The sequence below is a fragment of the Cytobacillus sp. GQ23 genome (genome assembly GCF_059758675.1).
Map to the genome: position 1 here is coordinate 1 of NZ_JCAXER010000004.1, position 57671 is coordinate 57671.

A 57671-nucleotide genomic window follows, 5' to 3' on the forward strand; every position below is an offset into this window, starting at 1 on the left:
CGTGAAGTCTATTTCTTGTGGATACAACCACACCCTCTTCCTTATGGAAGATGGCTCTGTCAAAGGCACGGGGTATAACGGCTGGGGACAACTTGGACTTGGGCATACGAATAATCCTGTCACCGCTATCACAACCATTCCAATATCCAATGTAGAAGAAATCATGGATGCTGTGACGAAGATGGAGGAGGCGGGAGTACAGAATAAATACCTCTTCCAAGATGGAGAAGAGATTAAGAAGTATATTGTTGGCTCTGACGGAACTGACTTAGTGCCTAAAATGACCGCTGCTACTACAGGTGGAGTTACAGTAACAGCGAGTAGCGTGCAATCTGGTTATCCCGGATGGTTTGCCTTCGACGACAATGCAACAAGCAGTGCATATGGATGGAACAGTAATACTCTCTCAAATGAATGGTTAAAAGTAGCATTCCCTTCACCTGTTGTTGTAAATAAATATTGGTTGTCTTCATACGGAGCCAATTCACCTAAAGATTGGAGGATTGAAGCTTCAACTACTGGGGAATTTGCTGGTGAGCAAACAAAACTGCATGAGGTAACAGGCGAAGGAACGGTTTCAGGGGAATGGGATAAAGAGTTTTCGTTTGTTAATGAAACTTCCTTTAGCTTTTATAGGATTCTGATTTCTAGTACAAGTGGAACTAAAGTGCTTATAAAAGAAATGTCCCTATTTAATAGTATCACAGATCACTGGCAGACTATAGGCACCGTTCCTGCCACCAAAGAAATGTTCGACACCCACGGCATGACAGACCTATCCCTTATCACCAATGAAGCCATTCAAGGATTAGTGGCAGAGTCACCAGAGTTATTGTGCTGGACGGATGAAGAAGGAGATACTGTTTCACGCACCACTAACCTAACAGCGAACCCACACCCTCAACTCCTTCTCCCTATAGGAGATATAGAGGTAGGAGAAGTGGAGAGTATGAAGGTGGATGCTATAAGCATGCAAGGATATTCTGATAATATTATACCTGAATTGACAGATTCTATGGATAAAACAATCTACGAATTCTCTGGCAGTGCTGGCTATGCAGCAAGTGATCTACCGTGGAAATTGTTTGACCGAAATGTTACTTCACGTTTTTATGTGAAGGGCGCATCACTTTGGTTTTCGATGAAGCTCCCTAAGCTATCTCAAATCGGAAAATATACACTCAATAGTGGAAATATGTCATCATCAGCAACTTTAAAGTCTTGGACGATCTATGGAAGTAACGATTCGATTAATTGGGATATTATTGACATCAAAACAAATCAGCCAAGCTTTGCTGCAAGTGAGAGAAGGGAGTTTTTTGTCCCTAAAGAGAATATTAAATTCTATCAGTATATTAAATTAGAAGCAGTTCCTCAGAGCGGAGACTATGTAGGGCTTACTGAAATCGAACTAATGGAAGTCTTGCCAGGAAAGACTGATATAAAAGTCATCGCAAGCCCAGACAGCGGCCAAACCTGGAAAAGTAAATCCACTATTGACCCGGCCGATCTGACAAGCGTGAAAGCAAATGGCTTTACACCAGCCGAATTCAATAATCTTACCAAAGAAGATTTAGCTGTCTTGTTCCCGGATGGTAAAGCACGATTCGCTTTCTATTTGGAACAAGAGAAGTCTACTGATATCGTGGAAGTGCACTCTCTCAAGATTAATGAAAAGCAATACACGATGACCCCATCATTTGAAAGTGCATCAGTCATGTATGAGATGCTGAAGACAGAACAGCCGAAAGTCTTTGTTTCCCGAAATGATGGAACTGACTGGACCGAGATCGAACCGGACAAGCTTATCAGTCTTTCTTCTCTTCCGGAAGGCAGCCAGCTGCGGGTGAAGTTCGAACTGGCATCTGGTCAGGAAATACACGCCTACTCTTACAGTTGGGTATAAGGAGGCAACACCATGGATATTATTTCATATGGCCTGGCGAGTAAGATCGCCAAGCAGGAAAAAGACACACGAGAAAATGTATTAGCTGCCGGGGTTGAGGGGTCACACCCTCACGTCCGGGGACGCATTGACAAACTGGAAGAAGGCCTTCAGGGAGTGGTGGAGCAGGCGGATAAGTTAATCATTCAGGATGCCGTCAACATCATGAAGGCGAATGCGAAGCTGAATGCGATTGCGAAGACCACGAAGTATAAGATGCATAATATGGTGTTTGATGATCTTCTGGATCTTAGTGGGATTGATACTACTAAGAGCAGTGGGTATACACATGATGCATCTGAGGGAACGATTACTGCAGGTGCAAACTGTATGGTAGAAACGAAAGAGGAAGTCACAGAAGCAGTTCCTAATAGGATTGTTTTAGCAGTGGAAGAAGTTAAGGATACTCTGTTCTCTAAAAATGTAATTTCGCCTATGGTAAGTAATACTTCCCCCTCTCCACAAGTAGTAAAAAATAGTTCAAATACCGATGCAGGTGGGAATGGATATACCTTATTTGGTCATGCAGGAAGATGGTATGCCTCTTCTCAAGCTGGTTGGGTTAGTTTAGATTTTGGTGTTAATAATCAAAAATTAATAAGAAAATATGTGATGGCAGCCTACTCTTCAGATATGACACATTCTCCTAAAAGTTGGACTTTTGAAGGGAGCAATGACGAATCAAATTGGGTGGTTCTTGATTCTCAAACAAACCAATCAGGATGGAAGGCTAATGAAAAACGAGAATTTACATTTATTAATTCTTTAGCTTTCAGATATTATCGATTAAATGTTTCTTCTACATCAAGCGGAAGCAGGATAATGTTAGGAGAGCTTGAAATGATGACAGCATTAGGAGCCTCAAACGATATAAGTAAATATTATATTTCTCGTAACAATGGTTCTATCTGGGAACCAATTAAGCCAGATACTCTATTCAATTTCAGAGATTCAATTAGTCCAGCAGATAACAAGCTTCGCCTAAAAGCAGAGCTTCCTAGCGGAACCAAACTATTAAACTACTCGCTCACTTGGGCATAAGGAGGAACCAATCATGGCAAGAGAACGCATTAGCTTAGTACCCGAAGAAGTAAAGAAAGAAGTTACACTAGAGTCCAAGATCCGTTCAGGTGAAATCAATGCGGAGAACTTTGCCTCCCTGACAGTGGAAGAGCAATCACAGGTCAACAGCCTCCTGTTTAAAATGGCTTCATCCAAGATTGATCCGAACCAGGGAGCATCCGCTTTGGAGTTTATCCTCTTTGGCTTCATTCGCATTATGAACAAAAAGGTAAACGGCCTGGCATTAACAGAGGATGAAAAGAACATCGAAGCATCCCTTGACCGGATCACAAGCATGCATGAGATGACCAACCCAGAAGTGGCCAAAGAAGACTGGCTGTTCGATTACATGCAGTATGCGGAAGTGAAATCAGCTGCATTTTTGCAAAACCGGAAGGAACACATTGAGAGAAAGACTCAGGTGACAGGAAAAGCGTAATGCCTTTCCTAAATCAAGTTTGAGTAAATGAGGACCCTCACTGTAAACTATTAGAATAGGGGTCCTATCTGATGATTCCTTCAATTGAAAAGGAGTGAATATAATGCCACGTTTAGAGTCATTGTTTTCTCAAGAAGTATCTGCTATGGCAAGTGACGTGTTGGCACCAGCACAGGTAACGGGTCTTTCCCACTTGGTGGAGCAAGGGAAAGTTATCCTGAGCTGGAATGCCGTTGCGACGAACAACGATGGATCAGATCTTCTTGACCTGGCTGGCTACCGCATCTTCCGCAAGAAGAATGCAGAAGATGAACTGGTGGAAATCGGAACAGTCACTGAGGAAGTGACTTCATTCGAAGATACTTCCATGAAGGATGGCGCATCTTATTTCTATGCAGTTGCTGCGTTTGACGATGAGCCAGAACCGCAAGAAGGCTTGAAGTCTGCGGAGCTTGCTGTAAGCACAATCCCATCTATCCCAGTTGGACTGGTTTCCGCTGCGTTCGACAGCAAGATTGTTCTTGACTGGTCTTCAGTGAAAGATGCATCAGATCCAGAACTGAACGAAAACCTAGCAGGATACAATGTGTACCGTTCATTAACTAGCGGAACTGGCTATGTGAGCATCGGCAGCACGACAGCGGGTGTAGAAACATTCGAAGACACAAGCGTTGAAAACGACACAACTTACCACTATGTCATCACAGCGTTTGACAATTCTCCTGAATAAAACTTTCAGAAACAGGCACTCAGAGATCTATACTCTGGGTGCTTTGTTTATGTTATACTGTTCTATATGTAATGCATTACGAGAGAGGAGGCGTAAACCATGGCCTTCGTGATCAACCATGAGGACCTCTACATTGAAAGTGGACAGTCCTTGAGTTGGAAGCAATCGTTTGATGATACACTCAATTATGAAAACCTATATATCAATGCAGCAGACTATAAGGATTACCGGCCCACCCGGCTGCAGTTCCATTTGACTTCTGGAACCTCCCGGCAAACGATCAAGATGCGAATCCACTACCGAAACCGTCTGAGTCGGATCCAGGCGAAGCAAGCAATTATCTGTCAGTATGATCCCGCTCGCACCCAGTGGGTGATCGTTCCTCATGAACGGGACGAAGATAAAGGCACCTTGAACTTTACGGCGTCCTCCATCGGCAGCTTCTGCGTGTTTGTGAACCACTATTGGTATTCCAGCTTAACGCAGCGCCTGGCAGACGAATACCCGACTTGGACACAGATCCGCCAGTCACCGGGCAGCACCGGGCAAAAGTTCCTCAATTACTTTGCGATGGAACTTGAGACCATTCAGGACTACCTGGAGTGGATCCGGGAACAAAAGTATATGGGGACCGCTGACGTACACACCTATGACTGGGTGAAGATGTATAAAGTTCCGGACATAAAGCCAACGGATTCCGTTGCACTTCATCGTATTTTCGGCTCCGGTAGCTTAGTGGAGATACCAGTTTTAGAGAGCCTGAAAGAATTTTTCTTCAATGATCAAAACCACGGGGGCATTATTGATTACCAGGAAGGCCGGCTCTACTGCGCAAAGCCTTATGGGGATCTGAAGCTTACCATCCTGCGAGAGGAAGCAGTTCAAGAATACGTGTTGAGCCCGATGGACTATCATATCTGGAATGCTTTCGATGAGTTTGGCATGATAGTGGGCGTCAAGCGTCTGCATCTTGAGTCAAACGAAGATTTAAAGGAACGCATATTGGATGTGTTTCGATACTCATCCGGCACGCATGATATCGGTCTCACCCATGGGATTGCAAGAGAGCTTTCACTGGTGGAAAGGAAAGACCGATTTGGGAAGAAGCTGATATGGGAAGATGACCGAAAAGACTTCTACTTGAAAAACACTACAGGCAAGGTCATCGACACCCGGACCCTTCGAGTGGACAATCAGCCCTTATCTGCCCAGCAGTTCACCGTGGATGCAGCAGGTGGGATTCGAATATATGCCCGCAATGAGATGAAGAAGCATGAGATCAGTTTTATCTGTGGAATTGAAAAGTATCAGCTCTACGATAGGTCTGATGAGACACTTCATAAAATGCTCTTTGAAGAGGATGGACAAGCCACGCCTACTCTTCTGAATTGGGTGGAGTATATCAACACGGTGGCGCCTGTGATGTGGGATCGCTTCAACTGGGATGAAGGATTCTGGGATACGATTGATAAGAAGCTAACCGGACTGGGCTATGTCCCAAACACTTGGGATTCTGATATCGAAGTATGGAAAGATTATGCATTTGACTCTGAAAGATAGGAGGCCAGCTAATGAGTAAGAAAAGGAAGCGGAATGCCATTCATTCCGGGATCGGGGATCATGATGATCTGTTCGTCAAGCAGCCAGCTGTTGAAGACGCAGCAGAGGACTTCCGCTATGCCGCCCGATTGCGTGGAAAAAAACGACATAGCACCATGATCTATCCAGAAGTCCCTTTTGAGTATGGCATCAGCTATGCAGGGCAGACTCTTGAAGTCGATAACGAAAAAGAATATGAGTATGGCATAAATGCACATCCAGGGAAACAGATTGCCTATCGAATTGAACAGACAAAGGAGCTTCCGGTACAGCGCATGTGGGAAGCGAAGGCATGTTTTGAGGCGGAAGTCATGCGGATGAATATGAAGTATGCCTTTAAGTGGAAAGGGAAGAAGGCTGTGCAGAAACGGAACACAGTGGATTATGCTGTGAACTGGTCTGCCACTGTCACGAGTAAAGCGATATCAGATGCCAGAAGCTTCTTCACTTCACAGAATGGCCAGTTCATCGGCTATGGAGATGCCACCACCTGGAAGAAACATAGCTCTGGCTATGTATATGATTACTCCAACGTGGGCCGGTTCTCAGGAATCATCGCCAAGCAGTACTATAACCTGCAAAACTATGAAGCTGAATTTGATTTTAAAACAGTCCTCGCCACCAATGACCAGCATGTGGGCGGACGAGACGATGATATTGTCGGCTTGATCTTCAAAGCCAAAGACAACCGGAACTTCTATATGATGCTGTGGGAGAGAAACGACCGGGTGAAAGCGTCCTGGCGTGCACCGGATAACCTGGATGGATTTAATATGATATCCAGCGGGGAAGCAGCCTGGGAAACGAGAGTAGAAAATGATGGATGTAAATCATCGAGCTCCATGTCTCAAAGTGCCTGGACTAACTACATCAATAATCGAGGATGGCGTTTGAAGCATCGACGTATCTATAAAGTAACGAACGGCATCATGAGAAGGGTAGACACGACGCCTAGCTCCGGTAAAGCCGGATATGATTCTTCTGTCAAAGACCTTGGAAACGGAAAAGGCTGGGATCTCAATGAGATGCACAGTTTAAGAGTCCATTCCGTTGGAAAAGAAGTTCAGATTTATGTGCGGGATAGCGGCAAATGGTCGAAGATCTTTGACTTCGAAACGGATTGGGCCAACGGTTCTTTTGGGCTTGTCAACGTTTCGCAGGCCGTTCAGTTTCATAAGATCTCCGTACAAGAAAAAAACCTGATCCAAGGACGCATTCCTGAAACCGGCTGGCATTCAAGCACGCAGGCATCCAAAACACTTGGCAAAGGCTACAACTATTGCATTAATAGCGCCAAAAAGGAAGCGAACAAACTGAAGGTATCCGTGCCTTCGGTCAACAGCAACTCCATCGAGTTCAGGACCATTCGAGGAAGTGTAAAGGACTCGAGCAAAGGATCCATTACCAATCCGATTGGAATAAACTCTTCTATCGTAGTGAAGGCTGGCACCCATACGGTGCAGCAGGATATCAGCGGCAGGGTGCCGTCATCTGGATGGTATTCCTTTGATGGTGTGGGGTCTTATCTCCATGCAAAAGTCGGAAAGGATTACATCAAAAGCAAAAGCAGCACGGCACGTCCAAGCACTGTAACCATCACGTCCATTGCAGGGGAAGTGTACAAGGATCCGAAGATTACATGGACTGCGACTGGAATCGTCATTGCATCCGTGAATGGGCAGCTGATTGCCAAGAGCAATAATCCGGCAGACGTTGGGAAAAAGTACAGCAAGTGCTATGTGCGATGCGGAGTGGTCGAGGTCACACCGGATCATCGGGATTACCGGACAGGCCTTCTGGTTTTTGATGATATCGCTAAAGTCTTTAAGGAAGATTACAAAGCCTTCTTTAGCCGACCGGATTACATCAATAAGAAAGCCACTTATGAGCTGCTGTATCCTGTGAAGAAGCCGCCGCCGAAGCCACCTGTGGATGACAAGCCGGAATCCTCAGCCTGTTTGCCGGAGCCGCCAAAGCCTCCAGAGGAAGAAGAAGAGATCATCCAATGCTGGGACGATTTTGATTTTGACGGAAAGAAACTGGTCATGTGGAGCTGCAAGTTCCCAATCGAAAAGACGGAAAAATTATTTGAAGACCAGGTGTTTGCCTACAGAGGATGGGTGACATTCAATCCATTGGCTTCTTTTAATCCAAACAAATGGACCTGGTATAACCTGATGCCGATTGAAGCGACCATCGATCCCCTATACGATGAAATCAAATGGGCTGGCCGAAATGATTATAACCATGCACCTGTAGGAACAAAAGTGATCATTCGCACGAAAGAATGGTATAAGGCTATCTACCCTGCGGACATTGTAAACAAGGGACTCGTCCACAGCGATGTGAATGTGATCTCTGAGATTCCTCCGGCACCGGAGCACTTCTGGCATCCAGAAGCAACCGACCGGGAAGATGTGAAGAAGCGCATGCCAGACCATTTTGACGTGGTTCATTATCTCCTGGATGCATGGGAGAATCACCCGGATGTGGTTATGTGGTTTGAAAGCAATCCGACACTCACGACAGATTCAGCTGACAAAAGACCCGAAGCCTTGGCTCAAGAGGGAAGAATCGGTATGCCGATTGTACTGACATCTAATGACACTGACCGTGTAGTGATTCATTGCAAAGAAGATCCACGCCACCTTCCATGGACTTCCGGCAAGTACATTGGCTATGGGAAAGTAAACGGTAAACGTCCATTCTTTGGTGATGGAGCAGGCAAAGCGGACATGGTGAATGTCTCAACAGAAGTCGTTTTCTTCCCGGATAACCTGGTCAAAGAAACACTCAGAGGACCGTACATTGATATCTACGATAAAGACTATCCAAGTACACCGAGAGTTCATTATCGCCTGCATACGAATAACACCCTGATTGATTTTCATTCTGAACACATGGATGCTCACATCTGGTATTCAGATTGGTATTCAAAGTGGGTGGAAGAACAAACCGTTTACCAGGCAACGATGCTGGATGTAGCCGAAATCGAAGCGCCTCTGAACTTAGATCCGATGGATTCCAATGTGAGTGAGGACTACGATCCGGATCATACCATCATTGAACGCATTGAAGTGTCCGGCGACAATCCATTTGTGAAGCTCTGGGTCGAAGAAGACAAAGGCATTCATAGCGGACTGATGGGAACCTACTATCGCTTCCCATTGACCTCAACGGTTTATGAGGAAGAATTCCAAGTAGTCGGTGATTACCAAGAATGGAAGCAGCACTATGAGATTAAGCCTTACATGGATCGAATGGAAATACCGGTTAAGTCGGAACTTCCATATGAGCTGCTAAACATCACCATCGATGGTCAGCCGATTCCAGAGAGTTCAACAAATGGATGGAAACTGGATGGAGATATCCTTGTTCTAAAAGGTTCAGGGATTATACCTGGTACCTTAGAGATCCACTTCAGCACAGGACATGTTCAAAATGTCTTCAGGCTGAATAAAGATGTCGGTGATAAGGTGGAGCTTTATCTGAATGGAGAGCTCTTAGAGTCATCAAGCTACTTCATTCACAACCGGGAGCTAACGATTGACAAAGACCTGCTGTCACTGCATGACTGGGTAAACCTGCAGTCGTACAAGGTGAACGATCTATTTGATCCAACAAAGCGGAACTACTTGGGTGAGAAGCAATACACGCAGCTGGACTTTCAAGAAGACATTCCAAGTGTCCCGGCTAATCCTAACTATAATGATCGTTATTATGAAGGATCCTTCTGTTTCAACTGGGGATACGAAGCACCTGATAAGATGCTTCCGCAAGAAGCAGCGGCCGCAAGTTTCCGTCCTGCCTATTGGTACCCGAGCCAAGTAAACTTTGGATTTAATGTGGATATGGAAGTCGTCTATCCCATCGGAAGTCCTGTCGATATCTCCAATTTCACAGGTGAATGGAAGCAGTGGGATGTAGATCCTATCCTGGCTCCAAGCGGATTAGATGGTCCTGGTGACTGGCATGGACCGCCAGAGCCTGGCTTCCCGGAAGTGACCAACCTGCGAAATCAATCCTATCACTCGGGCTGGTACAATCCCGTGCACAAGGACTTGACGGATTACGTATTTAAATTTAAAGTGCAGGCCCGCAAAGGGGACGACGACATGTACGGGGCCATCTTTAAGTTTGATCCCGTCACACAAAACTTCTACTCGTTTGAGTGGGATGCCTACTGGTCGATCGACTCTGGAGGAACTGGCGTCAAAGGAATGGCAATCTATAAAATGACCTGTAAGAATCCTGCTGATGCCGGGAAGGCAAAATTGACGTATACCCGAAAGATGCTTGCACATGCGGATATATCTTGGGGAGCTGGCAAGGCTGAGATTCATGAGATCAAAGTCAGCACGATAGGGAATGCGATTAAGGTATGGACGGATGATCAGCTGCGATTTGATATCGTGGACAATGACAATCCATATCTGAAAGGAGCCTGGGGTCCTGTGACGGTCTCACAGCCTGACACGTATTTCTGGGATTTCTGGCTGCAGACCTATAAGCGGGCAACAGTAAAAGAAGAGCCGACTTTCAGAAAGCCATATGAGCTGACAGTCGAACGTCCGGCAGCTGGAGAGAAGTCCATGATTGAAATGGAACTGGATGCAAAGAACATGCAGCAAACCTTCATCCAAGTACTGAATACCTTTCTTGGAAAGATCAAGATGCCGCTCACGGAGATCCTTTCGGTGGAGTATTTCATCTCAGAGGATAAGAGCGAACACCCCGTGTATTTTAAGCCAGGGGAAGAAACCTTTACCGTCAAGGGTGAATCAAAGCTCTATGCCAGCGTAAGAGGACAGAATCCTCCGTCAGAAGATCCTGTGGAGTTTCCTGTAGACACACCAGCCAAGCCAACCATTCCAAAGCTGGAACCGCCAACCAAACCGAATCCGAAAGATGGATTCACGATTTCCTGGAACGGCTATATCTATGCAGCCGAGTCAGGCGTGTACCGGTTTAGAGCGACAGTCAATGACGGATTTAGACTTTGGATAAAGAACACAGAGATCATTAGAGAATGGCATGTTGCCGGTGAGCCTGATTATTTCCCGACCTATGAAGGCAGCATCTACCTTGAAGGCGGAAAGTGGCATCCGATCACAGCCAACTATTTTGACAGTGTGGGGCAGGCATTGGTTCGACTGCATTGGTCTCAGCCAGGCAAAGCCTTTAAACGGATTGCTCCTGCTTATCTGACACCATATCTAGGCTACAAGCTGTTTGCACAGGTCAAGAAAGCACGGCCGCTTCCATGGCATCCAATGGTGCATAACGGATACTACTATCATGAGGATCAAGAAAAGTATCTGTATGCCAAGAAGCAAGTGTTCAAAAGAACTCCTAATTCCTTCCATGAAATCAGTCTGACACCAAGGCCGCAGCAAGGAAGTGCCATCATTGTCCGTGACAATGAAGGAAACAATCTCAGGAAGGTAACGTTCTACGATGACGCTTGGAATCTGACGTTAGAAAACAAAGAGACGTTCAACGGAAATGGGTATGCCAAGTACTTCTTGAACTACAAAGGCATTGACAAGGCAACCCTTAAAGTGAAGCTCAATGGCCGTACTCTGATGAATGCGGACTATCTATTCAATGAAGAGGAATCTTCGATTGAGTTTATGGAACATATCGGCATCAAAGAAACGATAGAAGTACGATACAAACTTCTGTATAGTTATCTTCTTGATATGAACCCGTATGTGACCGACGGCTTGGTGGACCGGGATGCAGCCAAGATCCTGCTGCACTCCAATTACGATCCGGCCAAAATGAAAAACATGGAGATTCTCTATGAGGCAGCGGACGAGACACCCTATTACCGGGCTAAGGAAGTAACCCTTAATCCACTGCTGAATCATCTGCACTCAGGGTTCCTGTATATCACGGAGAAAGAAGAGCAGGACGTGAAGGACTTCAAGCTCACCCTGTCGGAGAAAACTCTATTAAATTCAGGATTGGAAAAGGTTCTATTGACGGTTAAAGCGATGGATCAATTTGAAAATCCTACACCTAACAAGCTGGTTAAAATATACAGGAATGATATACTAATAGATGAAAGCTTAACCAATGAAGCAGGGGAAGTATATCTGTATGATCAGCCGACTGTTCCAACTGAGTTGATTTCCACTTACCGAGCTGAATGTGAAGGTATTACAAAAGAAGCTCTCTTGAACTACTATGTAGAAGATCGAAGTGAACGTTATGCTCTTGAAGTAAACGCTCAGAAGCTATCGATCTTTGGCGGAACCAGTGATGAAGCTGTGGTGAAAGTAACACTCCGAGATTCTAACTGGAATCCTGCCGGTGCCGGGCGCACGATCAAGGTAGAAAAAAGAGACAGCTACGGAAAGAAAACCACTGCGAATCTGATCACAGATTCCTTTGGACAGGTGGCCATCAAGGTCTCCGGACTTCAAGAAAGACATGGCAACATCATGCTGAAGGTTTCCCATGACATGAATGTTGAACATGCAGCAAACTATGTACACCTTAAAGTCATTGGGGGGTAATCCCCCTCTGGCTTTTCTTAAGAAAAGGGGGCCATATCATGTCTCTTGAAAGAGAGAAGCAAGGGTTAGAGGTAAAAGAATACAAGGATCAATTGCCACAGAAAAGTTATGCCATGCGTATTGGAAAAGAAGTGCCTGAAGGGGATGTCAATCTTGCGTATATTCATACCCCGAAGGTTCAAGCAGATGAGAACATCTCACTCATCGATACATCGTACACCTCTGATAATGTCATCCCGCAGGATCAGTTAGAGTCCATGGTGGTGGCAAACGCTCAAGGGGAACTGGAATATGTGGACTTGATTGGAAATGGAGAGGTCCGGCCGAAGCCGCCAGGTACTACCTTCCCGAGCAACAAGATCAATGTAACCAGACGCTTTAAGAAAAATGACATGCGCACCGAGAATGCGTTGTTCTATAAGTTTGAAATTGACTATCACTATGACAGCAAGATGGCAATGCCGGATGACCATGGTGTGTATCAGGTAGAAAAATACACGGGACAGCAGATCGAAATCACCGATGAAAATGGGAATGCCCTGGAGGCCACCTACAAGTTTGATATCTTTGTCCAGGCGAAAGCAGCCAATCCCCGGGTCTATTCCGTTCGAATCTATCTGCATCGCAACACAGACAAACTTGAAACGTTTAAGGTTCGATACAATCACATAGATCAAATTGTGCCGGATGCCCAGATCCAAAGTGTCCAAAGAAGCATAGAGTTTTACTCCAACAAAGAAAATACGTATTCGGTTGATGGCCTCAGCAGGCAAATGCTAGAAGGCGGCAAGCTCCGTATCATTAATGGAGTGAGTGCTTTTGAAAGCACCTCCGAGCAGGAAGTGCGCAATGCGATGGCCACAGAAAACAGCAAGGAGATTTATGCGATTACACCAAAGGCAGATGGCAGCGGCTACAAGATCATTGTCCCGCAGAAGTCGGAAGATGATCCCAGGATTCCTCGAATCTTTTCTCATCGGGTGATAGCCCAGTACCGGACAGAGGATGGGCAAAATGTAAAAGTCAGTGTCGGGCATATTACCGATTGGGTCATGAACTCAGGAGCCTTATTAAAAAATGAACAAGAAGATTATTCCGGAGAGTGGAAGAACATTGGTCTCCCTGCTGGTGGCGGAAAGCTTAACGCCAAAGAGATGATTGAAATCTCCCTGCCATTTGGAACGCCTTCCATTCCATCTGATGCCAGATTCTATGTGGAAGATGACAATGGAAATCTTCTCTACAATCTGACCAAGCTGACAGACAATCCGAATGTGGATTCACAGATCAATGAAGTGATGACCAAAACTGTCGAGGCTCAAGCCAAGAATCTGAATCAATCAGCTTGGACCAATGCCATGCAAGATAACACCGTGGTCAAAAACAAGGCGATCCCTCACAGAGCAAGCATTATCCCGGAGAGACAAGAAACAAAATGGGAGTTTGAGTGGGGTGCTAACGGGCAAGGGTACACAGAGCAGACGACGAATTACAAAACAACCTGGCAGGTCTGTGCCGACGTAGGGTTTAAAAAGAGCATCAACCCACAGACACTGGATCTTTTGGATAAGAGCAAGTGGTCAACGATTGGCCATGAAACCAATGTCGATAAATGGAGATATTCCTATGTGGCGGAGATGGGCAAGAATGTCATTGAGTATTTAGATAATGCAGATGATGTTGTGGGGTTCTATCAAAAGCAGGAAATGATTAATGGCAACCTGACCAACCTGATGAACAAAACCGATTATCAGTTCAGTGCCAAGGTTCGCCTGACCGACCCTGTAGACGATGACGCTATTGGCATCATGTTCCGGGTAAGAGATGCACAAAACTATTACATGTTTGTATGGGAAAAGAATGAGATCTCCACTGTTAATAAGACTTACACCCATGACCATGGAGAAGGAATTGTCGGAGTGGAGCAAGGTTGCGGACGAGTCATACTGAACGAGTATGGATACGATGCAGCTCGATACCATCCAGATGGCGGTGCGACCGAAAGCTGGAGATGGACAAACAACAAGAGTAAATACTTAAATCAAATGGGCTTTGAAACAAAGCACAAGCGTATCATGAAAGCCACGCCGAGCACTCTCCCTTCATTCACAGGGGCGGATTACAAAACATGGAATGGCAGCACCCGATATCCCGCAGATAAAACAAATTGCAAGTTCACAGATATCACAAACTTCTCAACGGGCTATAATGCCAAAGGATGGGAATATGGAAAAGATTATAAGATTACAGTCGTCGTGACAGGATCCCTGTTCCGTGTGTACATCAATGAGAATGTGGATAGCACTGAGTTGGGAATGCTGGTTTGCCAGGGAACAGATGAAACACATACAAAAGGATCTTACGGCATCTTCTGTGCTTCACAGCGCTGGACCTATTGGTACGACCTTATGATGACCGAGATCGAGATGAGTACAGTCTGCACCGATAAGAAAGAAATCGTCCTGACAGACACCACTCGCAAAAAACTATCGAACTACCGGGCCGTCGATTTGATGGAGCCTCTGATAAAAGAAAGAGCCCAGAGCTTATTCGGGGGAGCGCCATATGAAGCATTCACCTACAGAGGAGTATCAGATGGTGACTTCACCATTACAGTAGATGAGGTAGATGGCTTTATCTATGGGAAGACAAACAATCCAGCAGCCGGGGGCGTTGTGCGTTCTGCCTGGACGACCGATGCAAATGGTCTTAGCGTAAAAGGAAAAGGTTATGTTGAATATCATGCTGATGGTCACTTTACCGTCGTAACTGACCCAACTGTACTGCCTACCGATCAAGTGCCGGATGGAGTAAAGGAATTCAAATGGAATGCCCCATGGATCAGCTCAGGTGAAAATGTGAGCATCGCTTTAGCCAGTGACAACCAAATCACCGTGTCGGCAACCGTTCCTCCTATACGATTGATTGGTTCGCCTTATGTATTGGAGGAGAGCGCCATCCTAAAAGCAGATGGATTAAAACACCTGGTGAACCTGTTTGCTGAAGACGGGGAGGATGGAATTTATGACAAACTCGGCATTCCAGCGAACATTCCTAAGGACGAAATTCTCCTGAGAATCGAGCGGGGTGAAGTAACAGGGCTTGGGCCAGACGGATCGGCTACTGTTCAAAATCCGGAGTACCGGGTAAACTACCGTTTCCGCTGCCAGAAAGAGGAGTTCACTCGATTGCCGGTTGATCAATTTCAGGATCAGCTTGGTGTGAATCGCCTTCGCCTGAAGAGCATCCTGGATAGCAAAGGAGAATTTGATCCTTCGATATCAGTGGATGTCATTGCCTGGACAACCTTCCAGGAGCTTGAAGCTGTTCCGTTGTTTGCAGTGAAAGTGGAAGAGCAGCGCAAGATTGAAATTGAAAAACCGAAGATTGAATTCTCGAACATGGAAGCAGACAACTGGTACTTGAGAGTAAAGAATGGACGATTCTTGAAGCGAGTGATCCTTCCTTATCATGAAGCAGGGTCATCTGAAACCGTCCCGCAAATCTATGTATCGTATCCAGAATTGCTTGGAATGGTCTCCAGTCCGAATGAAGTCGTGGAAGTTGATTTAGAATATTCACTTCCGGAATATGTGAACCAGGAATTCCACAACCGTCCATATGTGGTCATCGATAAAGAGCAGCCAGTCATCCTGAATGAGTACGCCATTCAAACTCGCTATCCTTCTCTTGTCCTTCAATCCGAGACAGGGAAAAGTTTCCTTGAAGTGTACTCCCTTCGAAAAAATGAAAAGCGGAACCTGCGGGTGAGTGATGTGGATGCTGCAAAAGGAATCATCTATCTTCATGACCGCATCCGTGAGCAGGATGACGTATATGTTCGTTATGCGTACAAGGAAGATTGGTTCACGTACAGAGGCTTTTACAAAGAAGATGTTGAATATACGATTACACCGAAGACTCAAGAAGTCACCATTTCAGGTTCCTTGACGGTAGAAGCAACAGGGAGTAAGAGTGTGACGAAGATGGTAGACCCAGAAAGGATGTCCATGTTTTCTCTTGGTCAGCCTAACAGTACTTTGATTGTTTCCAGTTTTCAGGGATCACCTTGGGCAGCAGGAAACATTCTGCCGGCACAGTGGGATTATGAGCGAAGCAGGCATGATATCTTTAATGGGGGATTAGATCTGCTATTATTAGGTCCCTACTACTCCAGCTTAACGGAAACAACGAAAAGCGATATTATGAAGTACCTCTATGAGAAGAAAGGGAACGCCTTTTTAAGAATCCCGATGATTGATAACAACACTTCTCTGAAAGCACAAGTCAGCAGGTCGCTACTAGAAGATATGGGGATTGATATCGAATATGCAGGCACCATGAATATTTCCAATATGGAAGTCAACACGGATCATTTCTTGTTCAAGGGATACACGCCTAATGGAAAGACCTTTCAAACAAACTCGAATGATAAGGCGGACAGCAAGCTGATCCTGTATGGATCGAATCTTACGCCGCTGGCTTGGTCTGACAGCAGCAAGGAAAATGTGATACTGGCTCTGTACCAGAATGGAAGCCAGCTTGTGATCGTTTCCTCTTACGGCGGCATCTATGCTTCTTCTGATACCTTTGGGTGGAGACCGCTCTTGAAGAGTATGTATGAATCCATGGTAGGTCATCCTGTGGAGCGATACGAATTGACGACCACTGAAACAGAAACCTTAACCTTCGGGCCATTGGCGAAAACAAAAACAGAGACTCTATCCTCTGGTGAAACCATCAGCAAGCAATGCCTATCTCTTACGTTTTCACCTGGTGAGTTTGGAAGTCAATGGAGTGCCTTCATCAGCAAGTATGCTGGCTACAATATGCAATTAAGGCCTTCCCTGAAATCGAATGTCTCCGGCGGAGCGATTGTCGAACAGTCAGCCACATATGAGAATGGGAGCCTTTTGTCTGAGCAAAGCATGTCACCTAATTCTACGTTCATTGTAAAAGGCTGTGTGCTGCTGGAACCTTTAATTGAACGAAGTGTACTGGACAGTGAGTTCTTCCATCTGGATCTGAACCCGACACCAGGTCACAAACACACCATTGCGAAGAACGGATTCCACCGATGGATTCCGACGAACAACGATCAAGAGATCCATGCTCAAGTGGATGTAAGCAATCTTGAACTCCTGGTGAAGCCATTGCACATCTATCTGCGTCCTTCGGTCATTCGAAAGGTAGGAACCGACGGGGTAGGCGGAACACCAATCATGGGGACCATGAATTCAAAAACGCTCTATCATACGGATGAAGAATGGTGGTTCAATCCAAAAGATTATAAATATGATCCGACCATGCTGCGGCTTGGAAAAGTCTTGCTGCAGGCAAACTCCACCATGCAGGAAAACATGACCATCCTAGATACCCGCACCAGGGGAGGCGGACTGGATGAATCCTTATCAAAAGAAATCATCCGTCAGGTTAATAAAGAAAGTCTCTATCATTGGGATATTGGCTACTTCGATGGAGAAGCTTATCAAGAAAATGGCGTCATCATCGTGAGGCTACCAAGAAGCATCCTGAATACACCGGACAATCCGAACGGGTTCCACGAGTCTGAAGTCCAAGAAGCAGTAGCCAAGCATAAGGGATACGGAGTATTGCCCATCATTGAATACTACGTGCCGTCCAATGAGGAGAGCAGGACGAATATCATTCCGAACCCAGAGTTCCTGTATGGAAAGCCAATTGGCTATTTTGATCCTGTCCGAACCAAGGCGCCATATGAAATTCTTCATGCACCTGTTGGATCGGGCGATAACTATGTGCTCAAGCTGACGGGCAATGGAGAGTATGGCATAACCATTCCGGGTCACAGGTTTGAATCCGGGCAGTATCGATTGGATATCAAAGCGCTAAAAGACAGCACAACTCCTTCTCGAAGTGCAGGGACGGTTGATATCTTCTATAAAAATGGCACAACCCAAAGCATTCAGCTGGGACAAATCAATCGAGATCAATGGATGGTCTACAAAGAGTACATTCAGGTGACAGCGGACGTTCATCACGTCACGATCACGCTAAACAAGACACCACAAAATCTCACAGGAACTATCCTATACGATTATGTCATGCTGCATCCAATGCCTGCCATCTCGGAGGAAAGCGTAGAAATTCATGAAATTTAGTAGTTAATGTAATGCATTTCATGATAGAATAAACCAGAGGAGGAAACATCCATGCCTATTTATAATACCCGTGATTTATTACCTTTTGTAAATATGTTAGAGCAACGAATCAATGATTTAAATGAAAGTGTTGTAGACTGGAGTGTCAATAAGTTCAAGCTGATTTCTGCAGCCAACAAAGTGGACTCTGCTCAAACCACTGCTATCTCCGCCCTTGTCCGGGCGGATGAGGCAATGGCCGAGATTGGAACAGCCACCTTCAAAAGCACAGCCAACCGGGGAAAGCGACTGGAAGACACGTTAAATCAATTGCGAGAAGAAATGTTTAACATCGCCGCATCTGTTGAAGGAAATGGCGGGGGGAGCCTTACGTCCGGAGTCTTTTATGATGAGCTCAACAATGCCATTGCATCGGTTGATGCTACGGTAGAGGATGGGCTGAAGCTCGACTACCGTCTTCGTGAACTGCAGGATGCCGCTCAGACTGGCATGAACATTTCCTTGAAGAAGCTTCATATCCCTTACAAGTATGAAGTTACGAATCCAGAGACCGCTTCTCTTGCTATCCCGCTTGAGGAAGGCATTGAGTTTGTCGGCGCACAGGTGACAGTTCTGGATGAAGAGGGGAGCCCTCTTCTTGATCACGAAGGAAAGATCATCGCTGGTGAGATTGATGAGGATGGAGGCGTCTTGCTGACGGCCGTACCATCAAGAACGGTTTCACTTTATTTCCCTGTTCGCATGAGCTTTCAGGATATACCGGAAGACTTCCTGTACTTGCTGCTGCAGCAAATGATTCAAAAGAACAGCCGCATCATGGAAGTGGTCTTGAACTTTGAAGAATCGATTGAAAACATTGTCACCGACATTGAATATATGAAGGGTGTTAATTGGACACCGGACTTCTCCATCATGCGCAATCATCAGGAGCTGGTGAAAGAAGGCATCACCCCGAAAGGATTGGACGTGGAAGTGAAAGATGGCATGGCACATGTTACCTTCAGCTACAACGATCATCCGCATCTCAGTCACTGGATATGTGAAAAGTGGGATGAAGAACAGCAGAAGTTCGTTCCTTACGATGGAGTCAACGGCATCATCAGTAAATAAGGCGGCTTCGGCTGTCTTATTTTTTTACATATCGAAGAAAGGAGTATCCCTATGAGTAAGTTTTTAGATGACTTTCTGATCACCATGCCAACGACCCAACGAAAAAAGTTAATGGAGCTGCTGGATCTAAAAAGAAAAGAAGGATTAATCCGTTCCAATCATGAATTGGAAGCGGAGCTGCAGCGACTCTTGAGAGATATAGAAAGCCGGCAGGGAGGGCCGACCTTTAAGGCAAGAACCCAATCTGGCCAAACCGATTCCAAATCTTTTAATGCCAACATGGAAGAGATCGCCTTTGACCTCATGACTTTGTTTGAAGCGTCCTCCACAATAGACCGGCTGATGGCAGACAACAAACACTTGTCACGCTCTCTCTTGGCGAACATCAAGAAGCAAATCTTCAGCCTGCAGGCCAAACTTGAACGCTACAAAATGCTAATGAAAAACACCGATGGATTCATTGATGGAATTCATGAAACGTTTGTCTCACCTGAATACACCGAGGTGGATGAAAAGGCACTGCAGTCCTTGCGGAAAGACCGATTTGATAAATACCTAGATGGGAATTACAGTGCAGAACATGTTGGAGATGCCCTTCAGCTGGCAGGCGTAGAAACCACTGACCAGCTGAAAACCAACTATGGCAGAAGGCTTGCTCGAATAGAAGTCCTCAACCGCACCGGGCAAGCAAGTCAAAACCCTAATCATGGGATTGAGATGGCCATCGACGGTTCTCTTGATACGTACTGGGCGGAAAGCATTCTAGTAGATCAGCCGATCACGCAAAGTATCAATGATCTCTGGAAGAATGACTATGCTGCGTTTCCGAAAGACGGAGCCATATGCGAATTAAAGATCACCTTGAACGGCATCACCACCGTATCGGATATTCATTTAGATCCGTTCTGTGCCTATCCTCTTGAAGTGATTTCTGTTTATGGATATGAAACAGAGGATATGGGGGGCACCGTTCATGAACTGATATCACCGGATCATGTGAACCCCCACCAAAGAAGCAAAAAGTCGGTCAATCAAATGACGTTCCAGTTTCCCTCTGTTGATATATCGGTGCTCCGTATTCTGATTCGCCAGGAGAACTATGTGAAAGAAAACTACCTAGTGAACACGGATGAAATGAAGAACATGGAACTGTGGCGGAAGCTCTCTTCCAGTCCTGAATTGATCGAGGATTACAAGAAACCGAATGAAACCATTGCGTCGTTTGATAAGAAGAGTGAAGTGACGGGGTGGACGGTGTACTTGGAGAAACTGACAGAGTGGGCAAAAAGCGTGAATGAAACGGGACTCTTGGAAGCTGCACGCAAAGCCATGGAGACCGTTCGCATGGGAGACTATAAAAACCCGATGCTCTTGAAGCTGCAGGCGTTAAGTCCGGATAAACAGATCAAGGAAGACAGCGAGTTGGCTAAATCCTGGTCTGCCGTCAACAAGCTCTCGTACTTGTATGGTGCTTATAACATATCAGTATTTGGCCGTAAGTACCGAAGCCAGTCGATCTATCTGACAAAGCCGCTGCCGCTTTCTACCAATGCGTCTCGAATCAGCTTGCACACAACAGAGAAACATCATGACTTGGAAATTGGTCCAGAGGTGAAAGATGCCATAACAGGAAGCATCCAATCAAGAGACACGGCCAGAATCACAGACATCGAGTACTACCTGACTCATAAAAAGAATCCAACCGCCACAGACTGGAAGCCGATCCTTCCTGCAGGCAAACAATATGTGCAGGGGGAACTCTTGATGGGAGACCTAATCCAAGGCACTCCAACAGAGTTCTCAGGACTGAACCTTGTAACATACAGCTTCCGTTTCCCCGCCGTATCAGACAAGAGTGTCGTGCTGAGAAGAAATGGAGTAGTCATGAATCCGAACACGTACATCATCTCTGATGATGGAAGGAAGATTGGCATTCATCAAAAATTCTATGCTGCTTCCAGCATCTATGCAGTCGATTACAAGCCAACAGATGATGCCTGGTTTTATGTACTCGATGAGTCCGCCGGCATTACGCCTACGCAGTATATCGACAAGAACGGGGAAACAGGGGAGTTCTTCAGCCAGGCTGACGTAAACAACAGCATCACCCTGAAGCATAAGCCGTATCTATTTAGAAAAGATTTATTCAGCTACCACGAAAAAGAAAACACCTATGAACAGGATCAAGAGAAGCTTTCTTCCCTGGCACCTGAGTTCCCGATGATCATCAGAGTGAATGGAGAAGAGTATCAAAACATTACCAACTATGCTGCGAACACCTATGATCCAGAGAGGCTTCAAGAGAATGATGGGAAAGCTTTTGCACAGGTTGGCACGTCCATTGTCTTCGGCAAACCTATTGATGGCAGCCGGATTGAAAACATCAACGTGGATTATTATTACGTCGCTACTGACATCCGAATGAAAGCCATCCTCAGGCGCAACAGCGTAGAAGATGAATCCGTCACACCGGCACTCTATGATTATCACATTCGCTGTCAGTCCTATGACCAGGAGGTTTAATCATGAAAAAGAAAAAGAAGAATCCTTTTTGGCTTCAGCTTCTTGCAGACCTATTAGATATGATCCTTTGGTGGAAGTAATAAGAGACAGAAAGGAAGGTGAAGCTTATGGCAACACCGAATACTGGCGGGCAATTAAGAACGAAAATTGCTGATATGCAGGTGGGGGACTATATTCAAGTAAGGCATCACTATAATTCTTCTAATAAAATTCACCTTTTTGAATATTGGGGAAACCCTGCTATAGCAACTTTGAGTGAAATGCCCGTGACTGGAAGAGATAAAACGGCATCACAGTATGTTGCAAAAGCTTACTTCATTAAAGTGGATAAAGGATTATTAATATGTGATCGAATAGTCACTAATACAATTTCCTGGGATGAATTAAATAGTTCAGATTATATAGAGGGAAAGACTCTTGAAATAAAAATTGACTCTATAAACTTTGTAAACGGAGGGGGATATTCCTATTTCAATCAAACCGGCATCATCCGCTCCCTCGGTGGAGGCAACAAAAGAATGGACACTTATGCAATGACAGCTCTCCCTGCAGACAATGAGTTTGATGTTTACCTCAAGCAATCAAACCTGAATGGTATGATCACTCCAAATGATCCAGCTGTCTGGCACCATGATGCTGCGTTTACCTGGACTCAAGATACGCCAGATTTCAAAGGTGATTCGTCTTTGTCATCTGCAACTGCAGGATCTCGAGTCTTGAGGCATTTAAACAACGGGGGAGCTTCTATGTCTCATGCCAGTTCTAGCCTAGCTCGTTCAGATATCGGATTCCGTCCAGTATTTGAATATCAGGAGGTGACTCCATAATGACAAAGCCTATTAAAAATAATTCACAGCTCCTCTACCTGCAAGCACGTCAACTCTTTGAGCAAGCAAAGACCAAGTTTGAAGATGGCACAATTAAGTCTGAGCCGCTATTAGTCGCATCTGTCTTCAGCTCGTTCCAGGAGTTCTTCACCTCCATGGGCAAGCCCAACCTGGTGCCACGTTACGCACCAGAGGAAGGGCCACCATGGAGTGAGGATTACAACAGCATGATGAATGAGCTGAAGGCAGACCTCGAGCTTCTTTTTCAGGAAGTGGATATCTTAGGGCGATCCCTGTACTCAGACTTCAATCACAATATGGTGCAGCATGACATCCTCATGAAGCAGTACGAGACCGTGCTGGATAAGATGCGGGATCTTGAACTGTACAGCGGACTGAACACAGATAACCGAGTTGAATTTGGCCGGGATGATTTCTTGAACAAGAATAAGATTGATTATGCACGTATCTCTGGAACTCCTCTTGAACTGGTGGATGGAGCTGTTACCCTGCCGCAGGTGAGCCGGGAGAACGTTGCACAAAATGCATCCGTCACGATCATTGCCGGAAACCGGAAGGCAAACACGTTTATCATTGGAACCGAATCCAACGGATTCCCTGGAAACAATACAGAGATTCATAGTGTGACCGATGATGTCTTGACCAATAAGAATTACATCCCGACCTTTCTGGGAGAAGAGAACAACCACAGTGACTATTCCGTCGTATTAGATGGGTCTCCAAACACCTGGTTTGAATATGAAAAAGTCAATGTGCGGGAACATGACAAGGTGAGGGTAGCGAAAAACCTCGGATGGGATTATCAAGTTCATGAGAATCAGACGATTCCATGGGCGGAAGATCCAGAGAATGGCCTGCTGAAATTACACATGCAGTTGATTCTTCCACAAGAAAAAGTCATCAACCAGATCAACTGCAACATGTATACGCCTCCAAACTATGGAGCTAAGACGGCTATCGTGAAAAACATCCTGGTGTCAGATGGCAAGGGCGTGCCGAAGTCCGTGATGCCAAAGGATAAGAAGGACGATCAATACAGCTTCCACTTTGAACCGGTTAAGGCCAAAGTCATCTCTGTATTGTTTGAGCAGCCGCATAAATACATTACCGACATCGGCCACTTATTCTATGAGAAGAAGATGCAGGTGGAGGATAATTCTGAATACGCCATGGATATGGCCACAAAGAAATACAAGTATGCGCCTCGTGTCGAAGGGCCCTTAATCTCTTTGGAGGATCTGGGCATTGATGTAAAGGTCAGTGACAGTCATGTGGAAGCGCAGTACAAGCTCCTGACTTCCAACGACCAGCAGGCACACAGCATCGGAGAAACCATCAACCGCCTCACTAACGCTGTGGACATGGACACCGTAGACATGGGAGTAGAAAAGTTTGAAGGATTCCGATGGGCTATTGGCATCCGGGATATCGAAGTGTTTGCTTCGGAGTATGCAACCGAAGGGGAGTTAGTTACGACCCCATTCTATTTCGATAAGCCGATGGACAAGATCTCACTTGATGTGAGCGAGAACATTCCGCCGGTATTTGCCTCCAATGATGCACTGAAATATGACTGGCTCAAATACTATGTCTCCATTGATGATGGGGCAACCTGGCATCCGATCACGCCGCTATCCCAAGAAGTTCTGTCACCGGACCAGCCACCGAAGATCTATACCGTAAAGATGGTGGAGTCAAGTGAGCAGCGAATGGACTGGAAAGCCGACTACATTGAATCGGAGTATCCTGTCTACAGCATGCGGATGAAAATTGTCGCCAGACGACCTGAGGACTACACACCAGAAGGCTTTATGTTAAAGGATGCATCCAGCCAGACTGGCTCCTTTATTCAATCCAGCCCGGTGCTAAACTCATACAGCTTTCATGTGGAAACGGCCATTGATGCTTCTGATAGTGAGGAGAGTGACCGCATAACGGCGAATATCCACCAGCTGGGAGAAGGCACGCTTAACCCAGGAGCCGGCGAACCTCCAGATGCAGGAGAAGGGAATCCAGGCGGGGATCCAGGAGATCAGCCACGGCTGACAGTGCTGATAAAGAATAAAAAAACTGAATGGTGTCTGGATGAAGACCTGACTGTGAAAGGACAAATTTACAGTCCTAATCCATTAGTCAAAGCAGAACTATATTTGAACAATGTGCTGCTGGAAGAAAAGTCATTATCCGGAGAACTCCAGGATGTGGAGTTTGACGTAAGCCGCCACCAGTTTGCAAATGGGGCCATGACCTTTGTCTTGAAGGGATATGACTCCAAAGGATCGGCATTGGATAGTGATGTGCTGAATGTGATTAACTGTGATGGCATCCCTGACGAAGACCGCCCGCAGGACCGGGATATTGATAAGCTCACGATTGTGGTGGACCGCAAGCCGACGGAGCTATGTGAATGTGACAACTTAGAATTCTATGGATCCGTTCAAGGACCAAACCCGATTAAGAGTGTCACCTTCTCCCTAAACGGAATCAGCGTAGATCCACAGAATCTAGGAGAGACACCTGAAGGAGATCCTTGCGGAGCAGGTTATGCCGCATTCAGTCAGCAAGCGGAAGTTGTCACGTTGTCAGCTAAAGGGGCATCAGTTCTAAATGACGAGGAGCTTATGAAGATAGAAAGCTTTGGTGAATGGCTGGAAGCTTTTGAAGAAAGGGAAGACTGCGGATGCAAAAATAAAAACAAGCAGGCAGCACCCCCATTCAAGATGCAGGCTACTCCTTTCCACATGCTTCAGATCAATGAGCAGACCTTCCAGGTAAGCATTCCGTATTGGAAGATTCGTGAACTGGAAGTGGAACTGAACACGAACATGAGTGTGAAAGTGACAGCCGTGGATTCCTTAAATCAGCAAGCGACGCAAACCTTTGATGTGCAAGTGAAAGATTGTGAGAATCCACCGGTTGATGAAAATGGAAACCCTAGAGTAAGAGACTGCCTGGAGCTTGAGAGCATCGAGATCCATTATTACGACCACGAAGAAAAGGCAATCGTCAGCAAGACCATTCCACAAAATGCCTTGCCGTTTGAGGGCATAACCAACGGGGCAGGATCTGGCATTACAGTCGGATGGCGAAATGAAGAGAAGGCGCCTGTGATCATGCTGACATCAGGATATGATGATTCCGGCTATGCGTTCCAGATTCATGCTGTAGGAATCCACTATATGACTGAATACGATCAGCTTCAATCAAAGTGGACCTACCTGATTGGCAGCAAAAGTTCTGGTGTGAAAAACGCAGAGAAAATGACTGGAGATCCATCTCGCTCCAGCACTTGGAAAGAAGACATGAAGAACGGGGAGTATGCAACAGCTCCTAGTCTTGGCAGGATTAACGATTACGTTGTTTTCCTTCTGGACAATGAGTGGATATCCAAGTCCTGTTTGGTGGAGACGCCATCATTTGAACCAACAGATTACGAGCAGCCGGAAGAGCCGGAAGAAGACCCAAGCGCCACTCCTATTCACCAATGCCAGCAAATGACTCACATTGTCTTTCAGTACTTTGACGAGAGCAGCAAGCAATTAAAAATGTTCAAAGCAGATATCACTGCTGGCGGAAAAGATGCTTACACCTTAGCAACGAAGTCAGGAATGGCCACATTAACAGTCGGCTGGTCCATTTACTTTGAAGGTCCTGCAATTCAAATCAAGACGGCAGCTGGTGCAGAGAACGTACTGCTTACTGCCATAGGCGTGTTATATATAGACCGATATGGAATGGCACAGACGGCCTGGTCCACTCAAGTGAGATATAAAACCAGCGGAGTTCAATATCCAGAGTTTGCAGTAGGTGAAAAGAAAATCCTTTCTAACTTAAGCTGGATCAACAGCGGGGTGGTAGACTACTCCCTGGCTACCTTTATCGGCAAGGAAGGCGACATCGTTTCCTACGTGATCGACAGCAGCATCGCAGAAAACATGTGCCCGCCTGAAAGGTCCATAGACCAGATCATCGGCGTGGATCCAAGCAGTCCTCCTGACCTTCCACACATCGAGTTCAGACATGACAATGCCACTATTTGCGTGGGAGAAGAGATCAGTGAAATTCTTGCGATTGGCCGTGATATGAATGGATTAAAAGAAGCGGAGTTCAGCATTGACATAAACGGCATAGCAGTTTTAGGCCCTTATGTTGAGTCTATCACTCTTCCTGAGTACACGTTTAACTTCCCGGTTGAAACCGACACCCTGCAGCCAGGAGACACCATTACCTTGAGGGCGAAGGTCATAAACGAATTTGATGTATCGGCAACGGAGGAATTAGAGCTGATAGCAGAAAGCTGTGTAACTCCAGCACCAACTGAACCGGATGTTCCTTGTGGTCAAACCGCTACTTCTGGAGGCGCTGGTGTAACAGTCACAATGCATCCGCTTGGCAGTACGCCGGGGACCGTAAAGATTGACTACAATATGTACGGAGCAGCTGACTCGATGGATGTTTACTATCGGGACAAACTGGTAGCCAGCACCAATGGGTTGGTCCAGAATACGGGATCATTGACATTCGAGTATGCGCCAGTTAACAACGACTACGAAATAAAAGTGATTGTAACAGGTGGAAGCAGTGGAACCGCTTGGGATTACATTGTGAACTGCCCAGTTTAAGAAGAGGTGAAAGCATGGGGATTCGAAAGATACAAATTACCAGAAAGATAGAAGAGATCATCAAGAGCTATCTCTACCGGGGGAGATATCCTACCTTTCAGACGATCACGCATCACTTTGGTCAGTGGCTTCGGGAACATTCTCCCGGGGCTCCTGTCTTCCATCCTCTGAAGGTATTCAGAAAAGAGAAATCAAGTTCGGCTTCCTACAACGCCCAAATTACTGGGATCACACAAGATATCCAGGATGCCTATGAAGCGACGATCAATCAGACGACTCAGATCATGAGCGACTTCAGCTATGTGGAAACAGAAAGAGGCAAGCTGATTCATGAACTGGCAAGCATCTCAAACAAGATCGATGAACTGCTTCTGATTACCAATCAGGCAGACTACCGATACTTTGATAGCAACATGATCAGCTTTGAAGATGCAGGCGGCGTTAATAAAGAAAAGAGCACGGCTTTTGTGAACGTGCAGCACAAAGAAGTGACCTTATTGGAGAATCCATCCCAAAGCGGACAAGTCAGAATCAATCCGTCAAAGGCCTACTTCCAAACCCTGCAGCCGGCCCACAAGCACTCGGCTCTTGAAAGCATGAAGTATGCGTTTGATGAAAACCTCAATACAGCCTGGTGGCATGTCGTGAAAACCAAAGAGCTTGGGGCAGACAACATCATGCGGGCAGAGTTGGTTGTATCGTTTGACCAGGAAGAGGAAATCAACTTTATTGAGTACGCTCCTCATCACGGTAAGCCAGTAGATGTAAAAGTCGAATACACCAGTGACGGTTCGGTGTTTACACCTATTCACCAGAAGGCAGAGACAGACATCGTAACGGGATTAAAAATCTGGAACTTCCAGAAACTCTCGGCTAAGGGTATCAAGTTTGTATTTGAAAAGAAAGACTATGATGAGCGAAGCGGTGATTACTATAACTATTACTTCGGAGCCAAGAATATTAGCGTTCATAAGAAGCATTACCTGAGCGAAGGGGTTTTGTACACAAACCCCATCGAGTTCAGGGAAGACGTACAAGAACTGTCCATGTTTGTCCAGAATGACATTCCGTTTAATTCCGAGCTGAATTATGAAGTGGCTATCTATCAATCTGACAGAACGCTTGAGGAACTCATCTGGCATCCAATATCGTCCTATGATGACTCGAAGCCAAAATATGCGAAGGTCATTAATCTGAATGTAAAAGAAAACAAAAAAGTCGAAACCAGCAAAGCCGAAGCAACCGGCCAGGTGATCAATGGCATGCAGGTGTTCCGGCTGACCAAAGATAACGGGGACGGGATTATGTCGGAGAAAATCCTGGACACTCAAACCGGGGAGACGAAAGAGAGCTTTGATGAGTTTCAGAATCCTAAGGTCTTCAGAGGAATTAACCAATGGAAGCGGGAACGGACCTATGTGCCGTTCGATGGAAGTGTTCCCTTGAACAGCAAATGGGATGAACAGTACCGCAGCCGTCCGGAATTGATCCGATCCAACTACCTGACAAAATCAAATGAGCTGGACCTGCGCCGGACGCACGGCGGATTGGATGACAACTTCTATCGCTTTAGCATCTGCATCTACTCAGATGAACCAAGGAATGAGCCGTTAAGCTTATCTGTCATGTCTACACTCTCCTCCGGTATCCGGAAACGCCTGGGCGCTTACTCTGTCTATGTGAACCGGCAGCGGCTGGTCTCTGTGAATGATGAAGTGACCATGCCTTTTGTGAAAGGGTGGAACGAAATACAGATACTCTTCCATTGGGGCGATATGCAGGAAAGGAAAGACACGGCACGGAAGAACCTTCCTCAAGAAACCATTGTGGGCAAGTTCAATTTCATGAAAGAGAAACGAGTGCGTGGGGATCTTGAGCATTTGCAGTTTGTGGATGTCCATAGCCTGTATCACAATATCTCGCCTAATAACCGTAACTACTTCTCGATCCATGAAAGGCAGGTCGTGCTCAATTATTTGCCTGAGGGTTGCGTGTTTCAGCTGGTGTACGAGAACAATAAACAATTAGAGAAACATAATCAGGTTGTGTTGAGGGCCAGCTTAAAGCGTCATATGAACACCCCTCATGTCACGCCAAAGATATATTCCATTCGATTACGAGCGAAGTAGGTGAACATATGTCAGAGATAACATCATTCTTTTCAAACCCGCTGTCTAGCACAGAGGGCATCGAACAAGCGCAAGGAGAAGTCATTTCCTATCAGGCGGAACCCGCTCCTCCTCCGCTGCCAGACTCTCCACCTGAAACGGGTGGAGGCTCTAATCTGGCCATCGATCTTCTGGACGCATCAAAACCGGTCCTTCCTTTGTACAAGTATCCGAACATCATGAAGCGGAACGCCCGCTATCGTGGCCATCGGGAATCAGAGAAAGTATTGAATGATCATCAGGAGCAAATCTATGATATCCGCCAGCTGCACAAGGACATTTCCAGTCTCTCTCAAAGCATGGACGCATCCTTCCATTCCTGGTTTCATGGGGTGGAAAATTTACGCATTTATGCGAATGGGGAAGAAAAACAATTTATTCCAGCTGATTTCCAGGACAGCCCCGATCTCACCGGCCTTGACCCTGTGAGAGGAAAAGAAAGCGATATGATACAATTGAGTGGGAATAGTTATGAAGATAGTATGGTAGGTATCTATGGTATCAAGCGACGGATGCAACAGATAGATGAAAGAATTGCAGAAGCCGAAAGGAGATACAGGGAATATGAGAATGCCTACGAGTAAAAGTGGAGGCGCCCGTTTCCGTGGGCCCACTTCCTCTGAGGAGTATAATCGCAACGAAGATGATAAATATCTTGAACTCATTGAGCTATACAAAGAAAACAACCGAACACGAGTGAGTCTAAAGGAAACCCATCAAGCGGTGCTTTACGAGAATGCTGCGCTTCACGATTATGTAAAGATGCTTGAAGATCGGTTGAAAACCCTGGAAGACCAGCTCGATTCACTAGGAAAAGAATCCTTCATGAATGGCCGGTTCTTCAAGACCGCCTTCGTACAGGACATGAAGACAGCTTATCCAAGAGAGTTTCAGGATCAGCAAATCACCACACCTAGATGTCAAATTGACTTACAGCATCGTTATGTTAGTTCACCATCCATACATCAGATACCTAAAGCACACCTGACAGATGATAATGGAAATGTCATTGTCCCTTCTGACTTAAAAGTGAAGGTCGGCCGAAGCAGCACCAAGGGAACGGTCGTAGAGAATGACATTCTAAATGCCTTCAATGGCGACAATCTATCATTCTGGCGAAGAAGTGTCACCTATGATTCTCCAGCAGATGTTCCCGCAACTGGTGAAGATGTCGTGCTTGAAATTGAATTGCCCACTAAATTGGTTAATAACCTAAACATCAATACCATTCTCCTCCATCCGCATCCTGAACGTGGCGTGCAGATTCAGAACATTGAAGTGCACTACAACAATGGTTGGCAGGCGATCAAGGGATTCAAGCAAAATGAGATGACAAGCATTACTGCCGATGGTCATTCACCAAGAAGAAAATGGTTCTTCCCGAGCATCCCCGTGCAGAAGGTGAGAATCACCCTGATACAAAAACATCCCATGAATGTAGGGGGCAAGACCGTGTTCACACTAGGGGCACAGGAAATCGGAATCTATCTGACCATGTTTGAACCTAGTGGAGGAATGATTCTAACTCCTTTTGATATGGAAGGGATTTATAATCTCGAGTCCGTAGAGCATGTCTTCTTGAACCGGAACGCATTCAGCTATCCGCAAAACATGGACCATATGTTAGATGGAAATCTATTTGAGTATGAGATCTATGTGGAAGAAGCGGATGGGACACTACGTCCTATCTTGAGTTCAGAATGGAACAGCCAAATGGCTCGAAGAATATGGGTGAAGACTCATTTGTATCCGGATCCTCACAATGGAGTGAATCCTTGCCTGCACGGTGTACGACTGCATTACACCAAAGTATAGTGAGGAGGACATATCATGTTCGCAGAAAACATGCATCCACCTAGTGGAAATATAATCAAAGCAGGTGGGTGCTATGGAATTTAACACAGGAATCATCGCTGCTGTCTCTGGTCTTATCGGTGCGCTTGGCGGATATTTTTCGACGAACAAGAGAACAAGAGCCGAAGCGGATGTAGGATATGGGAAGGCGATACTGGATTCTCATACCGCTGTGTGGGAGCAGGTCAATGCTCTTCGCACCGAACTCAAGGATGAACGGAAGCAAAACCTGGACCTGAGCAAACAGCTGCGGGAAGCGTTAATCAAGATCGATGAAGTCTTGGATGAGAAGCGTGAACTGGTCATACAAATGACAACATTGAACGAACGAGTCCAAAGCTTGGAAAACGAGAATCATATTTTACAAGATAAAGTGGATCGTTTAACAGACGAACTCGAGCGTGCCAGAACGCAGTCCGAATAGAAAACGTGAGAAAAATGCAGATATCCAAAGGAATTTGGAGATATTCTGCATTTTTTTATTTTCTTTCACTTGTATATGTTTGGTAAGTTTGCTAAAATGGGTATATGGTAAGGCATTACATGATACACTTTTTGGTGTATGATATAACAGGAGGTATCCTATGCGAGTGGAAACGAAAGAAGAACGAACAGAACGATTAGCGATTCTTAAAGAGATTAAGGAGAAACTAAAAGAGTGCCGCCCGGAATGGCTCGAGAAGAATGCGAAGCAGCAAGACTCACTTGGAGTCTGGACGGTTCAGCAGATCTTGGACTACGCCACAGGCGGACAATGGGATTTCGTCATTGAAGAACAGTGGCGAGAAGAAGTAATGAAGTACAACAAGCAATCGGCTCAATATGTATTTGATGGCTATGTCTATCATGTTCGTGGCTACTTATACATCGAAGGATTAGGAAGACGCTCTCAGTATGGAAGCAAAGTGGCTATCGGAGGAAAAGACAATCAAAACTCTTCCTATAAGGCAGCCGCCAGTGACTGTTTGAAGAAATGTGCCTCCCTGTTCGGAGTTGGCTCTAGCATTTACTCGAAAATTAAAATAGAAGAAGACGAATATACACAGGTTCAGAATGACCCGAATTACATGGTCGGCAATCAGCAGCAGCAACAGCAGACTGGCCAGAATGTCACCTATGTGAATCAATTCGGAGATCATCAGCAAGGTGAATATGTTTGGATCAACAATGCATGGATGCATCAGAACGAATACTATGCGATGAAGCAACAGCAAACTCAAGCTTCCCAACCTGCGAACGGGGGACAATATCCCAGTCCAGGCTTAACAGAGGAACAGCAGAAGACTCAATTCTATTACGACACGATGCAGCAATATGACCCTAAAGGGTACGAAGAAATGAAGAAGACAGCAGGCCCTTCACCGCTTGAGCAATCCATGCAGGCGGCCGATCAGGCAGTGGCAACCGGAGAAATCAATTACCCTTTTAATCAGACTCCTGCCACACCAGAACAGCCAGTCGTGCAGCAGGAGTTCCAGGCTCAGCCTCAGGCAGAAGCGGCTCCACAAGTGGAAGCGACACAGCAAAGCTTCCAGGCGATTGAATACGGAGCACCGGCCGAACCGCCAAAGACAGAAGCCGCTCCGAAGAAAGAGGAAGACCCGCTTGCTCATATCCAAGCTGACAATCCATGGAATACACTGGAGAATCAGCAGAGCATCGAAATGTTCCGTCAGCACAAGGAGCGACTCGGCATCCTAAAGGATCAGGACTTGCTCCCGCATGTGAGGGAATTTTTCAAAGATGAGAAGGCAAGCATCGGAAGCATCACACCTGAAGTGCTCGTATCCTTCAATGAGTATCTGAAAAACATAGCTGTATAAAGGGAGAGAAATCAATGCAAACAAATGAGGAGCTGGCTAATTACTTTGTACATCGGATCACCCAATCAAGAGTGGGAATAGAAGCACGCATCGGAAGTGCCATGGTTTCTATTCCAAAGCTTCTTGAAAAAGGATGGACACTGGATGCCATTAAAGAAGAATTGGACCTGTTCGCCCAAACCTATCCGCAGGTGGTGTTGAATGTGTATCATCTGGATGAAATCATGGCAAAGAAAGAACCGCCTAATAATCTAATGGAGCCCTTTGTGTTCTACTATCACAATCAGCTCAGAGAGGTTTCGCCTCCAACGATGATCAAAAGAGACGAGACCGGCAAGCTGGTGAGGGTATCCAATCCATTCTACTTGGAAATGAAGAAGTGCTACAGCATGCAGGACCTTTTAGGCTACTGGTACAGGCAGATGGGCATCACCCCGAATGACCACATGGTGAGACAGGATGAAGGCAAGTTCAAGTACATACTTGGCAACTACACATTGGATGAAGTCCTGTTTGCCATCGATGCTGCCAGGACCATCCGGAAAGAAAAACAGGTGCGTCCTCTCCGCAATGCGTTTGAGTTGGATAAGTACATCGAAGACGGTAGGGAGTTTATCAAGGCAAAAGAAAATGCACACAAATCGCAAGGAATTAACAGGGAAGTGAAAAGACATGACGGAACAGAATATTACGGCTCAGGACACCCATACAACTGATACCGTCTGGGTGGAGTGCGGAGCAGACCTGATTGGGAATGAAAAGTTCCCCTTCACCCGAAAGCACTATATGTTCCCTGAGTACACTTGGCAGTTCAGACAAGCTTACAATAACACGGGAGTATACCAGACACAGATGCAGTACATCAACCCAGTCTGGTATCAGAACCCGAAAGGCAAATGGCTAATCAATGCGGGAGAATCCCTTAAATGGGGTGACTTCTATTTAGACTTTGACACGGTAATTGAAAATGAGGAAGACTATCAGAAACTGAAAGAAGACGTTCGAACGGCGCTGCGCTATCTGACCGTTATCATGAACATTGATATTCAGCAGATTCGATTCTTCTTCTCCGGGAACAAAGGCATTCACTTGACCATTCCCGCTGTCACACTCGGCCTTGAACCGCATGCAGCCTTGAACCAGATTTATAAGATTATCATGGAAGACATTGGTCAGTACTGCAAGAACGGAACATTGGATCCGAAAGTGTATGACGACAAGCGGATGTTCCGGATGGTGAACTCCTGGAACCTGAAAGGGAATGCCTATAAGATTCCCATCACACATGATGAATTTGTGAAGTTGTCCATTAGTGAAATCCGTCAGCTTGCCCAAAGCCCAAGAGAAATCCGGGTAGCGGACCCTGTGCCTTCCACAAGGGCACGACTAGTGATCAAACAGCACATTGAAGACTGGACGCAGCGAGTCAACAGACGGGTCGAGTTCAGCGGCAAGATCAAAAAGCTCGAAAGCGAGCCGCCATGCATCCAGGCGATGTGGGAGAAAGTCTTCCGAGAAACGGTGGACGAGAGAAACAACAGTGCCGCCTCACTCGCAAGCTTCTATATGCAGCAGGGCATTGAATATGAAGAATGCCTGGCACGTATCTTGAAGTGGAATGATGAAAACTGTTCGCCTCCACAGAAGCCAAGAGAAGTCGAAATGACCGTATCATCTGTCTATAACGGACAGCACAAATATGGATGTGAATCATTCAAGCGCTTAAGTGGCGTGTGTAATAAAGATAAGTGTCCACTATTCAGTAAGGTGGGGGCCTAAGCTCTCCCTTCGAGGGCATCACTGGTGCCTTGGAAGGGCGGGCTTCGCATACCCGTCCACCTCCTGATTTAGACAGTCACGCAAGGGAACCCTCCCTTGTGCAAAGTCTATGAAACTATTTTTTATGAAAATATTTTCGTATATTTTGCATAGGGGAGAAATGAGAGGAGAATTTACCATGCAAGCGAATGACATGAATTTCCAAGCAATCTTTAATCAGATGGAGCGACAAATCAGCAAAGATGAATCCATCTTCGGAGTGAAAGCGGAGAATCCTTACCACCTTCAGCTTCTGGATCCAGTCCGTATTTACAATCGTCCTTTGAACTCGATTGAGGCTAAGATGATTCAAAACCTGGCGGCCATTGACCAATACTCATGGAACCGTGACGCCCGGGGTGGATTGACGTCCGGATTCCCATTGTTTGATGAAGCATTGGAAGGAGGCATTCAGCCAGGGCTGTATCTGTTTGCATCTCAGGCGAACGTCGGTAAATCTGCTTTCTTGCTTCAAGTGGCACAGCAGGTGTCCGATTTAAACGAGAATGTCCATGTAGCCTATCATTCGTTGGATGACAGCAACAATGAGCTCACTCCTCGTTACATTGCCTGCAAGCAGCAGATTACCATTTCACAGGCAAAGAACCCTTCGAAGTACGCAGACCAGACAGACATACTGGAAAAGCGAAACGAGGGCATGAAGCACCTGTACCGGAATGTCAGCCGCTTCTCTATGTGGGATGCGAATGAAGGTACGAGTGTAGAAGTGATCGAGCAGCGCATCAAGGAAATGAAGATGAACTTCCCTGATGGGACCAAGCTTGTGATCATGATCGACAGTATCTATGACCTGACGGTGGACTCCAAGCAACTGCAGGAGAAAGCACTCTACGAATATGTAGCCAAGACGGTTAAGAGCTGGACGGTCACATATGATGTCGCCGTTCTGTGTACTGCCCATTTGCGTAAGTTGAATGGCGGCCGCCGCCCAATGACCGATGACCTGAAAGAAAACAACCGTTTGGAGTATGAAGCAAACTTCATTGGCCTTCTTTATAATGAGGTAGGCTTGAAGGAAGAGGGCGCTGATGTGTACTGGCTTGCGGATGAAGAAGAATCCAAGATGCCTGTCATCGAGATGAAGGTTGGTAAAAATAAGTTTGGCAGTTTCAAAGGAACCCGATTCTATGAATTCATGCCAAATATGTCTTACTGTATTGAAGCACCTATTGAAGACTGCAGAAGGTATGCAACACTCATTCACCAGAGCTAAAGGGGACAAAGGATATGGGACAAACAATGCTAAATTCAATCAAGAACACCGTTCGCCACAGAGTCAAAGACATTCTAAGTCATTTTCCTGATACACGAAATGACGATCGTTTATTATGTGTAACGTATTGGAGAGAAGTGGATAAAATCACAACGCTTGATGGCGTGAAGGGTGCCACCTCCCCGGAAGCCATTCGAAGAGCCAGGCAGTGGCTGAATGAGCGAGGCTTTCTGCTGGCTACAGACCCTGAGGTGCTCAGGCGCCGGAGACAGAGCTCGCATGAAATGAAGGGCATTACAAATATATAAGAAGGAGTGAACGTGTGTGGCAACAACGCAAATGCACAGCCACCTGCGCAAGTATGTCGAAGATGGCATTCAGCAAAAGGTTCGCTTGAACAGTCTGATTGTGGACTACAAGGATCAAGAGTATAAATCAAGAGAACGAATCATCGACCAGACGCAGCTGGAGCAAAGCCTGAAAGAGCAAGGGATTGACCCTGCTAAAATCTCTCTTGTGACGGAACGTAAAGAACGAGATCAAGAGATATTGGATCGTGTTCAACGAAACATCAATGAGTCAGAAGTGAATATGCAAGGACTGACCATTCGTATGAATGCCCACCTGGAAGAACTCACTGATATTGAGATCGCCACAGGCGGATTCGTCACACATGCTGTAGGAGTGGACCAGAAGGCATCCTTTGACAAAGAAAACAAAGTCATCAAGTTTGAACCTGAAGGCCATGTGGAGATACCGATTGCAGCCAGGATGAACAAATGGAAAGACAGCTCGCAGCTGACGATTAAAAAAATTAAGAAGTAAGGAGTCACAGATTATGTTGTTCTCGTATTATTTTGACTCAGATAAAAACCACAAACTGAATTGCCGCTTTCAAGTGCTTCAGTTTGCCGAAAGAGCAGCTGGCGTTATTGAGATCATGTTTGCTGCAGAAATCACGGAAACGAAGAATGGAACCCGGCTTAAGAGAGAAACACAAGTGGCCACTTTCACATTCCCGCCTACACCTGAAGGAGAAACGAAGCATGATATCGACTTCACCCGTGTGCGCTATGGGGATGAAAAGAAATGGATATTCACCGTCATCAACAATAAAGACAATAAGCAGAAAGCAACCGTTGGACTGATCTCCGAGACAGCCAATAAAAACCCGTTAGGAATGGATATTTATCATGATGATGAAGAGTTCAATGTGGAGCTGAAGGCAAACAACCTTGCCATTATTGAGCAGGGCTATCAGCCGCCGGTCTTAACGCAGACCCTATTCAGCAATACCTTTGCACAAGCCGGCTACCCGGAGCGCTTCGGTTCATCCTCTGCTTCCTATGATGGCACATTCCAGAACTACTTGCTCAGTGATTTTTCACAAGGGTTTCTTGAACCAATTCCAGTCGGCGCACCATTCAAATTAGAGATGGATCTGGCTCCTGCAGATGTTCAGCCTTATAAGGAATCACGCATCTTTGATTTGAATATTCCCAAGTTAGGCAGGATTAGCCTTCTTTCTATTGGGCTGGAGTATATGATCGAAAACGGAATGGCAGATAACGTATCAAGAGAACTCTTTGAGATACCAGCAACACCTGAAGACTTCTGGAACCAGGGAATGAAAGCCAAAGCAAGAATGACGATTACCGGAGACGGACTTGGCACACTTTCCGTGAAGTATGGCGGGGCTACACTGACTGGTGTTTATGATGCAAGTGTCCGATTCAGCGATATCACGTTCGCCGGAAAAACGGTAAGAATTGATAATATGGCTGGAAATTATCAAAAATAATAGTATAATGAAGTTTATGAAAGACATTACATGAATAAAGGAGAATTGGAAATGTTAATTGGACCAAGTATTACACTTGAACAACTAGAAGAGAAATTGAATGACAGGGCGTATGAGATTAAGATGGAATTGCCTAAGCTTCAGAAGGAATTCAGCCGTCTTCGTGGGGAGTTTAAATTGGTGCCTCGCACAGCAGAAAATGACAAGGGCGAAGAAATCACAAACCCTGACTTCTTGAACATCCCGAAGCAAATGCAGGAAATCGAAGATCAGATCAAGGAAATGCAGGATCAGCAGCTGTTCATCGAAGAAAAGCTTGTGGATCTTTCTGATATTGAGGACCGTTCTAAAGGACGTGGCAATGTCGATAAGTCAAAAGACAAAATCACTCTGTCACTGAATGATTGCTTGAAGTTAGGCATCAAACTCGAAGAGAAGTAAGGGGTAAAGAGATGAGAGATCGAGACAGAATGCTCAAGGGGTATGAGCAGCGTGAGCAGCTGCGCTATGAGTATGACCGTGACCGCATGAAAGAAGTCACGATCAAAGCCAACAAAAACGATATCTACGGCAAGGAAGACATGCTAAACCTTCCTCGCCACCGGGTCAATTGCCCGGATTTCGTCGAGTGCAAGATTGACTACAAGTGCATGAACTACAACTCGACGTATGTAAAATGCACGAACTGCACACTCGCACAAACAGGGGATTACTGCAAGAAGGGGCACATCCATAACGAGAAGACATTTGCCATGATGATCTCCCGTGAAAGGATTGAACTGGATGCCGAAGAATAAGGGATTCGCCGGCATGAATTTTCAGCAGATCATGATGCAGCAGGCACAGCAGTCTGTTGACAAGCCCGTCTACTGCCGCTTCTGCGGGAAGAATGTGAAAGAGCCAACCAATAAATCACCAGGAGGAGCTAACGGTGGATGGATGCGTTACCTGGACTGGGAAATAGAAAATAGTTGCCATGTTTCATGTGCAAACGAACAGCGTACAGGGGGAAGAAGATAATGAAAGAATTTAAAATTGAGCTACCAAATGACAGTAAGCTGACTGATCAAGAATTGGCAGCAGAAGCGGCAAAAGTATTCCATGCACTAGGTCGTTTCTTTGAAGAGAAAGCCAAGCTGAAAGAGACAAAGATCAACAAGACGAGTATCAGCTCGGATTCGCTTAATGTTAAAGTCATTGTAAAAAAACAGGGGGAAGTAACGAAATGACAACAACGATTGAACCAAAAGCCTTAGCTTATTTTGAAAGAGAATTAAATGCTATTCAAGACGACACGATCAAGGCGTTCTTTTATAATGCCCTGGCGATTGCTCCTCAGAGCTATCATGATGATGAAGGGTTGCAAGAACATGTGAAGACGGCTTTTCATATCCTTCGTGGACTGCTCGATGAGCGTGACGTGAAAGGGGCTGTTCGTGATGCACTATTAGGCACGGTCCTTCTGTGTGACATCATGTACAACGAACTGCAGGAAGACATGCGTTCCCTGCATACTGTGGCTGTCCGTACGCACCTGATTAAGCACGGAGTGGATAAAGACATCCAGAGAAACATCTTTGAAAACATCATGCGTGCTGTGGAATCACATGAAGGCGACAAAGGGGCTTCTCCTCTTCTGGATGCCAAACCAGGCACAGCTGAGTTTGAAATCCTGCAGGCCTTTAGTGTCGCTCGTCTTGGATATGTAAAACTAGACTGGGAGGCTATTTACCATGAAGGAAACAACGAAGAAAAGAATTAAGACAACTGTATTTTGGAGCGGGATCGTTTCATCTCTAATTATCTTTGCGCAATCTGTTGCGACACTGTTTGGCTATGAAATCCCTGCTGAAACCGTGGCACAGATTATGGCAGCTGTAAACAGCTTGCTTGCGTTGCTATCATTCAGCGGAGTCCTTGTAGATTCTAAAGAAGTGGATTCATTCCAGGCAATGAGCAATAAGGCAAAGATTTTTACATTCAAGAAAGTCAGCTAAAAACTATCCCTCTACATGTAGTAGGGGGATAGTTTTTTATGTCAACATCTTGATTTAAATTTTTTCCATGGCTATAATAGGTTTTGCACGTATTGAAATGCATTACAAAAAATACTTAATAATATAAAACAAGGGAGACAGACAAATGAATTTTCCAGAGAGTTACATCAGCAAATTGAATGCTGACATCCGAAAGTATACAGCCAAGTACCCGGACCGTTTTATCTTTCCAATCACAGAGGACATGCACCAGACATTCGAAGGGGTTTCCCAGACGGTTATGCTGGACCGCTACTGCAACAATGACCTGCTTCATGAAACATTAGATGCTGGCGATTTTGTTATCCTGACGGTGAAAGAAGATCCAAAGTGGCCAACAAGAGGGCACGGCTGGGTTAAATCCATTGACAGGAGCGAACGTACAGCCACAATCCATGTGGATGAGCAATTTGCAGGTGCTTTGGAAGGACAGGAAGCTGACTCCCTGATTGTAACCAGAAGCCTTGAAGTCGTACAGAAGCCGCTAGAGATTTTTCAGGAACAAATAGCAAAGCGTAATGCTTGGGGTCTTGCATCTGTAGAAAAAACAGACGAGAAGAAAAAAGAATGGTTCGATAAGTTCTATGAAGAACTAAAGGAACTGAACTTCGTACCGGCTGGCCGAGTGATGTACGGAGCAGGAAGCGGACACGATGTGACATACTTTAACTGCTATGTCATGCCATACGTCCAAGACAGCCGTGAAGGCATCTCTGACCACCGTAAGAAAGTCATGGAGATCATGAGCCGTGGAGGCGGAGTAGGAACAAATGGTTCAACTCTTCGCCCAAGAAATGAGGTAGCCCGTGGGGTGAATGGAAAATCCTCTGGAGCTGTCAGCTGGCTGAATGATATTGCGAACCTGACAAACCTGGTTGAACAGGGGGGATCAAGACGTGGGGCTCAGATGATTATGCTTCAAGATTCCCATCCGGACATTGTGGAGTTCATCATCTCGAAGATGCAGAACCCAACGATCTTGAAGTTTATCATTGATAACACAAAAGATGAACATATCAAATCCATTGCCAAGGGGAAACTTAAGTTTACTCCTATGAATGCGGATGAAAAAGATATGTTACAAACATTAGTGGAATATGCAGGAGTGAATAATCCTGTGTCGAAAAAAGCCCTCGAGAAGCTAGAAGAAGGCGGCACATGGTCCGTACACAACCCAGAATTCCTAACGGGCGCTAACATCTCAGTCTGCTTGACAGAAGAGTTCATGGAAGCTGTTGAGAAGGATGAAGATTACAATCTTATCTTCCCGGATGTAGCCAACTACACAGAAGAAGAGATGAAGGAATACAACGAGAACTGGCACCAGGTAGGCGACGTTCGTGAATGGGCTGAAATGGGATATGCCATCCGCACGTACCGCACAATCAAAGCTAAAGAGCTATGGCAGCTGGTCAACATCTGTGCAACCTATTCTGCAGAGCCTGGCATCTTCTTTATCGACAACGCTAACGACATGACCAATGCGAAAGCGTATGGCCAAAAGGTGGTCGCAACCAACCCATGTGGCGAGCAGCCCCTTGCACCAAACAGTGTCTGTAACTTAGCCGCTGTCAATCTGGCTGAAATGGCAAGCTTTGAAACGGCTGCCGTCGATTTTGAGAAGTTAAAGAAAACAGTTGAAGTGGGCGTCAGGATGCAAGATAACGTCATCGATGCGACTCCTTACTTCATGGAAGACAATACAAAGCAGGCACTGGGTGAACGCCGTGTAGGATTAGGCGTCATGGGTCTTCATGACTTGCTAATCAAGTGCCAGGCTGAATATGGAAGTGAAAAAGGAAATGAAATCGTTGAAGAAGTATTTAAAACAATTGTGGAGACGGCCTACCGTACTAGCATAGAGCTGGCGAAGGAGAAGGGAAGCTTCCCATTCCTGACATCAGATGTTTATGATGAAGAAATGAAGCTACGTGAAGCCTTCATCAACACGGGATTCATGAAGAAGATGCCAGAAGACATCCGTGAAGGAGTCTTGAATTACGGCATCCGCAACTCTCACTTGCTGACTGTTGCTCCAACTGGATCTACAGGAACGATGGTAGGCGGAAGCACCGGTTTAGAACCTTACTTTAGCTTCTCTTACTTCCGCAGTGGACGTCTTGGAAAGTTTATTGAAGTAAAGGCACCAATCGTACAAGAGTATCTGGAGTACATGGGCCTTCCAATGGAAACACCAGTAAGCGAGCTCCCTTCTTTCTTCAAAGGAGCGATGGAGCTTGCACCTGAACAGCATGCGGACGTACAGTGCATCATTCAGAAGTATGTTGATAGCTCCTTGTCTAAAACAGTGAATGCTCCAAAAGGCTATGCCGTTAGCCAGGTACAAAAAGTGTACGAGCGTCTATGGAGAGGCGGCGCTAAAGGCGGAACGGTCTATGTAGATGGAAGCCGTGATTCTCAGGTTCTGACTCTGACAGCTGACGAAAACAGCATGGACGAAGCGGAGATCAAGAAAGGCTCTGAGCTGACTGCTCAATATGCGGACCTTGAATTTGATGCAGCAGATGTGACTTATGGAAGTGAAGTCGGAAATACTTGCCCAGTGTGTAAAGTAGGAACAGTCATGGATATTGGTGGATGCAAATCCTGCAACAATCCTTCCTGCGGCGCACAGTTAAAGTGTGGCCTATGATCTTTCGTGCACCAGCCGGTCATCACCTTCTCAGTAAGGAAGAGATCGGATTAATCATTGAAAACATCCAGAAGGGCGGTTATTCAGATGCGATTCAGTATCTGGAACACTGCCTGGATGAAATCAATTTTTATGATGACATCAGAAGAAAGACAGAGTTGAAGAAGTTGATGAAGGAAGACGGAGATCTTCAGGCTGTAGCAGTCTTGGAGGCAGAGATGAAAGAAACCGTCCGGCATCGTGTCGAGACAAGCAAGCTTCTTAAATCAGTCTTTCTAAATAAATTGTAATGCATTTCAAAAAGGTGGGGACATCCCCATCTTTTTGTTGTATAATGGAGATATTCTGAGCATTTCAAAGAAAAACAAAGGATGATGAATGTATGGAACTGGTGAGCAGATATACCAAGAAGGAATATATGTATTTCAAAAGAGCCAATACCACGAACAGATATAGAGAATATACATACACAACAAATGGGATCGCAGCAAGTCGGCCTCAAGAGCTGGTAGGTAAATATTTGAGAGTACGGGCGATGTGGAGAAACCCCGCCATCTACTGTGCATAGGAGGATGTATGATGGAATTAATTGCTGCCTACAACAAAGCTCATAGCATTGACCGGATTCATTATTTCACAATGGAATCCATCATCAATGAAGTGATGACGAAATTCAGAGGGAAGCCAATGGGGCCCAATTCCATGATGGTAATGAAATCTCTTCTTGAAGAGCATATAATAAACCGTGGTTTGCATCGCTATTTCCAGCTGGAGATTTCAAATAAAAATGGGAAACTGCACGTACAAGTGAATGATATCAATACCTTCCATAAACCAAAGGAGTGTGTCGTATGGAACTAGTACAAGAGATGGTTGAAATTCAAGTGGCCAAAGAAATCACAAAGGCCAATGAATACAATAGGACGGTGAGAGGATTCAACTCCTTTGATGGCAACAACATCATCGTCACTTTCGATGGAAAAGTCTTAGGACAAGTTCAATCCATTGCATGTGAGGCGTCTTACGAGCCAATTGAAATTGGAAGCAGTGAAACAGTAGAAAGAGAACTCTTTATAGGGCATTCATATGAAGCTTCTATGACTGTAGAAAACACAGAAGTTAATCATGAACTATTAAGAGAGTTGATGAGTCATACGTTAACTGGTATCTATGAGGAGACCACGACGATACTGAGCCGTGCAGAAAGACGACAAAATGAAAGACAAAAAAGAGCAGAAGAATGCGATGACCCTTATCGCAAGGGAATACGCAACATGTTAGGCGGTCGCCAAAGATGGAACTGATTGCTCTCTATTTAGAAAAACAAACGAAGAAAGAGCCCATGTTTGCTGAATTTCTCCGTGACAACAGCAGGCTGCTGCCATATCAGAAGGAGCTGATCAGACACGTTCAACAAGGAACAATCGATCCAAGAGGCATACGCTGGGCAAGAGGGTCTGGAAAGGGGGCATTGCAGTTAGCCCACTTTGAGCATGCTGCTGAACGTGCAGGCAGTTCAGGTGTTATGATTTCGGACGAATTGGCCAGCCACTTGAATGATCCAGTTTCCCAAGCAGTCAGAGAAATATCACAGCGTGCTGTCCAAAGGATGGATGAAAGACTCAGAGCGTCTATTAGGGAATCGATCAGAGGTAGTCTATCAAGCGCAGGGAGGTAGAACACCATGGAGATGTGTCTCCAGTATATGATGATAACAGCCAGCAGGCGTAATGCCGAGAGGGTTAAGACACAAGTAAAGAAAAAGACTGCCGCACAGGAATTGCGGAGAGAAATGTTTGAAAGGAGAAGACAAAATGGAAATATCCGTAGGTGATTTATATGATTTCAAATCGTGCTCCCTTCGCTATAAATATACGAAGGTGGATAAAGTAGTCAAAGAGATTACCACGAATGACGGGATCCGGGAGAGTATGCAGTCTGTCTTGAACTATTATTACTTTCATCTGCAGATGGGGGAGCAGCTGCCGCTGTCGGCACTGAAAGAAAAGTTCTCAAGCATCTGGCATGGCCATCTGGATATCTATGATATCTATCTTGGAAACCGGAATGACAAAAGAAGAAAAGAGCTGGAAGCGATCGGCATGCTGAATACCTTCTATCGGCAGCAGCAATACGTACCGGATCATGTGCTGGCAGCCAACCAGGACTTCCGTGTGCCATTCGGTGATAACTTCTATGTGAGGGGCAACCTGCCTGTTTTGAGGGACACTTCACGAGGAGTGGAGCTTGCTGTGTTCAAGATGGGCAAGCACAAATACGATGAGTTCTGGCAGAAGACCGACATGGGGTTGACCCTGATGGCCATGGCTTATCAGTCCATGTACAAACAGGAGATTGACTCGATAGCGGTTCATACCCTGCGTGATGGCCAGACGATTTATGTCACCAGAAAGCGGTCCGATTATCCAAGACTATTAAAGACGGTCCGAATGGTGAAAGAGTCCATTGATAAAGGATGGTTTTACCCAAGGGAAACGGTAGGATGTCAGAAGTGTCCGGCTAAAGATTTATGCAAGGAGTGGAGATAATGGAGAGCACAAACAAGACAGAAATAATAGACTATCTGAATAATCTTAAGGGGCAGTATTCATCATACGATGGAGACAATAGTCTCATGATTGACGGAAGGATTTATGTAAGCCATGTAGATAGCTTATTGGCCGCTGCTGATGCATTGGAATTAGAGATACTGAAATTAAAGGCGGAGCTGTACGATACGAACAAAGGGAGAAATAAACATGAAAAAGCTTAGTATTGCTGTAGACTTAGACAGTACATTAAACAACCTTGATGAACATTGGATCCTAAGGGATTACAATCAGATGTACAACGATAACCTGACTGCTGAAGACATGGTAAGATGGGAAACCCATACATATGTGAAGCCTGAGTGTGGAGAAAAAGTGTATGAAATCCTGGCACAGCCTGGGTACTTTCGAAGCCTTGGACTGAAAGATCCTTGGGCGAAAGAAAGCTTCCAATGGCTATGTGAACATTTTGATGTATATATCGTCAGCTCGTGTCATCCTGACTCTGTTGCAGATAAAGTGGACTGGATGAAAGAACACTTTCCGGACTTCGACAGCAAGCGATTCATTGCCTGCCATCACAAAGGTCTCATCAACACAGACCTATTGATTGATGACGGTCCGCATAACGTCATAGAGTTTAAGCAGGAGAGTCTATTGATGGACGCTGCTTATAACCGGCACCTCAATGGGTGGGAGCATAACTTCAAGAGAGTATCCAACTGGAAGGAAATAAGGGAGCATCTTCAAATGGTGCTGTCCATGATGGAGGAGTCCGCATGAGAAAGCCATGGGATGAATACTTCATGGATCAGGCAGAGTTAGTAAAAGAAAGAGCCACCTGTGATCGTCTGTCAGTCGGATGCGTGATCGTACGTGATAACCGTGTCGTAGCCACAGGCTATAATGGCAGCATCAGCGGGCATTTGCATTGCGATGAAGCGGGCCATCTGGAAGTCCAGGAAAATGGGAAAGTGGGATGCAAGCGCACTGTGCATGCCGAACACAATGCCATTCTTCAATGTGCCAGGTATGGAGTGCCAACCGACGGAGCAATTGCCTATGTAACTCACTATCCTTGCCCTGACTGTATGAAATATCTCAATCAAGCGGGGATTAAGAAAGTGTACTATAAGCATTATTACTCGCACCGTTATGATAATAACTTCAACAATGGCATGGAGGTAATTCAGTATGTGGAGCAAAAAAGAGAGAGAATTGAAGTGTAAGAAGTTCCTGAAGATGATCATGGGGAAGAGGCTGTACTGCAAATATGTTGCGAAGAAGCATGACATGGAATTCGCAGGATCCTACAGGATCGGCCAGAAACCCTGGATGACCAAGATCCACGTCCGCAGCTGCAAGACTTGCGGAACTTATAAAAAGATAGCGGTGTAGTGATGGAATTAGTGCGAGAGTATTTGATTGTGAGCTTTCTATTCAGACAGGAAAGGGAGGAACAGCGTGGTCATTGAAAAACCTTCATTCACGAAAAGGCCTGATAACAGAGTGGAAGTATTGCCAAATGAACTGGCAGGCAAATATATCAATATCCATAGCATGCGCAAAAGAAATAGTAATACTCCTCCTAGCTATCCTGTGTATAGCATTGGTAATGCTCAGCCCAGATCCTTTCATGCTGGCCGTCCTATTCCGAGAGACGCTAATGTTCCAGAAGGATTTGAACGAAGTGATAGCGGAATGATTGTGCCTGAGCACCCAAGGCCATCCGGCAGCGTAAGATATGAAGGGCAACATCCCGATGATACAAAAGAAGAGCATCTGGTCAGAATGAAAAGAGACAACTGGAACTTTGCGATGGCTTGCTTTTCGCTGGTGTTGCTTTCAGTGAATATCGTGTTTGGAGTTCTTAGCGCTTTTGACTATTCCATAGGGTTCCCTGTCGGCTTCATCCCGCTTCCTTTGGTGATATGGGCTTTCATTAAAAAGAGCAAGTACGAATCGAAGTTGAGAAACATGAAAAGAGAGCGGGAGACAGAAGAAATAATGAAGCAGTCTATAAATAGAATCGGCACGACCACTGTCAGACGATAATGTAATGTGTTACAATAAATCAAGGATACAGGGGAGTTCGAGGAGGATTCCCTTATGGAATTTAGATTGGCAGATTTTGAAGTAAAGGAAGTCATGCCTGCTGCTGCTTTTCAAGACGACCTGGTTGACTGGGGACTGAAAGCCGTTGGCGCAGAGATAGCATGGCAGAAGACAAAAGGTCAAGGCATCAAGGTGGCTGTGCTTGATACCGGCATTGATCCGGATCACCAGGACCTGCATCTGAATGTCAAAGAAGCGGTGGACTTCACAGGCTCCCGCTACGGGGCAGAAGATATGCAGGGGCATGGTACGCATTGTGCCGGAATCATTGCAGGCATCGACAATCAGATTGGCATGATCGGAGTAGCCCCAGAAGTGGAGATCTACGCCGCTAAAGTGCTGGGTGACAATGGCTCTGGCGGATTCGATTCTATTATGAAAGGCATTCAATGGGCGATGGATAAACAGGTGGATATCATTTCAATGTCTCTCGGAACAGCCAGCCGTCCTCCGCAAGTGGTCCACGATCTGATTAAGAAAGCACGGGCACAGGGAATCATTATGGTTGCTGCTACAGGAAATGAAAATTCACCTGTGTGCTGGCCAGCCGCTTACGATGAAGTCATTGCGGTATCTGCCTTAGACCAAGAGCTACAGCGTGCCAGCTTTTCAAACTATGGCATTCAGAATGAAATCTCTGCACCGGGTGTTGATATCGTGTCTACTTATAAAAACAACACGTATGCCCGCTTGTCCGGAACATCCATGGCCACGCCACTGGTAGCAGGCGCTCTGGCGCTGATCATCGCACGTCACAAGGAGCTTGTAAATGGACTGAAACCTGATGCAGCGGAAGCTCATCGCATCTTGCTGACGATGGTGAAAGACTTAGGCAAAGAAGGTAAAGACGAGCTCTATGGAGCTGGCATGATTAATTTGGTACTTCTACCATAAATTATGTCGAAAATTAGAACTTTTTGGAGATAGAGTTAAAAAAACTCTATCTTTTTTCTTTTCCTGTGCTATAATGACTTTAGAAATGAAATGCATTACATTTGCAAGCATTTTCAAGCGAGGTGAAGGAAATGGAAGGAAGACTAGTGGATCTAGTGGAAGATATCGGACTAGGCATCCGTGAAGAGCAACTAGCGCCTAAACCAGCTGATAAGGGGGAGCAAAATGGAAACGATAACGGAACAGATCGCCAGAAGGATCGGAAGTAAAACACGCCGTGATTATAATTACATGAGAGAAAGCCAGCTCGCTGAAATGGAGCAGAATGACAAGATCATCATCAAGGTTCAAAAGACAGACAGAGGCATTGAAACACTGGATTTAATCTTAGAACCCAACAAGTTTGATGAGCTTTCAAGCAAGGTGCGGTTAACGTTTGATGAGTATTGTGATGTTATTAACACACTGATTGAAGAAGAAGAGAAGGAATGGGATGAGCTGCGGATGAAGGACCAGGTGAATATCACACGGGATGCCATCATTCATACAACCATCATGAAATACGCCAAGGAAGAATACGATATCAACCCGGATGATTTCTCCGGCAGCGACATCAACTACTTGAAGCGATATGATAATGAAGGGCGTTTCATTGGAGAAGCTACCATTGTCACATTAACTCGAATTCCCTTGATCGGAGGATCCCGTTCATGAGAGAGCCGCTCTTAATTCCCATGATGATGTTCGGCAAGTTCAGACGGGAGCGGGCAAAGCGTGATGCTGAAGGCAACACCATCATCAAAAAGCGGGATAAAAACGGCAAGCCAGTCTATGAGAAAGAAAAATACTGGCTGGTACATAGCGAGAAGAACGGGGACTCTGGTGTCTATCCAAGTGTGAATCACATTTACACACGAATGGCCAAAGGCCGCCAGAAGCTGACAGCGCCTGCTGAAAAGCTGAAAGAAAAATGGGAGTCCTTTGCCTATCAATGGGCTGCTGATCACAACTGGGAGATGACCAAGGGTGAGAAAGTCGTCATCGAACTGACCGCCTACTTCCCGAACGACAAGCTCCGAAGAGATACCAACAACGTATTCAAGCTCATGATGGATGCTTTTACCGGCATCATCTATGATGACGATGAATATGCTTTGCCACGAGTGATGGATTTTCACAGAGTGGGTGAAGGGGAGAAACCCTACTTTGAATTAAATATTTATAAAAAATCTGAAGAAGACGAGATCCTCATGAAACGTCTTGCAGCTTAAGGAGAACCACCATGAATAAAACGACACCGGATGAACTTGTGCTTTTGTATCAGCGCACGGGGGACTCGGAAGGACTGATTGAGCAGTTCCATAACTTTCTGAATAAATACTTCACTATGCTGTCGAGTGATGCGATTAACTTCCAGGACTATGATACACGCTATTTTGTCACTTGCTTTATGCAGAGGAAAGACCTGATAGTGAACCTCCGAAAAGGAAAGTATCACACCCAGGAAGCTTTAAAGACAGCCGGCAAAGTATTGGATTATCTGAAGTTCAAGCTGCGTAATCACAATGGGTATGAACTGTATGCAGAGCTGGTCATTCCATTTCTGCAGTGCGCATCGGCTTATAAGCAAAAGGGAAGAACTTTTGAGAAGTATATATACAAAGTCTATAAATATTATCTAAAGAGACATCTCGATGCGACACTGAAGCTGGATGCCATTGATCAGTACGGTGTCGTATATTATGGACAATTTGCAGACGAGATTGACCTCGGAGAGCAGATACCCGAAGAACAAAGCTATGAATTGAAATTGGATCTGGAGGAAGGCATGGAGCTGACAGACCCAAGATGGATTACCGGCAAGGACTGCAGCGACACCTTCACCAGCCTGAAACCTCACGAACGCTACATACTAGCCAAATACTATTACGAAGATAACACCGATAAAGAAATTGCACGGATGCTTCCGTACAATCCAAAGAGCATTCACCGTATACGCATGAGATTAAAAAAACACTTTATGGAATTATATAATCAGGGGGACTTAAAATGGATCAGACTTATATCGTAGCATTTGCTTGTGAGGACACTTCTGGAGAATTTCACTTTGTTCATCTACCGGAACCAATGGAATACAATAGCATTCAATTCGCACCAAGCTTCATCAAAGCAGATAACACCATCATTTATTTAAACTGGTATCAGTCCATTACGGTTTGCACAGAAGAAACTTTAAACCTATTCAAAGAAAATCTTCAAATTGCTATCTAATTCTTCTGTATTCGCTTGTTTTCGACATAGAGCAGATGATATAATAGTCTCATGAAGTGCATTACATTATAGGGATTGAGTGATTATGGGACTAATTGAAAATCTGGCGGATCATCATGCCAGGGAAGCATACAAAAAACAGACACGTCCCATGCGAGATAAGCTGCATCCTTCCACCATCGGCATGTGCCAGCGAAAGATCGTTTTCGATATGCTCATGGTGCCAAAAGAGATGCCGGAAAGCCGACTGATGCGCATTTTTGAGAATGGCCATAGCTTGCATCACCGTTATGAAAAGCTGTTCAAGGATATGGGCATTCTGGTGAAAGATGAAATGAAGCTCGAAGCAGACAACATCAGCGGCCATACCGACGCATGGATTCGAGTGTTCAGCCTGGAGAACCCGGGCGGTCAGGATTACTTGGTGGAATTAAAGAGCGCCTTCTCGAAAAGCTTTGAGTGGATGCAAAAGAATAATACCCCAAAGAAAGAACATCGTGACCAGTTAACCTTCTACTTGCACCTCGTGCAAAAACAAGGCATTCCCATCACCAAGGGAATCATATTTGTAGAAAACAAAGACACACAGGAAGTATGGGAATTTGAACTGGATTACGATCCTCAGTTAGGTAAGCAGCTGGAGCAGAAAGCCGAATGGTGCATTTCGTTGGCGAAAGAACGAATGCTGCCTCCAATACCTCCCAAACACACACCCAGTTATTATAAATGCAATCAGTGTGATTATAACTTTTACTGTCACAGTGGAAGCAAAAAGAATAACGGTCAAGAACGATACCCCATCCCATTCAAGTTTGGCAGCAAAGCATTTGCAGATGCCTTTCGTATTATCGTTGCGATCAGCAACAACCAGCCAATTCCGGACGTGATCAAAGGCAGCACCAATGGAGAGCTTGCTCAGGAAGTCGAGCAATACAACCACATGGAGCCGGATCCCGCACCTCAAGAATTGGTTCACAGGTACACACATAACTGATTAAAGGATGGGAACTAACACATGAGCATTCAATTCGTTGACATCGGCTTTTCCAATTACGTAGAGGCCAATAAGATTCTGACAGTAAATCGTCCTGACGGAGCACCAATCAAGCGTGTCATCTCTCAGGCAAAAGACAGAGGGACCTTTCTTGATCTGACACAAGGCAAGAAAACCCGCAGCATTATCACGCAAATGGGTGCAGACGGCATTTTCATCACAGCATCTGCTGTTCAGACGGCCACCATTATCGACCGTATCAAACGTTCACAAAACGCACAGGATGTCATTCAAAAGATTTCCGGTGACGTAGTGGAAACCACAGTTCAAGAATAAACGTTCACATCTACCGAGGGGGAAACATCAATGTGCAGAGGATGCCAATTACATGTTCATAGCGAAGAAAGTGCCCTGGATGGGCTGACAAAAGTCAAAGATCTCGTTATGAAAGCGAAATCGTTAGGATACACCGCCCTCGGCATCACCGACCATGGTGTATGCGGAGGTATCCCGGATTTTATCACGGAGTGCAAGAAAGCAGGCATTAAGCCCATTCCTGGGTGTGAAGTCTATACCACTCAAAACCGGCTGACCAAAGGCGATGACTTGGAGAAGCAGCGTAAAGATCTCTGCGTCAAGTATCGCATCACCGACAACAAAGGAAAGCCCCGCTTGAAAGTGCTCCGTGAATTTCTTCGGAAAGTGGAAAAGAACTACAGCTGCTTTGAAGAAGAAGCCCATGTCATCTTAAAAGATTACCTGATGTCGAGTCCCGAACCGGAAGAGGAGGCGCTCGACTTATTTACGGCCTTTGAAGTGACGTTCAGTTCAGGCTACACACCAAGCTCCACCGAAGAGAAGATTGCTGAGTTCAAGAAAGATATCTTTTACTACCTGGACCAGGGCAACTTCCACATGGTGCTTCTAGCCATGAACAACCAAGGACTGGAGGATTTATATGAAATTGTTTCAGATAGTCATATTAATGGTTTTTATTCTGATCCTCGTACCGACCTTTCTTATATTAGAAAGAACGGACTTGGCCGTTTCATCATTGCTACTAGTGCTTGCCTTGGAAGTTACTTTAGTCAGCTGTGTCTGGCTGGAAGAATTGATGAAGCTAAAATTCATATCCAAGAATGCAAAGACACCTTCGCCCATTTCTACTTGGAAAAACAAGCAACCGAAATCCCAGAGCAACTCTATGTAAATCGCATCATTGATCAGCTGGCCATCGAAACCAATACACCGAAGATCCTCACCACTGATGTGCATTACGCTAATAAAGAAGACAACCACATCCACGACATCCTGGTGACATCCTCTATCGGAAAGTGCATCTCAGATGAAAACCGCATGCAATATGCCCATGAGTTCTGGATGAAGACCGATGAAGAAATGCTCGCTAAATGCAACGACCCGGAAGCCTGGGAGAACACATTAAAGATTGCCGAAATGGTAAATGTATCTCTTCCAAGTGAGCCATTGTTTCCAAAGTTCCCGGTCACAGGGGATGAAACACCGGAAGAATACCTTCGGAAGAAGGCATGGGCTGGATTGTTTGAAATTGCATTAACCGATGACATTGACATCAATACATACTCGAAACGACTGCAGTATGAACTCGATGTTATCTGTTCAGAAGGATTCTCTGACTACTTCCTGATCACGGAAGATAAAATCAACGCAACCGTTGAGGCGGGCTTTCTTGTTGGACCTGGACGTGGTTCTGGTGCCGGTTCATTGGTCTGTTATGCATTGAAGATTACCTGGCTTGATCCAATTAAAAATGACTTACTATTCGAACGTTTCTTAAATCCAGAACGTGCCGGCTACCCTGACCTTGATGTCGATTACAGCAACGCAGGTGCCCTATGGGTGCAGCATTACCTAAAACGCAAGTACGGAGCGGATAAAGTCGCCCAGATTGGCACAAAAGGAACACTTGCTGCAAGAGCCGTCTGCCGAAGAGTCGGAAAGACACTCGGGTTCGATAATGCTACGCAGGATGCTTTTGCAAAAGCGATTCCATCAAGACCTGGCATCAAGCTAACAGAAGCCTTTGCCGAAGAGCCTATGGTCCAGCAGTATGCACAAGCTTACCCGCAGTGGTGGGAAGCAATGCTTGCACTGGAAGGTCATCTCTCACAGGTGGGCACACACGCAGGCGGAATCGTCCTATCACCAGAGCCGCTCACAAAAGTGACACCGCTCCGCTTGGACAGCACGGATCTTGAAACGACTCAGTTCGATATGGAATGGATTGAAAAATTCCTGGTGAAGTTTGACGTCCTGAAGATCGATGCATTGGATCTAATCAAGAAGACACTTGAGTATGCCGGCTTATGGGGCAAGATTAACATCTACCGTGACATTGACATCAATGATCCTGTCATCTATGAGCGAGTCTATAACAGCTTGAACCTGTCAGGCATTTTCCAGTGTGAATCAGACCTGTTCAAAAAGATTATTGAAGGCATGAAACCGAACAGTTTTGCAGACATCGGCGTTATTGTTGCCCTTGGAAGGCCTGGACCTCTTGATCTGATTCCTTCATATGTAGCCCGTAAATGGGGCAAAGAAAAAGTCACCTATCCTTTTCTGGAATTATCACCAGTCCTGGAAGAGACTTATGGTGTCTGGGTTTATCAAGAACAAATTATGAAAGCGTCACAGATACTTGGCGGCCTGACACTTGGCCAAGCCGACATGATCCGAAAGGGAGTTGCTAAGAAGAAAGCAGATTTAATGGGAAGATGGATCGAGCTCATGATTTATGGGTCAGAAGGGTACAAACAACGTCAAGAGGAGCTGATCCGACAGTACCCTTCTAAAGAGACTATACCCGTTGACGATAAAGGTAAACCTACAATCTGGGTAGATTATACGGAAGCAAAGCCAAATAAGGATGGCATCAAATGGGCAGGCATCCCTGAAATTGAGGGTGCTTTAGCCAGAGGCTTTGATTTAAATACCCTTCTGAATATTCAAAAGCAATGGATCAAATTCGGGGAGTACTGCTTCAACAAAGCCCACAGTGCAGCCTATGCCTTCTTGAGCTGTATTACAGCCTGGTTGAAAGCCTACTATCCTGTCGAGTTCATGTCCGCACTCCTTACGATGTCGGAAGGAAAGAAAGACAAGAACGGAAATCCAAAGAACGTTCACTATATGAAAGAATGCGAAGAGATGGGCATGACCATCTTGAATCCAGATGTCAATAAATCATTGGCAGGATGGACACCAATTGCTTATCCGGAGCCGGTTCAAGGAGAAGATGGTTTGCTGATTGGAGAAATCCGCTACGGACTATCCAGTATTGCCAAAGTCAGCGGTGAATCCGTCAATGAGATCATCAACAACCGTCCGTATGCATCTGTCGAAGAGCTGGTCGCTAAGACCAATGGCACGAAGGTCAATAAGACGAAAGTGGAAGCACTGATCAAGTCCGGAAGCTTTGACAGCATAAGCACCAACCGTAACCTGCTACTCCGCAACTACTTTAAGTCCAGGAATGAGGAGTATGAGCATATTCCTGAAACCACGACTAAGGGTACGCTGCTTGCATATGAGCAGGAAGTGTTTGGTACACCGATCAGCGTCCGGTCCAGATGGGCAAAGATAGAAGAGGGAGCCTCCACTCAAGTCACCGGCTATATCCGAGCGGTGGAAAACTGGAAGGCCCGAACAGGTAAAGTACATTATACGCTTACGATTGAAACCACTGAAGAACCGATACAGATCACCGTGTGGGGTTATTTGATGGAGCGTTACGAGAAAGAACTGAAGCTCGGCAATAAAGTGACGGTTAAAGGGGAAAAGAGCCGTGACAAACTGACCGCCAAGACGGTCCATATCATTCAAGATATCTATGAAGTAGACTTACCAGCATAAGGGAGAGAGAAAACGTGGAGCTTACCAACTCATATATCAAGCAGCAATCTGTCACAAAAGAGGAGTACCTTTCCTATCGGGAACAAAAAGCGAAAGAGTTCATGAAAATCGTTCAAGAAGGACTTGGGAAAAACATGACCCATAAAGAAATGGTCCGCATTGAGTTTGGGTTCAAGAAAGGCATGGACACCATCACTAAAGGCGGCCAATACATCGCAGAAGAGGTAATTAAGAGTGAGCATATTCGACAGCCTGTATCACTATAAGTTCAGAGTGGACCGCTGCCTGGACGGAGACACCATCGAGGGGAAACTCGACAAAGGCAGAAAGAACTTTGATGAAGATATTCAAATTCGTCTCATTGGAATAGATGCACCTGAAACCAGAACGAAGGACCTGGAAGAAAAGGCAAGAGGCTATGAAGCCAAAGCATTCCTCGAGGATCTGATCCTGGGCGAATGGGTGCTGGTGAAAACCTATATAGACAAAAATGATGATAACTTTGGGCGCATGCTGGGGGACATCTGGATTGAACGGGATGATATTATCATCCATGTGAATAAGTTCATGGTGGAAGCAGGGCATGCAGTCGTAAGAGAAAAATAGTTCGGGGGAACTGAGATGGAGCTAACAAACGAGTATTTAGATAAGATGACCATGATGGCCAGCTTTTGGATTGCAGACAGAGACAACAAGATTCAGAACTTCGCCAATGAAGGAATTACGATTGAAAAATCCAAGATCTATCTGAATAAATTCATGATCAATATCTACATCAAGAAAGAGCATTATGGTGAATTGGATTTGTTTGCAAACGGGTGGGAGAAGAAGTATCCGAAGGCGGTCATCACAAAGGCAAGCGGCAGGGTAGAAGCATACGAGCTGACGTTCAAGAAAGCGGTCGAAAAAGAAAACAGCTATATTCTTGAATTTGTAGGGGATCCCATTGACTGATGGAACTTGCACAAAAATATATAGACTTGCTGCAGCCGCCAGCAATCATGTCGAAGAGGGAACTTGCTGAAAAACAAGGATGGTCCAAGGGTGTCGCTTTCAATGGATCAAGGGCCATTGAATTCCTCTATCGAGATGGGGAGATAAGTACGAGCTATCCCGCAGACCCCATCTACAGACAGGAACGTCAAGTAGGATTCATTGAACACGCACCTTCTTATGCATTAGAGATGGAAATACTCTTGGACGACAATGAAGTGTTTATGATGTTCAATAAGCCGACATTACCTCTTGATATAAGATTTGAAGCATTCATGTTAGAAGGTGCCGTCAGTGAAAGCTTCCACCCTTTTCAATCGGCACAGGAAGAGAACATCATATCCAAAGTTAGGTTTAATCCAATAAGAAGTCTTAAATACATTTAAATAGAATGATAAAGTTCAATAATCATATGTTATAATAAACGTAATGCATTACATAATGCAGAAAGGAAGAGAAAAATGGAGCTAACACAAGCATATCTTGACTATTACTCCTTAGTGAATCAGGCCTTACAGCAGCATGGAAAGTTGTTTGTGAAGCTTGAGAATACTGACGATGAAATCTTTACACCAACAAAGAAGTACCCAAGTGATGCCGGATGGGACTGCCGTGCCCGAATTTCTGAGACAGTCATCATTGAACCTGGTTCAAGAAGGAAGATTCCTCTGGGATTTGGCATTAATATTCCTCTGCATCATACAGGAGACTTGCGTCCACGAAGCGGTTTAACAAGTGACTATGGCGTGATGGTAGGCTATGGAACAATCGATACCGGCTATACAGGGGAGTTAGCCGCCACGGTGTTTAATCTTGGACATGAGCCCTTCAGGATTGATCCCAAGGATCGTATTGCACAGCTGGTTGTTCTGCCTACCGTCAAAGGCGAGTCAGATGATTTTGTTGATTTAGAGATCGTGGACGAGTTGGTGGAGCTGGAACGTGGGAGCAATGGTCACGGAAGTTCAGGGGTTAAGTAAGGAGCAGTACGGTATGAGCACTATTTTGATGGACGTAGGAGGAATTGCAATC

Annotated in this window: 53 protein-coding genes; 52 read left to right on the top strand and 1 reads right to left on the bottom strand. The window is 45.5% G+C overall.

Translation table 11 applies throughout. The features are described from left to right. The 4 genes from AC6CHU_RS04180 to AC6CHU_RS04195 all read left to right on the top strand — a co-directional run. Positions 1-1906: discoidin domain-containing protein (locus tag AC6CHU_RS04180; RefSeq protein WP_498120135.1), on the top strand; the 1906-nt coding region annotated here is incomplete at its 5' end. Between the two features lie 12 nt (positions 1907-1918). Then, positions 1919-2986, top strand: coding sequence for a discoidin domain-containing protein (locus tag AC6CHU_RS04185; RefSeq protein WP_498120137.1), 1068 nt, complete (start codon positions 1919-1921; stop codon positions 2984-2986). 13 nt (positions 2987-2999) lie between these two features. Continuing rightward, complete coding sequence (locus AC6CHU_RS04190; RefSeq protein ID WP_498120139.1) at positions 3000-3446, top strand: hypothetical protein; 447 nt, start codon at positions 3000-3002, stop codon at positions 3444-3446. A gap of 103 nt (positions 3447-3549) precedes the next feature. Continuing rightward, positions 3550-4176, top strand: a complete 627-nt coding sequence (locus AC6CHU_RS04195) for a fibronectin type III domain-containing protein (RefSeq protein WP_498120141.1) — start codon at positions 3550-3552, stop codon at positions 4174-4176. 195 nt (positions 4177-4371) lie between these two features. On the opposite strand, the gene AC6CHU_RS04200 is transcribed toward AC6CHU_RS04195, so the two are convergent. Next, the gene (locus AC6CHU_RS04200; RefSeq protein WP_498120143.1) at positions 4372-4638 is read right to left on the bottom strand and encodes a hypothetical protein; all 267 of its coding nucleotides are present in this window, start codon (positions 4636-4638) and stop codon (positions 4372-4374) included. Here AC6CHU_RS04200 and AC6CHU_RS04205 point away from each other — a divergent pair. The 48 genes from AC6CHU_RS04205 to dut all read left to right on the top strand — a co-directional run bounded on the left by AC6CHU_RS04205 (position 4630) and on the right by dut (position 57619). After that, on the top strand, positions 4630-5736 hold the full coding sequence (locus AC6CHU_RS04205; RefSeq protein ID WP_498120145.1) for a low copy number virion structural protein: 1107 nt from the start codon (positions 4630-4632) through the stop codon (positions 5734-5736). The genes AC6CHU_RS04200 and AC6CHU_RS04205 overlap by 9 nt on opposite strands. Before the next feature lie 11 nt (positions 5737-5747). Beyond that, on the top strand, positions 5748-12299 hold the full coding sequence (locus AC6CHU_RS04210; protein ID WP_498120147.1) for a PA14 domain-containing protein: 6552 nt from the start codon (positions 5748-5750) through the stop codon (positions 12297-12299). A 38-nt stretch (positions 12300-12337) separates the two neighbouring features. Further along, a complete protein-coding gene (locus AC6CHU_RS04215; RefSeq protein ID WP_498120149.1) occupies positions 12338-18439 on the top strand; it encodes a hypothetical protein in 6102 nt (2033 codons plus the stop codon). 51 nt (positions 18440-18490) lie between these two features. Next, positions 18491-19549, top strand: coding sequence for a hypothetical protein (locus AC6CHU_RS04220; RefSeq protein ID WP_498120151.1), 1059 nt, complete (start codon positions 18491-18493; stop codon positions 19547-19549). Positions 19550-19600: 51 nt separating this feature from the next. Beyond that, positions 19601-22072, top strand: coding sequence for a hypothetical protein (locus AC6CHU_RS04225; RefSeq protein ID WP_498120153.1), 2472 nt, complete (start codon positions 19601-19603; stop codon positions 22070-22072). Between the two features lie 107 nt (positions 22073-22179). Next, positions 22180-22899: a hypothetical protein gene (locus AC6CHU_RS04230; RefSeq protein WP_498120156.1), complete on the top strand. Its 720-nt coding sequence runs from the start codon at positions 22180-22182 to the stop codon at positions 22897-22899. Next, on the top strand, positions 22899-27542 hold the full coding sequence (locus AC6CHU_RS04235) for a hypothetical protein (protein ID WP_498120158.1): 4644 nt from the start codon (positions 22899-22901) through the stop codon (positions 27540-27542). Before AC6CHU_RS04230 ends, AC6CHU_RS04235 begins: the two co-directional genes overlap by 1 nt. A 14-nt stretch (positions 27543-27556) precedes the next feature. Continuing rightward, entirely contained in the window at positions 27557-29671 is a 2115-nt protein-coding gene (locus tag AC6CHU_RS04240; protein ID WP_498120160.1) for a discoidin domain-containing protein, read from the top strand. 8 nt (positions 29672-29679) lie between these two features. Continuing rightward, positions 29680-30294, top strand: coding sequence for a hypothetical protein (locus AC6CHU_RS04245; protein ID WP_498120162.1), 615 nt, complete (start codon positions 29680-29682; stop codon positions 30292-30294). After that, on the top strand, positions 30236-31525 hold the full coding sequence (locus tag AC6CHU_RS04250) for a hypothetical protein (RefSeq protein WP_498120164.1): 1290 nt from the start codon (positions 30236-30238) through the stop codon (positions 31523-31525). Before AC6CHU_RS04245 ends, AC6CHU_RS04250 begins: the two co-directional genes overlap by 59 nt. Before the next feature lie 73 nt (positions 31526-31598). After that, complete coding sequence (locus AC6CHU_RS04255; RefSeq protein ID WP_498120166.1) at positions 31599-31988, top strand: hypothetical protein; 390 nt, start codon at positions 31599-31601, stop codon at positions 31986-31988. A 160-nt stretch (positions 31989-32148) separates the two neighbouring features. Beyond that, positions 32149-33387, top strand: a complete 1239-nt coding sequence (locus AC6CHU_RS04260; RefSeq protein ID WP_498120168.1) for a Rad52/Rad22 family DNA repair protein — start codon at positions 32149-32151, stop codon at positions 33385-33387. A 14-nt stretch (positions 33388-33401) separates the two neighbouring features. Beyond that, positions 33402-34103: a hypothetical protein gene (locus AC6CHU_RS04265; protein ID WP_498120170.1), complete on the top strand. Its 702-nt coding sequence runs from the start codon at positions 33402-33404 to the stop codon at positions 34101-34103. Further along, complete coding sequence (locus AC6CHU_RS04270) at positions 34060-35166, top strand: primase C-terminal domain-containing protein (RefSeq protein ID WP_498120172.1); 1107 nt, start codon at positions 34060-34062, stop codon at positions 35164-35166. Before AC6CHU_RS04265 ends, AC6CHU_RS04270 begins: the two co-directional genes overlap by 44 nt. Positions 35167-35344: 178 nt before the next feature. Then, on the top strand, positions 35345-36439 hold the full coding sequence (locus tag AC6CHU_RS04275) for a DnaB-like helicase C-terminal domain-containing protein (protein WP_498120174.1): 1095 nt from the start codon (positions 35345-35347) through the stop codon (positions 36437-36439). Between the two features lie 14 nt (positions 36440-36453). Continuing rightward, a complete protein-coding gene (locus AC6CHU_RS04280) occupies positions 36454-36747 on the top strand; it encodes a hypothetical protein (protein WP_498120176.1) in 294 nt (97 codons plus the stop codon). A 16-nt stretch (positions 36748-36763) separates the two neighbouring features. Then, the gene (locus AC6CHU_RS04285) at positions 36764-37264 is read left to right on the top strand and encodes a hypothetical protein (protein ID WP_498120178.1); all 501 of its coding nucleotides are present in this window, start codon (positions 36764-36766) and stop codon (positions 37262-37264) included. 13 nt (positions 37265-37277) lie between these two features. Further along, positions 37278-38240: a hypothetical protein gene (locus AC6CHU_RS04290; RefSeq protein WP_498120180.1), complete on the top strand. Its 963-nt coding sequence runs from the start codon at positions 37278-37280 to the stop codon at positions 38238-38240. Positions 38241-38291: 51 nt separating this feature from the next. After that, positions 38292-38681 (top strand): hypothetical protein, encoded by a 390-nt coding sequence (locus tag AC6CHU_RS04295; protein ID WP_498120182.1) that lies wholly within the window; start codon positions 38292-38294, stop codon positions 38679-38681. Between the two features lie 11 nt (positions 38682-38692). Then, positions 38693-39037, top strand: coding sequence for a hypothetical protein (locus tag AC6CHU_RS04300; protein WP_498120183.1), 345 nt, complete (start codon positions 38693-38695; stop codon positions 39035-39037). Further along, positions 39024-39260 (top strand): hypothetical protein, encoded by a 237-nt coding sequence (locus AC6CHU_RS04305; RefSeq protein WP_498120185.1) that lies wholly within the window; start codon positions 39024-39026, stop codon positions 39258-39260. Before AC6CHU_RS04300 ends, AC6CHU_RS04305 begins: the two co-directional genes overlap by 14 nt. Continuing rightward, entirely contained in the window at positions 39260-39469 is a 210-nt protein-coding gene (locus AC6CHU_RS04310; protein WP_498120187.1) for a hypothetical protein, read from the top strand. The genes AC6CHU_RS04305 and AC6CHU_RS04310 overlap by 1 nt, the downstream gene beginning before the upstream one ends. Beyond that, complete coding sequence (locus AC6CHU_RS04315) at positions 39466-40002, top strand: hypothetical protein (RefSeq protein WP_498120189.1); 537 nt, start codon at positions 39466-39468, stop codon at positions 40000-40002. Before AC6CHU_RS04310 ends, AC6CHU_RS04315 begins: the two co-directional genes overlap by 4 nt. Further along, positions 39974-40237, top strand: coding sequence for a phage holin (locus AC6CHU_RS04320; RefSeq protein WP_498120191.1), 264 nt, complete (start codon positions 39974-39976; stop codon positions 40235-40237). Before AC6CHU_RS04315 ends, AC6CHU_RS04320 begins: the two co-directional genes overlap by 29 nt. 145 nt (positions 40238-40382) lie before the next feature. Continuing rightward, a complete protein-coding gene (locus tag AC6CHU_RS04325) occupies positions 40383-42929 on the top strand; it encodes a vitamin B12-dependent ribonucleotide reductase (RefSeq protein WP_498120193.1) in 2547 nt (848 codons plus the stop codon). Continuing rightward, the gene (locus AC6CHU_RS04330) at positions 42926-43219 is read left to right on the top strand and encodes a hypothetical protein (protein ID WP_498120195.1); all 294 of its coding nucleotides are present in this window, start codon (positions 42926-42928) and stop codon (positions 43217-43219) included. Before AC6CHU_RS04325 ends, AC6CHU_RS04330 begins: the two co-directional genes overlap by 4 nt. 289 nt (positions 43220-43508) lie before the next feature. Next, positions 43509-43790 carry a hypothetical protein gene (locus AC6CHU_RS04335; protein ID WP_498120197.1) on the top strand — a complete coding sequence of 94 codons (282 nt, stop codon included), beginning with the start codon at positions 43509-43511 and terminating at the stop codon, positions 43788-43790. Beyond that, on the top strand, positions 43781-44233 hold the full coding sequence (locus tag AC6CHU_RS04340; RefSeq protein ID WP_498120199.1) for a hypothetical protein: 453 nt from the start codon (positions 43781-43783) through the stop codon (positions 44231-44233). The genes AC6CHU_RS04335 and AC6CHU_RS04340 overlap by 10 nt, the downstream gene beginning before the upstream one ends. Continuing rightward, on the top strand, positions 44224-44607 hold the full coding sequence (locus AC6CHU_RS04345; RefSeq protein ID WP_498120201.1) for a hypothetical protein: 384 nt from the start codon (positions 44224-44226) through the stop codon (positions 44605-44607). The genes AC6CHU_RS04340 and AC6CHU_RS04345 overlap by 10 nt, the downstream gene beginning before the upstream one ends. Positions 44608-44743: 136 nt before the next feature. Then, positions 44744-45478, top strand: a complete 735-nt coding sequence (locus AC6CHU_RS04350; protein ID WP_498120203.1) for a PD-(D/E)XK nuclease family protein — start codon at positions 44744-44746, stop codon at positions 45476-45478. Then, a complete protein-coding gene (locus tag AC6CHU_RS04355; protein ID WP_498120205.1) occupies positions 45478-45702 on the top strand; it encodes a hypothetical protein in 225 nt (74 codons plus the stop codon). The genes AC6CHU_RS04350 and AC6CHU_RS04355 overlap by 1 nt, the downstream gene beginning before the upstream one ends. Continuing rightward, the gene (locus AC6CHU_RS04360) at positions 45689-46261 is read left to right on the top strand and encodes a 5' nucleotidase, NT5C type (RefSeq protein ID WP_498120207.1); all 573 of its coding nucleotides are present in this window, start codon (positions 45689-45691) and stop codon (positions 46259-46261) included. Before AC6CHU_RS04355 ends, AC6CHU_RS04360 begins: the two co-directional genes overlap by 14 nt. Continuing rightward, positions 46258-46707 (top strand): deoxycytidylate deaminase, encoded by a 450-nt coding sequence (locus AC6CHU_RS04365; protein WP_498120209.1) that lies wholly within the window; start codon positions 46258-46260, stop codon positions 46705-46707. The genes AC6CHU_RS04360 and AC6CHU_RS04365 overlap by 4 nt, the downstream gene beginning before the upstream one ends. A gap of 235 nt (positions 46708-46942) precedes the next feature. Next, a complete protein-coding gene (locus AC6CHU_RS04370) occupies positions 46943-47533 on the top strand; it encodes a hypothetical protein (RefSeq protein WP_498120211.1) in 591 nt (196 codons plus the stop codon). A 54-nt stretch (positions 47534-47587) separates the two neighbouring features. Further along, positions 47588-48487: a S8 family peptidase gene (locus AC6CHU_RS04375; RefSeq protein WP_498120213.1), complete on the top strand. Its 900-nt coding sequence runs from the start codon at positions 47588-47590 to the stop codon at positions 48485-48487. A 122-nt stretch (positions 48488-48609) separates the two neighbouring features. Continuing rightward, on the top strand, positions 48610-48756 hold the full coding sequence (locus AC6CHU_RS04380; protein ID WP_498120215.1) for a hypothetical protein: 147 nt from the start codon (positions 48610-48612) through the stop codon (positions 48754-48756). Continuing rightward, on the top strand, positions 48713-49201 hold the full coding sequence (locus AC6CHU_RS04385) for a hypothetical protein (RefSeq protein ID WP_498120217.1): 489 nt from the start codon (positions 48713-48715) through the stop codon (positions 49199-49201). The genes AC6CHU_RS04380 and AC6CHU_RS04385 overlap by 44 nt, the downstream gene beginning before the upstream one ends. After that, positions 49198-49758 carry a RusA family crossover junction endodeoxyribonuclease gene (locus AC6CHU_RS04390; RefSeq protein ID WP_498120219.1) on the top strand — a complete coding sequence of 187 codons (561 nt, stop codon included), beginning with the start codon at positions 49198-49200 and terminating at the stop codon, positions 49756-49758. The genes AC6CHU_RS04385 and AC6CHU_RS04390 overlap by 4 nt, the downstream gene beginning before the upstream one ends. An 11-nt stretch (positions 49759-49769) precedes the next feature. Continuing rightward, a complete protein-coding gene (locus AC6CHU_RS04395; protein ID WP_498120221.1) occupies positions 49770-50558 on the top strand; it encodes a sigma-70 family RNA polymerase sigma factor in 789 nt (262 codons plus the stop codon). Next, positions 50537-50758 (top strand): hypothetical protein, encoded by a 222-nt coding sequence (locus AC6CHU_RS04400; protein ID WP_498120223.1) that lies wholly within the window; start codon positions 50537-50539, stop codon positions 50756-50758. The genes AC6CHU_RS04395 and AC6CHU_RS04400 overlap by 22 nt, the downstream gene beginning before the upstream one ends. 85 nt (positions 50759-50843) lie before the next feature. Next, positions 50844-51752 (top strand): Dna2/Cas4 domain-containing protein, encoded by a 909-nt coding sequence (locus tag AC6CHU_RS04405; protein ID WP_498120225.1) that lies wholly within the window; start codon positions 50844-50846, stop codon positions 51750-51752. A 21-nt stretch (positions 51753-51773) separates the two neighbouring features. Continuing rightward, complete coding sequence (locus tag AC6CHU_RS04410; RefSeq protein ID WP_498120227.1) at positions 51774-52088, top strand: extracellular matrix/biofilm biosynthesis regulator RemA family protein; 315 nt, start codon at positions 51774-51776, stop codon at positions 52086-52088. A 30-nt stretch (positions 52089-52118) separates the two neighbouring features. After that, entirely contained in the window at positions 52119-55646 is a 3528-nt protein-coding gene (gene dnaE / locus AC6CHU_RS04415; protein WP_498120229.1) for a DNA polymerase III subunit alpha, read from the top strand. Positions 55647-55660: 14 nt separating this feature from the next. Then, complete coding sequence (locus tag AC6CHU_RS04420) at positions 55661-55912, top strand: hypothetical protein (protein ID WP_498120231.1); 252 nt, start codon at positions 55661-55663, stop codon at positions 55910-55912. Then, positions 55881-56252, top strand: a complete 372-nt coding sequence (locus AC6CHU_RS04425) for a thermonuclease family protein (protein WP_498120233.1) — start codon at positions 55881-55883, stop codon at positions 56250-56252. Before AC6CHU_RS04420 ends, AC6CHU_RS04425 begins: the two co-directional genes overlap by 32 nt. Positions 56253-56267: 15 nt before the next feature. After that, complete coding sequence (locus AC6CHU_RS04430) at positions 56268-56600, top strand: hypothetical protein (RefSeq protein ID WP_498120235.1); 333 nt, start codon at positions 56268-56270, stop codon at positions 56598-56600. Next, positions 56600-57025, top strand: coding sequence for a hypothetical protein (locus AC6CHU_RS04435; protein WP_498120237.1), 426 nt, complete (start codon positions 56600-56602; stop codon positions 57023-57025). The genes AC6CHU_RS04430 and AC6CHU_RS04435 overlap by 1 nt, the downstream gene beginning before the upstream one ends. 75 nt (positions 57026-57100) lie before the next feature. After that, positions 57101-57619 (top strand): dUTP diphosphatase, encoded by a 519-nt coding sequence (gene dut, locus AC6CHU_RS04440; RefSeq protein WP_498120239.1) that lies wholly within the window; start codon positions 57101-57103, stop codon positions 57617-57619. The last annotated feature ends 52 nt before the right edge of the window (positions 57620-57671 follow it).

Coding starts and splice junctions, on each gene's coding strand:
- AC6CHU_RS04340 (WP_498120199.1), top strand. CDS start 43,781: ATGGAACTAGTACAAGAGATGGTTGAAATTCAAGTGGCCAAAGAAATC.
- AC6CHU_RS04290 (WP_498120180.1), top strand. CDS start 37,278: ATGTTGTTCTCGTATTATTTTGACTCAGATAAAAACCACAAACTGAAT.
- AC6CHU_RS04275 (WP_498120174.1), top strand. CDS start 35,345: ATGCAAGCGAATGACATGAATTTCCAAGCAATCTTTAATCAGATGGAG.
- AC6CHU_RS04405 (WP_498120225.1), top strand. CDS start 50,844: ATGGGACTAATTGAAAATCTGGCGGATCATCATGCCAGGGAAGCATAC.
- AC6CHU_RS04210 (WP_498120147.1), top strand. CDS start 5,748: ATGAGTAAGAAAAGGAAGCGGAATGCCATTCATTCCGGGATCGGGGAT.
- AC6CHU_RS04325 (WP_498120193.1), top strand. CDS start 40,383: ATGAATTTTCCAGAGAGTTACATCAGCAAATTGAATGCTGACATCCGA.
- AC6CHU_RS04265 (WP_498120170.1), top strand. CDS start 33,402: ATGCAAACAAATGAGGAGCTGGCTAATTACTTTGTACATCGGATCACC.
- AC6CHU_RS04330 (WP_498120195.1), top strand. CDS start 42,926: ATGATCTTTCGTGCACCAGCCGGTCATCACCTTCTCAGTAAGGAAGAG.
- AC6CHU_RS04345 (WP_498120201.1), top strand. CDS start 44,224: ATGGAACTGATTGCTCTCTATTTAGAAAAACAAACGAAGAAAGAGCCC.
- AC6CHU_RS04385 (WP_498120217.1), top strand. CDS start 48,713: ATGGAAACGATAACGGAACAGATCGCCAGAAGGATCGGAAGTAAAACA.
- dnaE (WP_498120229.1), top strand. CDS start 52,119: ATGTGCAGAGGATGCCAATTACATGTTCATAGCGAAGAAAGTGCCCTG.
- AC6CHU_RS04395 (WP_498120221.1), top strand. CDS start 49,770: ATGAATAAAACGACACCGGATGAACTTGTGCTTTTGTATCAGCGCACG.
- AC6CHU_RS04220 (WP_498120151.1), top strand. CDS start 18,491: ATGCCTATTTATAATACCCGTGATTTATTACCTTTTGTAAATATGTTA.
- AC6CHU_RS04335 (WP_498120197.1), top strand. CDS start 43,509: ATGGAATTAATTGCTGCCTACAACAAAGCTCATAGCATTGACCGGATT.
- AC6CHU_RS04320 (WP_498120191.1), top strand. CDS start 39,974: ATGAAGGAAACAACGAAGAAAAGAATTAAGACAACTGTATTTTGGAGC.
- AC6CHU_RS04305 (WP_498120185.1), top strand. CDS start 39,024: ATGCCGAAGAATAAGGGATTCGCCGGCATGAATTTTCAGCAGATCATG.
- AC6CHU_RS04270 (WP_498120172.1), top strand. CDS start 34,060: ATGACGGAACAGAATATTACGGCTCAGGACACCCATACAACTGATACC.
- AC6CHU_RS04375 (WP_498120213.1), top strand. CDS start 47,588: ATGGAATTTAGATTGGCAGATTTTGAAGTAAAGGAAGTCATGCCTGCT.
- AC6CHU_RS04215 (WP_498120149.1), top strand. CDS start 12,338: ATGTCTCTTGAAAGAGAGAAGCAAGGGTTAGAGGTAAAAGAATACAAG.
- AC6CHU_RS04280 (WP_498120176.1), top strand. CDS start 36,454: ATGGGACAAACAATGCTAAATTCAATCAAGAACACCGTTCGCCACAGA.
- AC6CHU_RS04250 (WP_498120164.1), top strand. CDS start 30,236: ATGAAAGAATTGCAGAAGCCGAAAGGAGATACAGGGAATATGAGAATG.
- AC6CHU_RS04240 (WP_498120160.1), top strand. CDS start 27,557: ATGGGGATTCGAAAGATACAAATTACCAGAAAGATAGAAGAGATCATC.
- AC6CHU_RS04315 (WP_498120189.1), top strand. CDS start 39,466: ATGACAACAACGATTGAACCAAAAGCCTTAGCTTATTTTGAAAGAGAA.
- AC6CHU_RS04400 (WP_498120223.1), top strand. CDS start 50,537: ATGGATCAGACTTATATCGTAGCATTTGCTTGTGAGGACACTTCTGGA.
- AC6CHU_RS04360 (WP_498120207.1), top strand. CDS start 45,689: ATGAAAAAGCTTAGTATTGCTGTAGACTTAGACAGTACATTAAACAAC.
- AC6CHU_RS04430 (WP_498120235.1), top strand. CDS start 56,268: ATGGAGCTAACAAACGAGTATTTAGATAAGATGACCATGATGGCCAGC.
- AC6CHU_RS04410 (WP_498120227.1), top strand. CDS start 51,774: ATGAGCATTCAATTCGTTGACATCGGCTTTTCCAATTACGTAGAGGCC.
- AC6CHU_RS04365 (WP_498120209.1), top strand. CDS start 46,258: ATGAGAAAGCCATGGGATGAATACTTCATGGATCAGGCAGAGTTAGTA.
- AC6CHU_RS04350 (WP_498120203.1), top strand. CDS start 44,744: ATGGAAATATCCGTAGGTGATTTATATGATTTCAAATCGTGCTCCCTT.
- AC6CHU_RS04255 (WP_498120166.1), top strand. CDS start 31,599: ATGGAATTTAACACAGGAATCATCGCTGCTGTCTCTGGTCTTATCGGT.
- AC6CHU_RS04300 (WP_498120183.1), top strand. CDS start 38,693: ATGAGAGATCGAGACAGAATGCTCAAGGGGTATGAGCAGCGTGAGCAG.
- AC6CHU_RS04260 (WP_498120168.1), top strand. CDS start 32,149: ATGCGAGTGGAAACGAAAGAAGAACGAACAGAACGATTAGCGATTCTT.
- AC6CHU_RS04235 (WP_498120158.1), top strand. CDS start 22,899: ATGACAAAGCCTATTAAAAATAATTCACAGCTCCTCTACCTGCAAGCA.
- AC6CHU_RS04245 (WP_498120162.1), top strand. CDS start 29,680: ATGTCAGAGATAACATCATTCTTTTCAAACCCGCTGTCTAGCACAGAG.
- AC6CHU_RS04190 (WP_498120139.1), top strand. CDS start 3,000: ATGGCAAGAGAACGCATTAGCTTAGTACCCGAAGAAGTAAAGAAAGAA.
- AC6CHU_RS04185 (WP_498120137.1), top strand. CDS start 1,919: ATGGATATTATTTCATATGGCCTGGCGAGTAAGATCGCCAAGCAGGAA.
- AC6CHU_RS04295 (WP_498120182.1), top strand. CDS start 38,292: ATGTTAATTGGACCAAGTATTACACTTGAACAACTAGAAGAGAAATTG.
- AC6CHU_RS04355 (WP_498120205.1), top strand. CDS start 45,478: ATGGAGAGCACAAACAAGACAGAAATAATAGACTATCTGAATAATCTT.
- AC6CHU_RS04195 (WP_498120141.1), top strand. CDS start 3,550: ATGCCACGTTTAGAGTCATTGTTTTCTCAAGAAGTATCTGCTATGGCA.
- dut (WP_498120239.1), top strand. CDS start 57,101: ATGGAGCTAACACAAGCATATCTTGACTATTACTCCTTAGTGAATCAG.
- AC6CHU_RS04390 (WP_498120219.1), top strand. CDS start 49,198: ATGAGAGAGCCGCTCTTAATTCCCATGATGATGTTCGGCAAGTTCAGA.
- AC6CHU_RS04435 (WP_498120237.1), top strand. CDS start 56,600: ATGGAACTTGCACAAAAATATATAGACTTGCTGCAGCCGCCAGCAATC.
- AC6CHU_RS04310 (WP_498120187.1), top strand. CDS start 39,260: ATGAAAGAATTTAAAATTGAGCTACCAAATGACAGTAAGCTGACTGAT.
- AC6CHU_RS04225 (WP_498120153.1), top strand. CDS start 19,601: ATGAGTAAGTTTTTAGATGACTTTCTGATCACCATGCCAACGACCCAA.
- AC6CHU_RS04230 (WP_498120156.1), top strand. CDS start 22,180: ATGGCAACACCGAATACTGGCGGGCAATTAAGAACGAAAATTGCTGAT.